Origin of the sequence: Enterococcus sp. DIV2402 (assembly GCF_017426705.2) — a bacterium.
Taxonomy (GTDB): Bacteria; Bacillota; Bacilli; order Lactobacillales; family Enterococcaceae; genus Enterococcus_F; species Enterococcus_F lowellii.
Genome location: NZ_CP147251.1, coordinates 2,648,187 through 2,697,500, shown reverse-complemented (window position 1 = coordinate 2,697,500; position 49,314 = coordinate 2,648,187). Strand labels below are relative to the sequence as shown.

At 33.0% G+C, this 49,314-nt stretch carries 37 protein-coding genes and 1 pseudogene (1 of these 38 cut by a window edge); 26 read left to right on the top strand and 12 right to left on the bottom strand.

The window, feature by feature from the left end:
- The 5 genes from DOK78_RS13085 to DOK78_RS13065 all read right to left on the bottom strand — a co-directional run.
- Positions 1-1,068 carry the 5' portion of a tyrosine-type recombinase/integrase gene (locus DOK78_RS13085; protein WP_207871850.1) on the bottom strand. The gene continues 45 nt to the left of window position 1, outside the view, so 1,068 of the gene's 1,113 nt are visible here — the first part of the coding sequence; the start codon lies at positions 1,066-1,068; the stop codon falls past the left edge of the window.
- Between the two features lies 1 nt (position 1,069).
- Positions 1,070-1,282: a DUF3173 domain-containing protein gene (locus DOK78_RS13080; protein ID WP_207871851.1), complete on the bottom strand. Its 213-nt coding sequence runs from the start codon at positions 1,280-1,282 to the stop codon at positions 1,070-1,072.
- Between the two features lie 351 nt (positions 1,283-1,633).
- Positions 1,634-2,233: a tyrosine-type recombinase/integrase gene (locus DOK78_RS13075; RefSeq protein WP_207871852.1), complete on the bottom strand. Its 600-nt coding sequence runs from the start codon at positions 2,231-2,233 to the stop codon at positions 1,634-1,636.
- A 570-nt stretch (positions 2,234-2,803) separates the two neighbouring features.
- Complete coding sequence (locus DOK78_RS13070; protein ID WP_207871853.1) at positions 2,804-4,696, bottom strand: hypothetical protein; 1,893 nt, start codon at positions 4,694-4,696, stop codon at positions 2,804-2,806.
- Between the two features lie 689 nt (positions 4,697-5,385).
- Positions 5,386-6,273: a replication protein gene (locus DOK78_RS13065; protein ID WP_207871854.1), complete on the bottom strand. Its 888-nt coding sequence runs from the start codon at positions 6,271-6,273 to the stop codon at positions 5,386-5,388.
- 1,876 nt (positions 6,274-8,149) lie between these two features.
- Here DOK78_RS13065 and DOK78_RS13060 point away from each other — a divergent pair.
- Both DOK78_RS13060 and DOK78_RS13055 read left to right on the top strand, forming a co-directional pair.
- Positions 8,150-8,629, top strand: a complete 480-nt coding sequence (locus tag DOK78_RS13060) for a hypothetical protein (RefSeq protein WP_207871855.1) — start codon at positions 8,150-8,152, stop codon at positions 8,627-8,629.
- Between the two features lie 853 nt (positions 8,630-9,482).
- Complete coding sequence (locus DOK78_RS13055) at positions 9,483-9,650, top strand: hypothetical protein (protein WP_207871856.1); 168 nt, start codon at positions 9,483-9,485, stop codon at positions 9,648-9,650.
- A gap of 224 nt (positions 9,651-9,874) precedes the next feature.
- Here the strand turns inward: DOK78_RS13055 and DOK78_RS13050 are convergent, their stop codons facing one another.
- Together DOK78_RS13050 and DOK78_RS13045 are read right to left on the bottom strand one after the other, a co-directional pair.
- On the bottom strand, positions 9,875-9,982 hold the full coding sequence (locus DOK78_RS13050) for a putative holin-like toxin (protein WP_243430387.1): 108 nt from the start codon (positions 9,980-9,982) through the stop codon (positions 9,875-9,877).
- A 1,171-nt stretch (positions 9,983-11,153) separates the two neighbouring features.
- Complete coding sequence (locus tag DOK78_RS13045) at positions 11,154-12,020, bottom strand: LysR family transcriptional regulator (RefSeq protein ID WP_207871857.1); 867 nt, start codon at positions 12,018-12,020, stop codon at positions 11,154-11,156.
- Between the two features lie 133 nt (positions 12,021-12,153).
- Between DOK78_RS13045 and DOK78_RS13040 the strand changes: the two genes are divergently transcribed.
- From DOK78_RS13040 to ilvC, 17 genes and pseudogenes are all read left to right on the top strand, one after another.
- The gene (locus DOK78_RS13040; RefSeq protein ID WP_207871858.1) at positions 12,154-12,693 is read left to right on the top strand and encodes a prolyl-tRNA synthetase associated domain-containing protein; all 540 of its coding nucleotides are present in this window, start codon (positions 12,154-12,156) and stop codon (positions 12,691-12,693) included.
- 2 nt (positions 12,694-12,695) lie between these two features.
- On the top strand, positions 12,696-13,415 hold the full coding sequence (proB, locus tag DOK78_RS13035) for a glutamate 5-kinase (protein ID WP_243430388.1): 720 nt from the start codon (positions 12,696-12,698) through the stop codon (positions 13,413-13,415).
- A 319-nt stretch (positions 13,416-13,734) separates the two neighbouring features.
- Positions 13,735-14,760, top strand: a pseudogene (locus DOK78_RS13030) (excinuclease ABC subunit A); the annotation flags it as partial.
- Complete coding sequence (locus DOK78_RS13025) at positions 14,720-15,226, top strand: hypothetical protein (protein ID WP_207871859.1); 507 nt, start codon at positions 14,720-14,722, stop codon at positions 15,224-15,226. The pseudogene DOK78_RS13030 and the gene DOK78_RS13025, both read left to right, overlap by 41 nt.
- A gap of 87 nt (positions 15,227-15,313) precedes the next feature.
- Positions 15,314-15,517, top strand: coding sequence for a hypothetical protein (locus DOK78_RS13020; RefSeq protein WP_207871860.1), 204 nt, complete (start codon positions 15,314-15,316; stop codon positions 15,515-15,517).
- A gap of 592 nt (positions 15,518-16,109) precedes the next feature.
- Positions 16,110-17,522 carry a PTS mannitol transporter subunit IICB gene (locus DOK78_RS13015; RefSeq protein ID WP_243430389.1) on the top strand — a complete coding sequence of 471 codons (1,413 nt, stop codon included), beginning with the start codon at positions 16,110-16,112 and terminating at the stop codon, positions 17,520-17,522.
- A gap of 14 nt (positions 17,523-17,536) precedes the next feature.
- On the top strand, positions 17,537-17,974 hold the full coding sequence (locus DOK78_RS13010) for a PTS sugar transporter subunit IIA (protein WP_243430390.1): 438 nt from the start codon (positions 17,537-17,539) through the stop codon (positions 17,972-17,974).
- A 13-nt stretch (positions 17,975-17,987) separates the two neighbouring features.
- The gene (locus DOK78_RS13005) at positions 17,988-19,049 is read left to right on the top strand and encodes a zinc-dependent alcohol dehydrogenase (RefSeq protein WP_207871861.1); all 1,062 of its coding nucleotides are present in this window, start codon (positions 17,988-17,990) and stop codon (positions 19,047-19,049) included.
- A 181-nt stretch (positions 19,050-19,230) separates the two neighbouring features.
- Positions 19,231-20,259, top strand: coding sequence for a galactose-1-epimerase (locus DOK78_RS13000; RefSeq protein ID WP_207871862.1), 1,029 nt, complete (start codon positions 19,231-19,233; stop codon positions 20,257-20,259).
- 131 nt (positions 20,260-20,390) lie between these two features.
- Positions 20,391-20,666, top strand: coding sequence for an HTH domain-containing protein (locus tag DOK78_RS12995; protein WP_207871863.1), 276 nt, complete (start codon positions 20,391-20,393; stop codon positions 20,664-20,666).
- 6 nt (positions 20,667-20,672) lie between these two features.
- Positions 20,673-22,247, top strand: a complete 1,575-nt coding sequence (locus DOK78_RS12990) for a BglG family transcription antiterminator (RefSeq protein ID WP_207871864.1) — start codon at positions 20,673-20,675, stop codon at positions 22,245-22,247.
- A 44-nt stretch (positions 22,248-22,291) separates the two neighbouring features.
- Positions 22,292-24,190, top strand: a complete 1,899-nt coding sequence (locus DOK78_RS12985; protein WP_207871865.1) for a PTS fructose transporter subunit IIABC — start codon at positions 22,292-22,294, stop codon at positions 24,188-24,190.
- A gap of 205 nt (positions 24,191-24,395) precedes the next feature.
- Positions 24,396-26,459, top strand: a complete 2,064-nt coding sequence (locus tag DOK78_RS12980; protein WP_207871866.1) for a PRD domain-containing protein — start codon at positions 24,396-24,398, stop codon at positions 26,457-26,459.
- A 322-nt stretch (positions 26,460-26,781) separates the two neighbouring features.
- Positions 26,782-27,645 carry a ketose-bisphosphate aldolase gene (locus DOK78_RS12975; protein ID WP_207871867.1) on the top strand — a complete coding sequence of 288 codons (864 nt, stop codon included), beginning with the start codon at positions 26,782-26,784 and terminating at the stop codon, positions 27,643-27,645.
- A gap of 154 nt (positions 27,646-27,799) precedes the next feature.
- Positions 27,800-28,570: a DeoR/GlpR family DNA-binding transcription regulator gene (locus tag DOK78_RS12970; RefSeq protein WP_207871868.1), complete on the top strand. Its 771-nt coding sequence runs from the start codon at positions 27,800-27,802 to the stop codon at positions 28,568-28,570.
- 642 nt (positions 28,571-29,212) lie between these two features.
- The gene (locus DOK78_RS12965) at positions 29,213-29,614 is read left to right on the top strand and encodes a sigma-70 family RNA polymerase sigma factor (protein ID WP_207871869.1); all 402 of its coding nucleotides are present in this window, start codon (positions 29,213-29,215) and stop codon (positions 29,612-29,614) included.
- A 437-nt stretch (positions 29,615-30,051) separates the two neighbouring features.
- Positions 30,052-31,035, top strand: coding sequence for a ketol-acid reductoisomerase (gene ilvC, locus DOK78_RS12960; protein ID WP_243430391.1), 984 nt, complete (start codon positions 30,052-30,054; stop codon positions 31,033-31,035).
- Positions 31,036-31,117: 82 nt separating this feature from the next.
- Here the strand turns inward: ilvC and DOK78_RS12955 are convergent, their stop codons facing one another.
- The gene (locus DOK78_RS12955; protein WP_207871870.1) at positions 31,118-31,921 is read right to left on the bottom strand and encodes a MurR/RpiR family transcriptional regulator; all 804 of its coding nucleotides are present in this window, start codon (positions 31,919-31,921) and stop codon (positions 31,118-31,120) included.
- Positions 31,922-32,062: 141 nt separating this feature from the next.
- On the opposite strand from DOK78_RS12955, the gene DOK78_RS12950 reads away from it, so the two are divergent.
- The 5 genes from DOK78_RS12950 to DOK78_RS12930 all read left to right on the top strand — a co-directional run bounded on the left by DOK78_RS12950 (position 32,063) and on the right by DOK78_RS12930 (position 40,166).
- Positions 32,063-33,940: a beta-glucoside-specific PTS transporter subunit IIABC gene (locus DOK78_RS12950; protein ID WP_207871871.1), complete on the top strand. Its 1,878-nt coding sequence runs from the start codon at positions 32,063-32,065 to the stop codon at positions 33,938-33,940.
- On the top strand, positions 33,937-35,388 hold the full coding sequence (locus tag DOK78_RS12945; protein WP_207871872.1) for a glycoside hydrolase family 1 protein: 1,452 nt from the start codon (positions 33,937-33,939) through the stop codon (positions 35,386-35,388). Before DOK78_RS12950 ends, DOK78_RS12945 begins: the two co-directional genes overlap by 4 nt.
- Positions 35,381-36,844: a glycoside hydrolase family 1 protein gene (locus DOK78_RS12940; protein ID WP_207871873.1), complete on the top strand. Its 1,464-nt coding sequence runs from the start codon at positions 35,381-35,383 to the stop codon at positions 36,842-36,844. Before DOK78_RS12945 ends, DOK78_RS12940 begins: the two co-directional genes overlap by 8 nt.
- Before the next feature lie 615 nt (positions 36,845-37,459).
- Complete coding sequence (locus DOK78_RS12935) at positions 37,460-40,021, top strand: cation-translocating P-type ATPase (RefSeq protein WP_207871874.1); 2,562 nt, start codon at positions 37,460-37,462, stop codon at positions 40,019-40,021.
- Positions 40,022-40,037: 16 nt separating this feature from the next.
- Positions 40,038-40,166 (top strand): hypothetical protein, encoded by a 129-nt coding sequence (locus DOK78_RS12930; RefSeq protein ID WP_279381630.1) that lies wholly within the window; start codon positions 40,038-40,040, stop codon positions 40,164-40,166.
- 448 nt (positions 40,167-40,614) lie between these two features.
- On the opposite strand, the gene ppdK is transcribed toward DOK78_RS12930, so the two are convergent.
- A complete protein-coding gene (ppdK, locus tag DOK78_RS12925) occupies positions 40,615-43,224 on the bottom strand; it encodes a pyruvate, phosphate dikinase (RefSeq protein WP_207871876.1) in 2,610 nt (869 codons plus the stop codon).
- Positions 43,225-43,403: 179 nt separating this feature from the next.
- Between ppdK and DOK78_RS12920 the strand changes: the two genes are divergently transcribed.
- Both DOK78_RS12920 and DOK78_RS12915 read left to right on the top strand, forming a co-directional pair.
- The gene (locus DOK78_RS12920) at positions 43,404-44,033 is read left to right on the top strand and encodes a helix-turn-helix transcriptional regulator (protein WP_207871877.1); all 630 of its coding nucleotides are present in this window, start codon (positions 43,404-43,406) and stop codon (positions 44,031-44,033) included.
- Between the two features lie 13 nt (positions 44,034-44,046).
- Positions 44,047-44,868 (top strand): pyruvate, water dikinase regulatory protein, encoded by an 822-nt coding sequence (locus tag DOK78_RS12915; RefSeq protein ID WP_207871878.1) that lies wholly within the window; start codon positions 44,047-44,049, stop codon positions 44,866-44,868.
- A gap of 330 nt (positions 44,869-45,198) precedes the next feature.
- On the opposite strand, the gene DOK78_RS12910 is transcribed toward DOK78_RS12915, so the two are convergent.
- The 3 genes from DOK78_RS12910 to DOK78_RS12900 are packed head-to-tail and all read right to left on the bottom strand — an operon-like array spanning position 45,199 to position 49,239.
- The gene (locus DOK78_RS12910; protein ID WP_207871879.1) at positions 45,199-45,960 is read right to left on the bottom strand and encodes a formate/nitrite transporter family protein; all 762 of its coding nucleotides are present in this window, start codon (positions 45,958-45,960) and stop codon (positions 45,199-45,201) included.
- 13 nt (positions 45,961-45,973) lie between these two features.
- The gene (locus DOK78_RS12905; RefSeq protein WP_207871880.1) at positions 45,974-47,392 is read right to left on the bottom strand and encodes a 6-phospho-beta-glucosidase; all 1,419 of its coding nucleotides are present in this window, start codon (positions 47,390-47,392) and stop codon (positions 45,974-45,976) included.
- Positions 47,393-47,415: 23 nt separating this feature from the next.
- A complete protein-coding gene (locus DOK78_RS12900; protein ID WP_207871881.1) occupies positions 47,416-49,239 on the bottom strand; it encodes a beta-glucoside-specific PTS transporter subunit IIABC in 1,824 nt (607 codons plus the stop codon).
- Between the last annotated feature and the right edge of the window lie 75 nt (positions 49,240-49,314).

The window sequence follows — 49,314 nt, the reverse complement described above, 5'->3', positions numbered from 1 at the left end:
ATTTGGGTAGAGGTGTCCGTAAATATCATAGGTCGTATTGATTGAGGCGTGTCCTATGCGTTCTTTAATGATGAATGGATCTTCCTCATTATCAATTAAAAATGCTACGTGGGAATGTCTGAGGTCGTGAATTCGGATTCTTTTGAGAGTAGAACTACGTTCTACTACGTCATCATATTTCTTTGATACTTTGAAACGTGTCATGATTTCGGGGACGAATTGAAAGACTTGGAGTTTCTCTGTTTCTGGTACGAAAGGTGAGAGAAGCTCATGCTGTTTATCTTTCCAATCCCATAATTCATCTGATAAGTTGCTGTGAAGAGCAATTTGACGACTTCCAGCGCTCGTTTTGGGTTCATTGAGGATGTTTTTGCCTGTCAAATGAATCAAAGTTTTATTAACGTCTATAATGTTTCTGCGTAAGTTGATGTCTTCCCACGTCAGTCCTAAAAGTTCTCCCATACGCATACCAGTTGAGAAGGCAACTTTGAAAAAGAGCTTGTATGGATACTCATCAGGTTTAAAAAGTGACATAAAATGATTGAAGTCCTCCGTTGTCCAATAGTCCATCTTTTTCTTTTTGACAGGTAATTTCTTTAATTGTGTGCATGGATTTACTTTTAGAAATCCTTGTTTGACGGCTACATCTAAGAGTTTCTTTAGTTGTATCATGAGTTTATTAACCGTGTTATTGGATAAACCTTTATTCGTGAGTGAAGTACGAAAGACTTCTAGCTCTTTATAAGTTAAAAGCTCAATTTTAGCTTTCTCAAAGTACCCCTTAATATGCCTGTTGTAATTATACTCTTGTGTCTGTAAGTAGCTTTCCTTACGATTACTTCTTTTATCTTCTTCAACAGCAATCTGATACAGCATTTCAATAGTAGCACCTGCAAGAGAGGTATCTCCAAACTTAGTAAATCTAAGTTCCTGTTCTAGTTTAATAGCTTCTTTACGGGTCTTAATTTGACGTTTGATAAATCGGTTACGCTTACCAGTAACAGGGTTAAAACCATCTGAAATATCTACAATCCATGTCCCTGTTGCTTTGTCTTTTCTGATTGTCATTTTAGTCTACCTCCTCAATTGGTTTTACTGCTAACTGAATGCCTAGTATTTCCTCTATGGCTTTAACAGGCACACGTCCAAGTCGTGCATTCTCATAGTAAGAGAATCCTTTGTGTACCATCAAAGCTTTAGCTCTCTTAATTAGGTCTTCTGCCGTACAGTGTCCATAGCCCAATTCGATTAAGTCGTGTTTAGTGATTGTTGGATTTGTCATAGTTTCTTGTCTCCTTTTATTATGTGACTAGATATAATCATCTGAAATAATTATTTTCAGGAAGTAAGAGAATGTAAATCATTTTCCATGGAATTGTTCTTCATTGCTTGTCTCTTTCTTCTATATACTAATTATAAGGGATAAGAAATTCCTTTGAAATCCCTTCAAATAAGGGTTTGTAGCGATTGCAAATGAAGCTGACTTGTGAAGTAGGTAGTTAATATTGATAGTTAGGTACATTAAAAGATGAGCAGTACCCCTAGAAGAAGGGAGTAGGTCGGACAATTTTGACAATAAAAATAAATTGAAATTTAAGCAATTTTTTATTCATTTTGATGGATTTTAAATGATTTAACCGAAGTTAATCGTGTCAAGAAGCTCTTCTTTCTGTACCTCGTCTAGTCCTAAATAACTTAGGGTGGACTTTTGGTCAGAGTGATTCAGTAGTTTCATGACAAAGCCGATATTGTAGTTGGTCTGCTCGTAGACTCTGTACGCACCTGTCTTTCTCATGGTATGAGTCCCCAAGTAATTAATGCCTAAGAGATTGCCAGTCTTCTGCATGATTTTGTAGTATTGCTTTCTAGTGATACATTTGTCTGTATTGGAGAGAGAAGGGAAGAGCCATTGGCTTTGAATCTCACTTTCTTGTAGCCATTCTTGATAAAGAAGGAGTTCTTTTTCTATTGGTTTCAGATAAAGAGAGTTTGGCTTGCCCGTTTTTTGGTCAGTGATGTTGGCACGCTCTTTTAGTACCCCAGTATCTGTGAATACATCTGAATATTCAAGCGCCAATACATCACTGACTCTTAGAAGAGTTGCTTTGCCAAGTTGAAAGATGGTGTAATTTCTGCGTCCAGCTTTGAAACTATCTAAGAGAGTATCCTGTACCTGTTTAAGTACATTTGAATCCTTGATTGGTTGTACGTTGTGCATTTGTCTTTTAGCCATATTGATGACCTCCTGTTATTCGTCTTATTTAGGAAGTGATAAAAAATCGCTCCTACTTTTAGAGAGGAAAGAAGGTAGCCTTAGAAAATCTTACATTCACGAGGTGTCATAATATTAAAAGGACTCCTCTTTACTTTCTTTTCAAGTGATTAACTTGTTATTTGACAGTAGACAGTCCTTTGTCTGAATAAGAAAGTACAAGTAATTAAAAACGGAAATTAATAAGATAAAGGTAAGAACAAGGCAGACTAAAAAACACAAGAGACGTTGATAAACCAACATTTCTAGTGCTATCATTATAGTTATTTGCTCTTTGACTTCTTTGTAATGCGCTGTATATCATTCAAATAAAGGGCAGTACAAAAAGGTCAAAAAATTCGTTTTAAGCGATTTTTCTGTTGTGGGGTATGATAATGCTAGGAGAAGATTTCAAGGTAGCCAAGGGGATTTTTGGGATGTTTTTCGACGTATGGAAAGAGCGTAGTAGGCTTGATATGGCGAATTCTCGCTCACATGGGTCTTTTTAATAAAAGGACTCCTAGTGTGAGGAAAAAGGTATTTAGTTTAGTGTCAATCAAATGGATTAGTTGCATCTTCACCAGTATACCCCTGTAATGATTTTTCACCTTTAGGGTCTGTGTCGTTTTTATTCCCATCTGATTGATTTTGTTGCTTCTCTTCATAAGCTTTATCTGATTGTTTTTGTCGAGTATTTTTATTACTGGTTACAGCGATATAATCGCCAGTTAGATTTCCTACAGGCGTATCTGCTTGTAGTTTATACCCATCCCAATCACTATTTGGCGTTATATTCAGAAGAAACTCTTTACTTGATTCATTATCTTTCATTTTAAACTGTACTGTTCCATCTGCAAAACTGTTAGCAACTCCAAGAAATTCGGCAGTTATTAGTAGTTTGCTACTGTCTTCAAATCTCCAACCTTTAGGAGATTCATTGAAATAACTAGCTGTATGATTATCAAGGTTATTTGTTATAAATTTACCACTGAATAAATGACAATAGCTTTCTATAGTTGCATTATCCATCGTTTCTTTACTGACATTAGCTGATGACAGAACTTCTTCACTTGTCGAATTATCATCTTTCTTGGTACTTTTATTTGATAGTGGTGAATAATCATGATTGATTTCACCTACAGGAGTTTGTCCTGTTACATGATAAGAGCCATCATCATTGTTCTTAATGGTAATATCAAAGGTTTCTTTTGTATTCGTATCAGTTATGGAGTATGTTCCAGAGGCTGTCTCTACATCATTAGCAGTACTTAATTCATTGAATGAAGCTTTTAGTACTATTTTGCCGTTCTTTTGAAGTACCCATAAAGAGGGTGTAATGACACTAGTTGTAGTTTCATCATCATTTTGAGTCGCACGCTCATAGTATCCACTAGAAGCCAATGAATAGATTAAATTTCTGTTTAACTCTTCTTTAGACATATCATTCGGATCTTGCTTTTCCATTTCTTTTTTAGCATATTGACCATCAACAATGTCAGCGGTAAATCCATCTAAGTTTAAATTATCCTTGAGTGCAGAAGCTGCTTCGGGTCTTCCTTCTAAATCAAGATAATATCTGTATAGTGATTCTCCCCATGATAGAATACCATAAGCGCCGTTATCCCAATCAGTTTCTCGAATATCAGATGTAGTATTTTCTTCTGTATCTTCATTTGGATTATAGCCATCATAGCTGTAATCTAATTCGTCAGAGATTTTTTTATAGTATTGTTTTGCGACATCTGTGTTTAGTGGAAATTTATAGGCAGTAGGTATTAGGTCTGATTTTTCAATTGGGATATAGTAGGATTTGTTGTAGTCACTAATTATTTCCAATGATTTTTTAGCCCTATCTAAGCTATCTTTTACAGGCTTAAATTGATTTTTCCCCTCAGTAGTCAGACCATCAAAATAGGCGTACATTTTATCTAACCGCTTCTGTTCATCTTCAATCGAAAATTCTTTGGAAGTATCTGCAATATTACCCGCTTTACTGTATTCATTTCCTAAATCTGATAAGAGTTGTTCATCATGGCTGATTCTCTTAATTTGTTTTTGCTTTTCAAATTGAGAAGGGAGAAAATTTGTTTTATTCTCTTTATCCATCTTCTTACCGGTTGTTAATGAGATATACTTGTTATTTTTAGGATTCAATAAACTCAAATTTAGGTTTTCCTCTGATTCAATTTCTTTCCAGCGTTCATTGAAAGAGTTAAGAGAGCTTTTCACTCTGTTCTGGGAATGAAAACTCATGGCTAGTAAGATTCCTAAGACTGCTAAAGTAGCAATGATAAGCTGAATAGAGCGCTTTTTTGTAAAAGTAAGTTTTTTAATCGTTGTTCTCTCCTTGGTTCCTCCTTTCCTCACAAAAATAATTTTCCCATGGAAGATAGAGAAAAGCAAATGTTTTCTTGCGTAAAAGACTACTACATATTTATTAATCATGATAAGTAGCTAGTAAGTACCCCAAGTATGGCTAATAGCATGATAGAAGGATAGTAGGCAGATACTATGACCCCCAGTAACATATTGATCACTGTTCAGAATAGATGAAAGTCAAGTGTACCAAGGGATTTGGTCTCTTTTAAGGTGGAAAGTCGGTTGTACCAATGGATTGCGGTGGTAGTGATGGTCAGAAGCTGTTTCATTGCTGATACCCGAGATAAGCAACTTGCCTTTGGTCTGATACGATTGCTAGCTGTGATTTATACCTTTCAAATTTGGTAAATCTGTTACGCATGGTAAATTTAATATTCTTATTGATTGACTTACCTTTTTTAGTATCTAACCTTGAGCTATGAAAAAGTACCTTTGGTTTTCTAGTGTTTTGATTTATCTGATTTTATTAGCCATACTTGGAAAGTTTAATAGTCTTATTGATTGAATTCATTCTTTCAATATCTATAAAAATCCCCCACTATCTATGGCATGAAATAGTAGTATAGAAGTAGGACAGCTTATCAAAGTTGATTGAAAGCTAAAAGGAGGAAATACCTATTTTTCATACTAGGTAGATTTCCTCCTTACATTAAATTAGCCATAATCTACTGAAATCACATTTGTCTTACTGTCTGTAGATTTATCAGGAGTTAGATTTCTGATAAAAACTTAAAATGGACAACGTTACTGAAATATTAGAGACAAGACTCTTGATACTCCTTTATTGTTAATGCCCATAGCTCCAAATCAATTCCTTTTGGTACTAAAGGTATGATGTTCGTTTGTTTAGGAGTATCAAGAGAATTTAACTGCACTTTGTGCTTATTTCGGCGTATCGTACTTTCTAGGTAGTTCTTGATTTCAAGATACTTCGTCTCCATTAAGTACCCCCATTGAGGTGCAGTTTCATCTAAAAAGTCATACACGTTAGCTATCTCTGTGATACCATTCTCTTTAATAAAAGTCCGAATCAAGCGTAGCCCTTCGTATTCTTCATTTTGCTGGTGCTTAGAACTATATCTGCTACTGTTGATATAGTCTCTGATACCACAGTGGTATTTATTGATGACGTAGCCCCATTCGGGTTTTTCTTTATCTGCATAGTCCATAAAGTCTTTTAACTCTTTGATATTATTTTCTCTGATGAACGCTCTTGCTTCTCTCATCATGGCAGTTTGTTCTGTCTTACTTGGTCTTAGTATCTCTTTAATATCTAAGCCGTTAAAGGCTTTTATGTCTTCTTGCTCATATTGATACTTTTCAGGGTTATCCAGATGGAGCCAATACCTTACTTTTCCTACAATAGACTCACAAGGTTGCGGATTTGGTGCATGGAGTTTACCAGTTATGCTTAGCATTTGTCTGTGAGACTTTAGGCTATTAAATTTGATAAGGCAATGGTAGTGAGGCTTTTTAGCTCCGCCATATTCATTTTCATCTTTATCGTGCAAAGGGCTATGCCCCCATGATGCACCAATATCTGTTACAATATCTCTCCAATTCTCAGGTGCTGAATCTGGATAGACAATAAATATCCAGTTTCTGTGTCTAGGTGTTGCTTGTTTGCTTGTAGTTTTTGGCATAATATATTCCTCTTTTCTTAGTTTATGTTTCTAGCTTTATGGTACAAGCCAATCTCCATGCCTAAAGAGCCTGAATCCCTTGAGCCACTCGATTTCTTACTTAATAGTTGCCACAATCCTTTGCAGGAGTAAGGGCGACAAGAAAATGTTCAGCGTTCAGCCCAGTACTGGGGTCTTGGTTTTGGGTACTCCACAGGCAAAGCCTGAGACAGCCACCGCCAAAAGGAAAAATGCCTCTTGACGTCTTTAGGACGCTTCTTAGTGTCCACAATAAAGAGCGAATGTCTTTCTCTTTCCTCGGAGGAAAATCTGCCTTGCGCCCTGTTTTGGCTCTACAGTACCCCAGTGAGGGGAGATGTGCTGATGAAATGGCTAAAACGAATCTGCCAAGCCTCGTACTACGACCCCCAGTAAAACATACTGATCATTGTTCAAAATAGCTAGAAGTTAAGAGTATCAAGGGATTTGGTCTTTTAATAGGTGGAAAGTCGGTTGTACCAATGGCTAGAGTTGTTTTTGTTTCTTTTTTTCTCTGTTCTAGTGACTTTTTGCGCCAAAAGTGTGGGACAGTTTGATATTTGTTGAGTAGCTACTACATCTATATTATTGCCTGATAGTTACTCCTAGATAACCCAGTCTATACCACGAATTTGAAAAGTTTTTTGGGGTGAAATCCCTATCTAACTGGTGTTATTTAAGAAGTCATTTACGAGCCATTAAAGTCGCTTGACTCAATTTCATCTAGCTATAGGGATTTTGGGTCTTGCCTTATTTGCCAGTTGGACTCCTTTTGGTGTTCATTTTTTGGTCAACTCCTTTCGTTATACTGGTTAGATACCCTATGTCTCTGCTGTTAAAATCTAGAGATAAAATTTCATGTTGCTTATAGATTTACTGGAGGGTTGGGCTTTAGAGGGATAAAAGTACCAAGTTACTTATCTAATGCTTTTCTTCCTGTGATACTGTTGGCTTTAGTTGGCTAGAATAGTTATCTGTATGCAGGCTTGATAGTCAGATGGATAATAGAAAAGATATCAAGCATTTGAGCAAGAATTGCAGGAAGAGATTCCTCATCTTACTTGAAATCAGCTTGGCTTCGTGCTACTTTCAGCTTATCTTGAGTTAATCAGCTTAGCTGATGGGGAGCAGGCTGAATTTAGGTTACTTAGCTATCAGTGGGTGGAGAAAGGGTATTTACAATAGAAGAAACTTCTCTACATTTGATGGCTGAAAGAAGGGTGAGTTAAGGAAAGAAGAATGCTTGTGCAGAAAAATGGTCATGCCAATCCGTATCTGTAGTAAATGGCAAAATTCATCTTGAGGTTGCCTGATTGCCCTATTGTTGGTGGCTGTGGCAGATGGCACAAATGACCATAGCCACACAATTATTTCTTCCATTGCCTATTAAAGAAGCTGATTTGGAGAAAAAAGTTATGTGGGTGGGGGTGAAAAATCATGTTATTGGAGATGAAAAATGACAGGTGTCAGAAGTAATTTTCATCTTCATCTCAAAGAAGGTGAAAAAATAGGGTGGTGGATATAGAAAGAAAACTAGCTGATTTGGAAAGGAGTCCCTCAAAGAGACGAATGTACCCCAAGTGTGTATCTAAGGGTAAAAATCAGAGTTTCTAGTTTGTAGGACGGAAAGAACAAGGTGAGGTCATTCTCTAATGCAAAAAATAAAATGACTAGGAGAAAAGAAGTGATTCTTCAGGTTACACAATAAAGAATTGGTATCGCATAGATAACTATCAATACAACTATTTCAGAAGTTTTATTGAAAAGAAGAAAAGAATCAAATCAGAACAAATAGATATATTAGAACTATTCAGGTATTATATAAGTATCGAATATTTTTAAGGGGAGCAATATATAGATGTCTGAGAATGAGAAAAAACAAGATTATAGTGGCTATTCATTAGCTTTTGCTTTTATGGCATTAGCAGGTATTATTTATATTTTACCTGATGAATATCTTTTTAGTTGGTCAAGAGGGGTAACTACTGTGATATTAATGATAAGTTCAGTATTTTTCGCGTATTCAGTAGAAGAAATGTTAGGTAACAAAAAAATATTTGATAATTTTGCCGTTGCAATGGCAATTTTTTATATCATTTATGGAATTGTTTTGCTCTTAAAAAATTTTTCTTTACTCAATGAATGGAGCGTGTTAGTTTTATTAATCGTTTCGGTAATTCCTTTGTATGGGATTTTTGTGGGAATATTTAGCTTAGGAAATTTTATAAGAGGAAATATTAAAACAAAGAAAGGGAAAACTTTAGAACTTATTTTAAAGCTTATACCAGTTTTTTTACCAGTTGTAAATTTAATACTTAAGGTTTTAAAAATCATTTGAACAAAAATAGTTTTAAAAAAGTGCGGTTTAATTTGTAGAAAGCAGAAAATTCCAACAATCTAGGGTAGGGGTTCTACACCGATTCAAGCATTAGATATCCTATGATTTTCCAACCATCTATGTATAGTGAAAGTCGGTTTGAGACATTCATCTGTGTTTGAAATGATTCATCTAATCAAACTGAGCAAAGAAGATACGAGAGTGGCAATCATCTAACTTAAATCTAGCTAAAAAATAGTGGACAAGGATAGAAATAGGTGGTATCATTAACTTGTATAAGTGTACGGACAATTAGAGTTTCCAAAAAATATCTTAGATGGCTAACCCATAACTTGTTTAAATCGGTTATAAGTGGGTATAGTCTTATTTATTTTTGTCAGATTGACCTATAGTAATAAGAGCGGTAAAACTCAAAATCCAGTGCCCTCACGGGCGTGCCGGTTCGACCCCGGCCGCCGGTATAACTGATATAGCAACGTTTCTAGACGATTCGTAGCTATATCTTTTTTTGCTTTTTGGGACTATTGTATGTTATTTTAAATTTTTCAAGTTTAGCTAAATTTTCTTAATAAAGAGCATCTAATCGATTCGCTGTATCAATTTGTTTGAATAAAGATGTCCATATAAATCATAAATTGTTTGTATAGACGCATGTCCGAGTTGCTCTTTTATCATATGGTGTAGTGAGAAGGGAATCAACTCCTACCCCAGTCCGTGGGGTCTCAACTATCTCTTTCCGTTCTCTTTAAAAATTGAAAGAGAAAACTCATAACTACCCCTGCGACAACGCCCTTTCACCTAGTCTTGTAGTCAGGGACTGTCGACCGGTAAGAAATTTGAAAGGAGGACATAGATGAATCCATTACTCTATAATTATTTTGTTCTGGCGAATAAATCAAATGATCATCATATCCAAAAATTATTTAAACAAGAAATGATAGATAAATTATATAACGGAAAACAAGTTTGTTATTACTTAACGAAAAAAGGACACAGCGTCAATCTGCCTGTATCGAAGTAGATTATCATAGTGTATTTTGAGAGAGATTTGTAAATTAAAAAAGAGAAGTAGCAACCTAAACAGGCCGATTTTTACTTCTCTAAATTGAAATTTGATCCATTCCATGATATAATTCTTTATGTAAGGAAGAGTTGCGCGAACAACTCTTCCAGCAGCACCGTTTAAGACGGTGACCAGGTTTAATTATTTTATAGAAATAATCGTCGACTGGCTAAAGAGGACGGTTATTTCTTTTTTTTGTCGTCTTTTACTGCGGATAGGATACCAAAGATAATCGTTGCGGTAAAAGAACCGAACGCAATCATTAGCCCTAACGCTTCAGCGACTGACAAAAAGGCGTCTCCTCTCTAAAGATTTTAGCACTCATGTTCATAAGCACCACCACCTTTCGAATAAGATTAGCCACCGTCACAAACTCTACTGCCACTTAAATTATACCATGATTTTAAGAAGAATTCGATGATATATAAGGGTTCTTCTTTTCTTTTGTAGTGACAAAAAATCGATTCAATATTTGGTGACTCTTTTCATCCGCCAGTCACCTTGTCTTAATTTGCTCCCTGTGTCCGCAAAGTCGAACATGGACAGTTTGTCATTTTTGTGGTGAATCACAAAAAAGCAACAGGGATTGAATTTATTTGGCACAGCATAGCTCCGACTGCGCCAAACAAAGTTATATGGATAAATTCATTTCCCTGAATTTTTAATTCTTGTTCAGCCAATTTTTGATTTCGTGTACCATTTTTACCATCTCGAACGATACTAACTGCGAAAGCAAGTCGAAGCTGTTCCCCTTATTTCTCATAAGAATCTTAAAAAATAGCAAGGGCAAGGCAAGTCGCACGCGCCCCTTGCTATTTTTTTGTCGAATGGTAAACGCTTCTGCAACGAAACCCAAAAATTTCAGCCTTTCGACTAGTAGGTGGTGCACACAAAACGTGGCTGGAAAAATATGTTTAAAAAGGAGCGAGAATCATGAATAGATTAAGAGCGAAAATGAAACACGAAACCATTTAACGGATGAAAAATTTGAATATACACGCAGAAACTATCCGATAATTTGAAGAAAAACAATAATATCCAAGTATGAATTACTGGATGACAGAAGAAATGTTAGAAGTGGTACAACGCTTAGAAGAAAAAAGCCATTGTCTGGTGTATTTTGGTATTTTATCAACATTAGTTAATGGGCAAACTCATTTATCTTTGTTTTATGTACGAGAGAATAGGGTTTTATGTTGAAACACTCGGAATTAAGTTTTTCATAGCAATAAAAACACCAATACTCCCAAAATAAATAGGTTACTTTTTATGTTTTTAAGTCAAGTCCATAAAATTTAATCCATCATAGAATACTTTTAAAAGTGTATAGAAAATAGCAAGTTTTTTTGAAATCATTCTTTGTAGCGATTGATAATATGGTAGTTACTTATCATAGCTAAAAAGTGTAGCTTTTTTTTATGATGAAGAGAGCTTAATATTATTTAAAGCGGCATTTGCACTTTACCTATAATCAATAAATTTCAAAAATTCTTTTGTAGCTAAAGATAAGGTTTCTTTATTTCTATAAACCAGACCAATTTTTCGATATTGAGGAATGTCTAATGATTTGGTGACGATGTTATAAGCGATTCGCTTTAATATCAGTTCAGGTAAAATACTGATTCCTAAATTACTTTCGACCATTGACATGACTGCATAATCATCCCACGTACGAAATTGAATAGCAGGTATAAAATTTAATTGTTCAAATAATTCCAAAATATCTGAATTTTTTTCTTTTTCTAGTAAAACAAATGGAAAATGCGAAAGCTCATTTAAAGGTATCTTGTCGTACTTCGTTAAATAATGATTCTCTGGCAGAACAACAAGCAATTCATCTTGTTCTAAAAATTTTGTTTGAAAATGGCTGATGGTCGGTAGTCTAAGAAACCCAAAATCAACTCGTCCCTCATTGATCCACATTTCAATTTCTGTATAGTCCCCTAATAAAAGTTCAAATTCTATATTGGGATAACGCTTTTGAAATTGTTGAATCATTTTAGGAATCCAGTGTGTGGCAACACTGGAAAAAGTGCCAATTCGTATAATTCCTGTGTCTAAGTCTGTTAGTTCATCCATTCTACGTTGCAATAGCAAGTATTCATTGACCATGTTTTGAATAAATGGGAAGATATTCATGCCATCAGAAGTTAAGTTTAAGCCATTTCGATTGCGTTCTAATAAATTGACACCACTTTCTTTTTCCAAGTCATTAATCATACGACTAATTCCCGATTGTGAATAATTCAATGCGTTTGCGGCTTTAGTAAAACTTCCTAGCTCCACCGTTTTTACCAGAGCAAGATATTTTTGAATATTTGTTTCCATTAAATTTCTCCTTTTAGCATTACTATCTGTTTTTGTAATGTTCAGCATGATAAATATTCGTTTTTATCATCATTTGATTTATGATACGATATTTTTGTTTCAAATACAACGAAAATACAAAAGGAGAGTCAGTATGTTTTATGTGAGTGAAGTAATTACAGAAAAACCAAATGAATTTAAAACCAAATTACAAGAAGCAGTTTATAAAAAATTAGAAGAATTAGCAATTGAGCATCAACGTGTGGAGACTGATGAAGCAATTACGATGACTGATTGTATTTTGATTAATGATAAATTAACCATGCAAATGGTTAAGACGTTGTTCTTATGTAATCGTCAAAAAACTACCTTTTATTTGTTTATTACAACAGGTAGTAAAACGTTTAAATCCAAAGATTTTAGCAAAGTTCTTAAAATTTCACGCGTTTCGTTTGCACCTGAAGAGTTATTTGAAGAAATACTACAAACTAAAATTGGTACCGCAACTGTTTATAGTGCATTGATTGATGATAAAAAACAAATTCAAATTGTTATCGACAAAGAGGTGGTGTCAGAAGAATATTACGGGTGTAGTTATGGTACAACAAGCGGTTATATGAAAGTGAAAACAGCGGATATTCTTCAAAAATTTTTGCCAGCTACTAATCATCAACCGATTATTATTGAGGTGTAGATATGAGATTATATCAAAATAGAATCGTAGTCAAAGTAGGAACATCTACTTTGACCAATGATTTAGGACAAAATAATTTAAAAATTTTTGATCGTTTAGCTTATGTACTGTCGGATATTCAAAATTTAGGGTATGAAGTGATCTTAGTATCTTCTGGCGCAATTGCCGTAGGTTGTAATAAATTGAATTTAAAAACCAGACCTACAGAACTAAAGTTCAAACAAGCGGCAGCAGCAGTAGGGCAATGTAGGATTATGTTTTTCTATGATAAATTTTTTGCGGACTACGATAAAACTATCGCACAAATTTTGTTGAATGCAGAAGATATTGAAGTAGAAGAAAAGAAGCAAAATTTAATAAATACATTTGACACATTACTTGAAATGAACATTATTCCTGTAGTCAATGAAAATGATTCTGTAAGTTATACAGAAATTCAATCAGAAGCCCGATTGTTTGGCGATAATGATATGTTATCTGCAGTTGTAGCTACTTTATGTAAAGCAAATAAGTTAGTTATTCTTTCAGATATTGATGGACTTTACGATAAAGACCCTAGAATGGATTCGTCAGCTAACTTAATCAAGCAAGTTGAACAAATTGATGAAAATATCCATTTGTTAGCAGGTGGAGCTGGATCACAAAGGGACAGGGGGCATGATTACAAAATTACAATCAGCAAAATTGGCAACAGAACATGGTATAGAAACCATCATTACTAATGGCAACAATCCGGATTCATTGTATGACATTATTCAAAATAAAGCTGTAGGCACTATTTTTAAATCATGTATATGAAAGAGGAAACGCAAGTGATTAGTAAAATTAAATTTATATGCTCAATGATTGTTTTGGGAACAATTGGCTTAGTTGTTCGGAACAACTCAATGGAACCTAGTGAGATTTCTTTCATTAGTAGTGGTATTGGATTTGTTTTTTACTATTCGTATTTTTTTTAGTGCATAAAGAAAATTTTCTTCCAAAGAAATTTTTCAACAAAATGTCTATTTAGTTGTATGTTCTGCAATTGCTCCACCATGAATAGCATTGTATATACGTAAAAATATGGAGATCAACAATATTTATAAACAATATTCGGATGAGAAAAGCCATCATGTCTATAGTGTGGATGTGACCAATGGATTAAAAATGTATGGTGTCTCTAGTGCGTATGAATTAGCACGGTTGATTCAATTCGATGTTCATAAATAGCTTGGACTTTATACAACGGTTGGGATTGGAGACAACCCGCTGTTGTCCAAATTAGCTTTGGATAACGAAAGTAAGCACAATAAAGACATGAAAGCAGAGTGGCGGTATGCTTCTGTTCCTGACACTGTCTGGAAAATTGCCCCACTAGAAGACATGTGGGGGATTGGTAGACGAACGGCTAAGAAGTTACGAAAAATGGGCATCTTGGGAACCCAGTTGTATGCCCATAGCTGGGGCATTGATCGAAGTTTTTTAGGTCAAACCTACAAACTAAAAAGTAAATCAATTGGAAACGCCCAAGTGTTTCCACGAGACTATACAAATAAGCAACAACTTGAAGTAGTGATTAAAGAAATGGCCGATCAAGTAGGGACTCGGTTACGTCGAGAGGAAGCCAAAGTACAATTGGTGTCTTTAGGGATTGGATTCAGTTTAGGTTACACCGATTGGAGTGGGAAAGGTGGCTTTCATCAACAAGTTCGTATTCCAGCAACCAATGCCACGAAAGATTTAACAAAATGCTTGTTATGTATTTTTGAGAAGTATTATAAACAGCAAGATGTTCATAACATCAGTGTAAATTGTAGTGATTTAATTTATACTTCTTCGCTACAGCTGAATTTATTTGAAGAACCCGAACAGCAAGTGCGACAATTAAAAACCGATTTAGTCCTAGATACGATTCGTAAAAAATTTGGCTTTGGTTCTATTGTCCACGCGCACTCACTATTAGAAGGCGGACGTGCGATCGCTCGATCTAGTCTTGTCGGGGGGGATGCGGGCGGCTTGGCAGGAATTGAAGGAGTGGAGACACATGACAGTCAATCAAAGACGAACGAAAAAGGAATTTCATGAGTATAACGAATACCATGATCGTCCTTTTGGATTGAAATGGGGCACAGCTTTTGCGATGGAGGAATTGGTCACCGGTATTCAAGCCAACGAAGAATGGGCATTAAAAGAAAATCAGCTATTAGAACAACTATTGCGAGAAACCATCGATGTCCGTTTATTTGAGTCGCTTCTCTATTCGAAAGAAGTAGAAATTCAGCTCAATAACAGAGATCCATTTGGTCGTTTAGTCGATAGTGTGTCAGGCTTTTTCTTAGGCGAAGCATATGACGAGTATTTTATCTTAGAAGATCAAAAAATTTTTTGGGAAGACGTTCGGCATATTAAAGTGAAAAACCAAGAGAAATGGTTTACAATTGATCTGTTTGAGAAGGATTCTCTACGAAAAGAAACCAGCTCAGTATCAAATGAAGAGTTAACTTATGTTGTGAATGAAGACTATCAATCTTTTTTCGATGAGATTTATTAACTAGTACGAATACAAGTATCTATTTTACTTGTAATAAATGTTTGAAGAGTGTTAAGTATAAAAAAACGTAGAAAAGAAAGGTTTACTATGGAAAATAAATCTTCTTTTGAGAGTCGCTGGGTGCATGCAACTAGCGAACAACAAGAACGCTATCGGAGCTTAATAAAGAAGTACCAATATATTCAATGGAATGATAAAGAAAAAAGTTACTTACTATGGTTGTGTAATCTGGATATTCACACGTTAGATACTTTAGAGGATGTCTTTGAAAAGCTGGAACAATCAAGTTGACTGAGATATTTTGATTTATGTAGATGAGTATTCCATAATTTAGCATATGGTTTTATAAAATGAGAATAATTCTTAATTTATACGCAAACAGAGAACGAATCCCTGAGAATTCGTTCTCTGTTTTTTATTCATTGAAATATAAAAAAGTAGACAATTGTTTTTAGTAATAATCTATCTAAAAAAGTTAATCAGTTAACTAATAAAGATGCCATCAAACAACACTTTCAAAAAGAAAGTATTACATATTTATTATTGTTTGACTGTATGATATCTTTGTTCTCTTTTGCTTGATATAGGGCAATATCAACATCTCTAATAATATTTTCTGCATACATGCCTCTTGTATATTCAGCAACTCCAATACTTAGTGTCGATGTATTCTATTCTTTTTATGCTGAATATGATTACGCTTTTTTACACAATATTTTAAACTTAATATAAAAATGAGATAGACGAATTATAAGCAAATATTTTTATGATAATTTATCAAACAATTTTGGCAATTTATTTATGACAAACTTAGCTTTTTCAGTCATGGACTAAAGCAGATTCTGCCAATATACTTGTGTTAAAGAAAAGGGGGAGATATGACATGGAAAATGTAAAAGTAAAGATTCAAAGATTTGGTAATACATTAAGTGCTATGGTTATGCCCAATATTGGCGCATTTATTGCTTGGGGGATACTTGCAGCTCTATTTATTCCAGCGGGGTACTTTCCAAATGAAAAACTTAATTCTTTAATTGGGCCAACTCTGACATACGTATTACCAATATTAATTGGTTACACAGCAGGATATAATATCTATGGTAAACGTGGAGGTGTTGCAGGGGTGCTTGCCACAGTTGGTGTGATCGTTGGTTCTGATGTTACCATGCTTATTGGAGGGATGGTAATGGGTCCAATTGGGGCATTAACAATTCGAAAAATTGATAAAATAGCTAAGGGACGTGTGAAATCTGGTCTAGAAATGCTAGTAGATAATTTTACTCTAGGTATTTTAGGAGCCATATTAATGGTTGTTGGATTGAATGCAGTTGCTCCAGTTTATAATGTAATTTCATCATTCTTAATGTCTGCTGTAAACTTTTTAAGTGAAAATAATATTATACAACTTTCACCGGTTGTAGTAGTCCCAGGTCAATTACTATTTCTTAATAATGCAATTAATCATGGAATTTTATCTCCTTTGGGAATTGAACAAGCAGCAGAGTTTGGTAAATCAATTTTATTCTTAGTTGAATCTAATGGCGGTCCATGGACTGGTTTGGCTTTTGCTTTCGCAGTATTTGGTAGAGGTATGGCCAAAAAATCGGCGCCAGGTGCAGCAATTATTCAATTATTTGGTGGTATTGGAGAGGTTGTTTTTCCATACGCATTAACGAAACCGATTACAATGCTAGGACCAATCATTGGACAAGTATTTGCTCTTTATTGGTTCTCAATCTTTGGAGGAGGTACTGTTGCAGCAGTTTCCCCAGGGAGTTTTATAGCACTAATTATGATGTCTCCAAAAGATGGTATTATTGCTAACGTTAGTGGTTACATTGTTTCAGGTTTACTTTCATTTGCAATCGTAGGATTCTTGTTAAAAAGAAGTAAAAATAATGAGGAACTGGTTGAGTATGATTTATCAACTGAGGAAAATTCTAGTGTATCTTCTTCAACAAATAGTGAAGACCAAAGAAACAATAGACTAGCTCCAAGAAATATTCAAAATATCTATTTTGCTTGTGATGCAGGAATGGGTTCAAGTGTCATGGCAGCTTCAATACTAACTACTCAATTGCAAAAAAATGGCGTTTCATTAAAAGTTAATCATGTATCTTTATCTGAAGTTCCCAAAAATGCAGATCTTATAGTCACAAGTGATATTTTGTATGAACGAGCTTTAACTCAAGTAGCTGAAGATGTTCCTATTATTAAAATTCATGACTTAATGTCTAAGAATGAACATTCTGAAATCGCAAAAACAATAAAAGATATGATTGAACAAAATAAATAAAAGGAAGTGAATTTATGAATACAAATATACTAACAAAAGAAAATATTATTTTAAACAGTAACCCAGTAGATAAATGGGAAGCTATTGAAAGTTGTGGAGAAATATTAGTAAAAAATGGTTATGTCACTCCTGAATATATTGACGATATGAAAGAGAGAGAACGTACAGTTTCTGTTTATGTTGGGAATCATGTAGCTATTCCACATGGATTAGTAACATCTGAAGACAAAATTCTTACATCAGGTATTTCATTTGTTCAAGTTCCAGAAGGTGTATCTTTCAATGATGAAAAAGTATATGTATTTATAGGTATTGCTGGAAAAAGAGGTGAACATAATGAAATCTTATCAAAAATTGCATTAGCTTGTTTAGAGCTTGAGAATGTTGAGATTCTTAGAACTACTCAAAATAAAGACAAAATAATTGAAATTTTATTAGGATCAGATAAATAGGAGGGTATTTTAAATGACTGAGATACAGAAACAACGTTTTGGTGTTTTAACGAAGAAAGGCCAAATTGAAGTACATGAACGTCCTTTACCAAAACTAGGAGATTATGACATCTTAATTAAGCATGAAGCATGTAATATTTGCACAACAGATTATACGCAATACCTTGGATTACGTGAGCATCAAGGTTATCCTATGGCAGGAGGTCATGAAGATTCTGGATTTATTGTAGAGGTAGGAGAAAAAGTGAATGGTTTTTCAGTAGGAGATCATGTAGCTTTAGGATGTCCTTCCTGTGGATATTGTGATGAGTGCAAGAAAGGAAGAGAAGGATTCTGTAAATATAATGATATGACTGTTCACACTACAGAAGATGGTTATCATGGAACTTTTGGCTTTTCTGACTACGTAGTGATGCCCGCTAGAAGAGTTGTGAAAATTTCTAAACATTTACCAGCTGGAGAAGGAGGTTTCTTAGAACCACTTGCAACTGTCTCTAAAGGAATTAAGATAATGGATACCAAGCCAGGTGATACGGTAGTGGTTATTGGTGCAGGAACAATGGGAATGCTAAATGCCTTGGCACTAAGAGCAAAAGCTATTCGTGTAATTATTACTGAATTTATGCCAAATAAAATTGAAAATGCTAGAAAAGAAGGTTTAGAAGTTATCGATTGTAATGTTAGCGATCCGGTTGAAGAAGTAAAAAAATTAACTGATGGAGAAGGTGCGGATGCTGTATATGTCTGTGTTGGTAACACAGTTGCAAACAATCAAGCAGTTGAGATGCTAAAAAAATATTATGGTAAAATTTTACTTTTTGCGGCAAGTTATCCAGAACCGAAGTTCGAAATCAGTTCAAATGTTATTCACTATCGTCATATTCAAATTTTTGGAACTACAGGCGCTGATTTAGTAGACTTTATTGATTCTGCTAAGTTATTAAATTCTGGTCAAGTAAAAGTTACAAGTTTACTAGAAAAAAAATATTTTGATCTTGATCATATTAAGGATGCTTTTGAAGAAGCAACTGTTCCAGGAAATTATAGAGTAACTGTTCGTATGAATGATCTGTAAAAGTTTAAGCTAATACTAGCTAAGAAAATATATGAGAGTATTATTGTCTCTACAAATGAGGTCCTTCTGCTTTTCTCAGATAATTTAACTGAGATAGTATCGAGGACCTCTTATTTATAAAGACCAGTAAAAGATATATAGAAATTTTTTTGAAATTATTAATATAAAAAGGAGTTATCTTATGAAAATCAAAGAAAAAGATTTTGGCAATGATTATAAGTTGATTACTATTGAAAATGAGGCTGGAACTAAACTTGACGTTTCAGACTTTGGTGCACGTATTGTTAATTGGAATATACCTATTGGTAACGAAACACGAAATATTGTTTTAGGTTTTGATTCCGCTGTTGAATATTTAGAAAATGATCCTTATATTGGTGCATCTATTGGTAGAATTGCTGGAAGAATTGAAAAGGGAAAGTTTAAAATTGGAAATAAAAACTTTCAAATACCTGTTGATGCTACTAATGGACATTCCTTACATAATAGTCCTAAAGGATTTGAGCTAAAAAAATGGAATTATAAAATTTCGATAGACGATAATGAGGCATCTGTTATATTTTCGTCAACTAGCCCAAATAATGAAAATGGGTTTCCAGGTAATTTAAAAATAGAAGTTGTCTATACTTTAACCGAAGACAATGTTTGGCAGTTAAAAACCACTGGTTCTACGGATCAGGATACTTTATTTAATCCAACAAATCATGTGTATTTCAATTTATCTGGAGACGTGACTCAATCGATTGATGAGCATACTTTTTGGCTTAATAGTAATTACTTTGCTCCAGTTAGAACAGATGTAATTCCGTTAGGAATAAAAAAAGATGTTACAGGAACTCCTTTCGATTTTAGAAGAAGTAAAAAACTATCAGAAGTGTTTAATAGTGATTTTGAACAAAAAAATTTATTTGATGGTATGGATCATCCATTTTTCTTAGATGATACTAAAGCTCCTATAGCGATACTATGTAGTGAAGATGAAAAAATAAGACTCACCATTTCAACAGATGCTTCAAGTGTCGTACTGTACACCGCAAATTTTGGTGAACACGGCCCAAGAATGCATGGAAAAAAATTAGTACATCACGGTGGAATTACATTCGAAACGCAAACTGCACCTGGAGCTGAACAGTTTTCAGAATTTGGATCTATTTTATTACAAAAGAATAAAAGGATAGAAACTATAACTGAATTTCGAATTGATATCTAAATTTGTAGTCGCAGCATTAAAAAAACTGCGACTTTTTAAGATTAAATATTTTTCCTAATGCTAGGAAAAATATTGTGTATAGCGCTTTCAATATATGTGATTTAAGATTTTTACTATAGGAGGAGGTAATAATGAAAAAGCAACATCAAAAATTAATTAATTATTTGAATAGTAAAAACGATGAATATGTATCTTCGACAGTACTCTCAAATATATTAAATGTGACAGATCGAAGTATTCGAAATTATGTAAAAGAAATTAATAGCGTCATTGATACAGATATTGTTATTGTTTCTTCTCCTCAAGGATACAAATTACGTTTTAATATTCGAAGTGAAGAGCACAAAGAGGGGGGTTATTATGTAGGAAATTTAGAAAATGAATTGTTGGAATTCCGAGTTATTTAAATACTAATGAACCAAGAAGAATATATTTCTTATGATGAATTATCGAATACTTTCTTTTATTCATCACAAACTATTCGTGGTAGAGTCCAACGACTTACTTTAAAGATTCATGAACTTGGAATTGGGGTTACTATTGATACCAAAGTTTTTATGGGAATAAAGCTAGTCGGGACGGAAATACAAAAAAGAATATTACTAGAACTATTTTTTACAAATATTCTTATAAAAAAAGAAATTTTTAAAGAGTTGGTAATAAAAGAGTTTAGTAGATGGTTAGAAGTTTCTGTACTTGAAAACATCTTTTATATCATAGATAAAATAAATACTTCAAAAAATCTCAATTTGGATTTTCAGATGTACAAAAAAATTATTACTCAATTAATAATAACAGTACATCAAATAAATTTAGATAAAAAAGTTAATATTGAAAAGGACTTAATAGAGAAAATTAAGGTTTTTAAAGAGTATGAAATAGCTATATTATTGAAAAAAAATCTTGAGAATATCGCTAATGTGAATGATGCTGAATTACTATTTTTAGTAAATTACCTTATTTCACTTCACCTAGACCTAGGAAAAATGACTATTACTAAACAGGATATTTCTATATTAAATAAAATACAACAAATTTTACTAGATACCCAGAAAATGTATAATGTTGAAACCTATTCTAACTTGAGATTTAGAGAAAGCATTAGTGAACATATCTATCGGATTATTCATCCAACGGCAAAGAATATTTTGTTGTATAACCCATATATTAAAGAAGCCAAAACTGAATATTTTTTTTCATTTAGTATAGCTTCTCACATAGCTTTAAAACTAGAAGAAATGTTTAATCTGGAGATTCAAGATAGCGAAATTGCTTATCTTGCATATCATATACAGGTTATTCTTGATACTAAAGCTAAGAAAAAAATTAAAACTGTGATTCTATTTAATCGTAATTTTGAAAGAACGAAGCTACTTGCATCAAAGTTAGTTACTTACTTTGATGAATTAGAAATTGTGGAAATAAAGAAATATAAACAGCCGTTTGAATTTAATAGAAACTATTTGTATATAGGAATTGATTTGATTGATACAGATATAAAATTACAAAATTTTATAAATATCGAGCATAGTTTTCAATTGTCAGAAATAAAAAAAGTTGCTTATTTTTTGGAGTCCCAAAATACTGTTTTAGCAAATGCGAATTTTTATAAGATAAAAGAAACTACATCACAAAAAGCTATTGAACTGTTACTAAGGAAAGATAATCAGTTGCATATGCTAAAAGCAATACTTAAAAGAGAGAAAATGTCTTTTACATCTATTGGAAATTTAGTTGCGATCCCCCATTCTTATCAAGAAAATTTAAAAAATATTGAAAATATCATTATTGGTATATTAGATAGACCAATAACTTGGGGAAATGAAAAAGTTCAATTGATTTTAATCTATATTCCTTCTTCTGACGTTAGGAGAAGTGAATATATTTTTCAAGAATTTTATAAAAAAACTAGAGATCTTGAAGCAGTAAAAAAACTAATTAAAGCAAAAGATAAAGTAGATTTTATTAAAAAATGGAATAAAATTTAGCAAGACTTTAAGTACAAAAATACTTATAAGCAAGGAGTATAAAAATGAAATTAGAAGAATTAATTACAGAAGATAATATTATTTTAGATTTAAAAGGTGGAAATCAAGAAGAAGTTATTGATGAATTAATAGAACGTTTAAGAGAAAACAACTTTATTTCAGATCCACTTATCTTTAAAGAAGCCATTTATAAGAGAGAAAATGAAATCTCTACAGCAATTGGGGACGGGATTGCAATTCCTCATGCTCAAAGTAAAGTAGTAAAAAATCCAACGATTATCATAGGGCGTACACTAGCTGGAATTAATTATGGTGGAGAACATGTAAATTTGATATTTTTGATTGCGGCACCTGAAAATGCAAGCGAAGATCATTTAACATTACTTTCTAAACTATCTATTTTTTTGATTGATGAAAGTTTTCGAGCCAAGTTATTAATTGCTAGAAAGCAAGAAGATATTACTTTTGCCATTAAAAATCAAGAAAAAAAGCAGGAAAATAGTGTACAAGCAAAGTCAGATACTAATAAGTATTTAATAGGCATTACAGGCTGTATGACTGGAATTGCACATACTTATATGGCAGCTGAAGCATTAAAAACTGCTGCAAAAAATAGAGGGATGAGAGCTAAGATACAGACAAATGGTGCAAACAGTCCAGAAAATATTTTGACAGTCGAGGATGTAAATCAAGCAAATGCAATCATTGTTGCACACGATGTTGAAATTGATACTAGCATTTTTAAGAGCAAAAAGTTTGTTGATGTTCCTGTAAAAAAAGCAATAAATGAAGCTGATAAATTGATTGACCTTGCACTATCTTATAAAAATACAAAAGAACAAATATCTAAAAAAGATAATTTCAGCGATAAAGCAAAAAAATCTACTAAGTTCAATTTTTATAAACATATAATGAGTGGTGTTTCTTATATGTTACCTTTCGTAGTTGTAGGTGGTATATTTATTGCCATTTCGTTTATGTTTGGAATCTATGCTTCGGATCCGAATAGCGATCAATATAATATTTTTGCACATTTCTTTAGTCAAGTTGGTGGTGAGGCCGGATTTGCTTTAATGGTGCCTGTATTAGCTGGATATATTGGATATAGTATATCTAGTAAACAAGCCTTAGCTCCTTCAATGATTGGTGGAATGCTTGCGAATATTGGTGGATCAGGTTTTCTAGGCGGAATGATTGCAGGTTTCATTGGAGGTTTTTCTACAAAACTTATTATGAAATCAATGTCTAAAATCCCCAAAAATTTTCAAGGATTAATTTCAGTATTAGTAGTTCCACTTATAAGTACTTTTATTGTAGGAGCATTTATGTTCTTTATTTTAAATACGCCGATGTCTATGTTAAATAATTTTCTAGAAAATTGGTTAAGTGGACTAACTGGAGCAAATGCTGTGTTACTAGGAGCATTATTAGCAGGGATGATGGCTTCAGACATGGGTGGTCCAATAAATAAAACAGGGTCTGCATTTGGATTAGCTATGTTTGCTGCTAATATTTTTGAACCATCAGCAGCTTTGATGGTTGGTGGAATGGTTCCTCCTTTAGGAATTGCATTAGCAACAACATTTTTTAAGAGTAAGTTTACTGAACAGGAGAGAGATGCAGGCAAAGCTTGTTATGTTTTAGGAGCTAGTTTTATTACTGAAGGTGCAATTCCTTTCGCAGCTGCAGATCCAATAAGAATGATTCCTGCTAACATTATCGGAGCCGCAATTGGCGGAGCACTTTCAATGGGGTTAAATATCAGTTTAAGAGCTCCACATGGCGGGATTTTTGTTATTCCAATTGCAGCTAATAAACCTATAATTTACATTGGATGTATTTTGATAGGTTCGATTATAACATGTTTAATTATTGGATTTTTAAAGAAACCACTAACGCTTGAAGAACAAAAAGCGTCATCAGAACAAATAAGCCTTTTTTAAAAAAAGAATTCTATGAAAATAAAAGGAATCTGATTGTTTATCAGATTTCTTTTTAAGTATAAAGAAGATTTTTTTAACGTTATTTTATTGTTATTAAAATAATTAATATATGCAATAATTTAAAAATTCTTTATAATTTTTTAGTATAGTAGTAGAAGGAAAAAAATACATAAATATATATGTTTTTATTTGGAGGAAAAAGATCGTGATTATATCTAATCGAATTAAAGAAATTATTGAAATAATTATAGAAAGTAGAGATTACGTTTCTATAGAAAAAATTTCTATTAAAATGAATATATCTAAAAGAACAATCTATAGAGAGCTATCTGAAATAAAATCTATACTGGCTAAACACGGAATTGAACTTCTTACAGCAAGTAATAAAGGAATAATTGCTGTTGGTCCAAAAGAAAATATTTTTACATTAAAACAATTCTTATATGATCAAAATGAAGTTTTAATTATAGAGTCGAATCAGCGAGCTGATTTTATTCTTTTAGGACTTATACAAGAATCGGATTATGTAAAAACTGAAGCAATAGCAATAGATAATAACTATCCACTATCGACAGTAAGAAATGATTTAAAAAAGATTCAAGAAAAAATTGCTCGATATGAGTTACATATCATTCAACAAAAAAGGCAAGGTATAATTATAAAAGGCTCATTAATAGAAAAAAATCATTTATTAACTGATATCATTTTAGATCGTGTTGAAGAAAATATAATTTATAGATGGTTGAATAAATCTGAAGAAGAGAATAATCCGTTTTTACAACGTCTTGAAGAATTTGGATTTAAAAATATAATTCAACAAACACATGATAGTTTAAGAATTGTTTTATATGAAGAAGATTCCTTAACAAATATAAAAACTAGAGATTACTTGGAAGTAGTATTTTTGCTTGCTTTAATGCTTTACTATCATGGTACAGTAAAAAGATATGCTAAGTATATGGAATCTCAAAAAGAAAATCCTGAAAAAAGAGATCTCGTTAACAAAGTAGTTTCCAAAATCGGTAAAGACTTTTCCATCATTTTAACATCTGAGGAATTAACTTATATCCAATGGGTTTTACAAATAAATATGGTAAAGAACGATAGCCATGTAACCACTATTAGAAATCATACACTAAACGAAGAGATTATGAAATTTATCGAAAGTGTTGAAGAGCGAATGGGAATTAGCCTTTCGAGGGACCAAGAATTGAAAGAAGGATTGTATACACATATGGAGAAAGCCTTAGCTAGAATTCGAAGTAATATGCAAATTACAAATCCGGCTTTAGATGAAATAAGACAAACTTATGGAGAGTTATTTTTTATTATAAAACAAGAAATTAATAAAATATTTTTGAATGATTATTTTCCAGATGACGAAATTGGTTATCTTTTATTATATTTTGCAATTACATTAGATAAATATGCGAAAAAAGCATTTCGTGTTTTAGTTATATGTTCTGGAGGTATGGGTTCTTCTAAAATGTTAGCGAATTCATTAGAAAGAGAAATACCTGAAATCCAAATCGTTAAAACGACTTCTGTAGTTACTTTAGGCAAGGAAACTTTGGGAGAATATGATTTAATTCTTTCAACAATTCCACTATATCTACCGGAAGATTCATATTTGCGTGTTTCTCCAATGTTGCATAAGAACGAAATTTTAAAAATCAAAGAAAAAATAAGACGACATAAACATTCAATGTTAAGAAGAATAGATAATGAAGAAAGAAATGACACCTTATTTCAAGGAGAGTATAGTGAAAATATACTGAATGAAGTAAGTGTTATTAATAAATTAGCTTTAAGTGTAATTTCTAATTTCCATGTTTTTGAATATAATAAAAGTCAAGGACTTAAAAATGATAAAGTAGCTTCTTTATCTGATTATAGATATAAAAAATTGATTAACCATTCACTAGATATTAATGATACTACTGAGTATATTAGTTTTTTAATTCCAACAACTTCTATTGCTTACTATGAAAGAATTTATACAGAGCTGACAAAGCCTCTTATTTTTGTTCATAGATATATACATCCAAATCAACTTAAAAGTAAAAATGATATTTTTTATAATGCGGTATTTGTACTTTATCCTGAAAAAATGCAAGAGACAGAAAGAAAAACTCTAAAATTCATGGTAGAGTTTATTTTGGAAGATGTAGATTTTCTAAAAGGAATCAAGAGTTATGAAGAAAAGTATTTAAAAAATTTATTGTCATATAGAGTTCGCCAATATTTAATCGAAAAACTTAAAGGCTAAATAACTGTGTGTAAAAGAGTTTCTTCCAAAATTCTCTTTTATACATTTTATTTTTATTTAGAGTATGATGAAATGACCTATTTCGTTCATCATAATTACCGAATATACGATACAAACGAATTTTATCAATAATTAGGTCATATCATTGAACGAAACAAATGATTTTGATATATTTAGTTCAACAAAGAGGTGGCGCTTCCTAATTGTTTCCAAATATATTCTTTATTAATATTGTGAATTGATTTAAATTTAATTATTTTCATATTAATGAAACTGCAAAAATAATATAAAATTAAATTTTGAAACTTGAGGTGGAATAGTTATGTTGTATACTATGAAAGATCTATTAAAAATTGCAAAAGAGAATAAATTTGCTGTACCCGCATTTAATATCTATAGTTATGATATGTTGAAAGCGATTATGGAAGAAATGGAAGCACAAAATGCCCCGGTAATATTAGAGATTCATCCTGATGAAATTTCGTATCTTAATGATGAATTTGTTGCATCTGTAAGAGAATATGCAAGAAATAGTAGTATTCCTGTGGTGATTCATTTAGACCATGGTGGAACTTTAAATGATGTAATGCGAGCAATTAGAAACGGTTATACATCAGTAATGATTGATGCTTCATCTGAAACTTATGAAGATAATAAAGCAATTACATCAAAAATCGTAGAAATTGCCCATACTGTGGATGTGTCTGTTGAAGCTGAATTAGGTACGATTGGCAATAATGGTTCTGCTGAAGGTGGAGCAGATACAATTATTTATACAGATCCAGATCAAGCAGTTGAATTTGTTAAAGAGACCGGAATTGATACCTTAGCAGTGGCAATTGGTACTGCACATGGTTTATACCCTAAAAACGTTACACCTAAATTGAATATCGAATTATTAAAAGAGTTAAATGAAAGAATTGATATTCCATTTGTATTACATGGTGGATCAGGAAATCCAGATTCAGAAGTGAGCGAATCAGTTAAATATGGGGTAGCCAAAGTTAATTTAAGTTCAGATCTAAAAAGTGCATTTTTCAAAGAAGTAAAAAATGTTTTAGATAATGACCCATCAATGTACGAACCAGGATTAGTTTATGAATCGCCAAATAATAAAGTAAAAGAAGTCGTAAGACACAAATTAAATGTACTTAATACAGTTGGAAAAGCAAAGTTATATAAATAAATTTTAATCTGGTATGAAAATTAGTTGATTTTAATAAATAAAAGACGTATATCTATTGTGGGAAAGACAGTTATTATGAAGAATCTCTTTCATATCACTATCTTTCTTTTCATTTTAAAGATAAAATGAAAAGAAAGTAATAGGGGAGTAGTCTATGTTAAGTGTAATCGAAGATCGTCGTTTACAAATTGTTAATTATTTAAAAGCTAATCAGTTTGCTAGTGTAAATGATCTAATTGAGGTAGTAAAATACAGTGAAGCAACAGTCAAGAGAGATCTAGTTAAGCTCGAGAAAAATGGCTTAATACGTAGAACACGTGGTGGAGCAATGATTGTTGATAATCAAAAAATTGATATTCCTTATTTATTAAAAGTAACTCAATTAAAAGAAGATAGTGGTAAACAATATATTGCAACTATTGCAGAAAAATTAATAAAAGATGATATGGTTCTTTTTATTGATTCTAGCACTACTTGCTTACACCTTATTAAAAATTTGAGTAAATTTAATGGTCTTAAGATTATCACAAATGGTATTTTAACTGCAGCAATGTTAAGTGAATTTACTTCAGCAAACGTTTCGATATTAGGAGGATCTATAGTTCCAAAAAGAGCTACAATTAATGGCTCAAAAGCTTATAATGATATTCTATCCTATAATGCAGACATAGCTTTTATTGGTTGTAGAGGTTTAGACTTTAAAAATGGTGTGACAGAAGTTCACGAAGGTGAGGCTTTAATGAAGAAAGGTTTCCGCAAACAAGCAAATAAACTTGTTGTATTAGCGACTTCAGATAAAATAGATAATAAATACATGTATCAAGGAATAGCTTGCCATGAGATTGATTATGTTATTACTAATAAATCTCTTTCAATGGATAACTTGAATAGTCTAAAAAAACATCAAATAAAATGTTTAAGCTAACAGAATAGTTAATATTCCAAGAATATGAAATAAATTTTACTAATTGTAGCATTTCCTGATTATTAATTTCTAAAAAGATAGCTAGTCTTAATTGACTAACTATCTTTTTTTTAAACGTGTCTTTTTAAGTCGTGATTTTGTTCGTTATAGTGAAAGGAGAAGTAAGAATAATGGACACTAATAATGAGAAAAAATATATCTATGAACAACTTAAATTAATCATAGAAGAAAGGAAATGACTCAGTGAAATTTATGATGAGTGGAAAAAGAAATTAGATGAATTAAAAGATACTGTAATTTCGAAAAAGAAAATTAAAAAATAGAAAGTGATTATCAAAGATACATGAGCACAACAAAAAAAAATCGATTTTCATCTTATCAAGAAAACAGTATAACGATTGCCTCCATCTTAAAAGAAGCAGGAATTCCATTAAATAATAAAGAGATATTACGAAGACTATAGAAAAGAAAGGACCAATCATCAGTAATCAAAATTTAACCTGCAATATTTTGCCACGTATGAATAAAGACAATAAAATACCCGTTGAACGAGCGTATAGAGGATATTGGCAATATAGACTTCATTAGTGACCCATTCAACTTTTTCTTTCATCTAAAATAAATGAAAGAGAAGTGATTCTAGTGAAGACAAAAGAAGAGCGTTACAATGCACAGTTGACCAGATACTTCGAAAAAGTGATTATAAATCGTGCAAATAATTTTTATGCGAAGAAATTTCGTCAAAATGACTTCGAAAAATTTATAGAAGATTCTACTATTTCTTTTATTGATCCTAAAACTACTAATGGTGAATTTGACATTCCTAATGTGGTGGTTTTCAATGTCAATTTGTATATAGAAAATGAAGTATTAGAAACAGCATTCTCTCAAATGAATGAACGAGAAAAGTTTTTTATCATTAATAAATTTATTTTTGGATTAACGGATCAAGAAATTGGTCAGTTATTAGGAATCAGCCGGCAATCAGTGAATAATTTTAAACAGCGACTTTATAGAAGAATAAAAAACCGAAAAAATTGTTAAATTTCTAATTTTTCATGTGAAATAAAACACATTAGGAGGATGAAATAATGGAAAGCCTGTATCAATTATTTATTGCTGCTAAAGAAGGAGATACTCAAGCTGTTGGAAAAATTGCCAAATGATAATCATCAAGAAAGCTAAGGGATATGAGGTATTTTGACAAGGAATGTGGATATATTAATCGAAGTTTCAAAAAAAGGTTCTTTTTAGAAAACTGTTTTGTTCCTATTAATAAAATTGCCTAATGTTATTATAAAAATAAAACGTCTTCATTTGGCTACGTTACTTTAGCATAATTAAGATTATAAGACAATATAACTATTAATATTATCATTAAAATTGTTTTTAAATGTAAAGTTTTAGAATTGCGAACTTCCAGATTTTTTAGAATTTTCTGTTATATGATATTTCTATCATATAGATGGAGGTTATTAAATATGGTTAAGATGTATTATGAAAATGAAGTAAACAATGCCGTTTTACAAGGTAAGAATATTGCTGTTATTGGATATGGTTCTCAAGGGCATGCACATGCTCAAAATTTACGAGATACAGGTCATCATGTGATTATTGGTGTACGTCCTGGAAAATCTTTTAATAGTGCGCAAGAGGATGGTTTTGAAGTATATTCTGTATCTGAGGCAGTAAAAAATGCAGATATAATTATGATTTTAACGCCAGATGAATTACAACAAGGAATTTATGAAAATGAAATTAAAGATAATCTAAAAGAAGGCAGCGCTTTAGGTTTTGCACACGGGTTTAATATACATTTTAATCATATTGTTCCACCTGAAAATGTGGATGTCTTTATGGTGGCACCGAAAGGACCAGGACATTTAGTTCGTAGAACATTCCAAGATGGCTTTGGTGTTCCTGCTTTATTTGTTCGTCATCAAGACTTTACTGGAAACTGTCGTGATATAGCGATGTCATGGGCAATGGGCGTAGGTTCTGCACGAGCAGGTTTAATTGAAACGACCTTTAAAGAAGAAACAGAAGAAGATTTGTTTGGAGAACAAGCAGTATTATGTGGCGGGTTAACTGCGCTTATTGAAGCAGGTTTTGAAGTGTTAGTCGAAGAAGGATATTCAGCAGAATTAGCTTATTTTGAGGTACTACATGAAATGAAATTAATTGTAGATTTGATTTATGAAGGTGGATTCAAAAAAATGCGTCAATCGTGTTCAAACACAGCAGAATTTGGTGATTATGTATCAGGTCCACGAATTATTACTGAATCGGTAAAAGAAAATATGCGCTTAGTGTTAAAAGATATTCAAACGGGTAAATTTTCAGATGAATTTATTGAAGATTATAAAAATGGGTTCCCTAAATTTAATGAATATAGAAAAAATGCAGCTGACTTACAAATTGAACAAGTTGGTGAAGTTTTGAGAAGCGCAATGTTCAAACAATAATAATAAAATTTATTATCTAAACAAAAAGTTGCTTATCGTCTTTTGATAAGCAACTTTTTATTGTTAATTATAAGATATTAAATCACAGAAGAGAATTAAAGTAACGATACCTTGAAACAATAAGGTCAGTAATAATTTGGTACATAATCGAATGTGTCTGATATTTTGTTTGATGAGGGAAAATGAGTGCTTCATCAACGAATGAGAAATTTTTAACGACAGGGTTAGAGCTGATTACAACTATTTTCGCCTTTGTTTTCGAAAAAATATCTTTTCGTGGCGTTCCCAATTTAATTTGTTGTTTTGTCAAATAGTCTCCGGAATTTGTCAAAATAATTATTAACGTATCTTCTCCAGCATTGCGTAAAAAGTCTTCTTGAATCACATCATCTTGAAAAGTACGTATGAACTTACCGTTGTAAGCTAATTTATATTGCATATCAATTGCTGCTGATTCAGAGAAAACTAAACCAAAGGCTGCCACATTGTCATAGTCATTAATCGCTTTAGCAATATTATCTACTGCATCAAAGTCTAGATTTACTCGTAAAAAATTAATGTCTGTTGTCACGGCATTCAAATAGTTATCAAAGCCATCTGTCTCAATGGAAGTTAAAATATTCGAAAGATAATTCAACGGATTGTTGAATCTATTTTCAATAAAAGCAGCGTTATCCTTTAAGTCTAAATAATCATCAAATCCTAATTGTCGAGCAAATTTCGAAATAGTTGATTTTGATACATTACATAATTTGGCAATCTTTCCAATACTAATCAAGTGAAGATTTGAATAATTTGCTAGCATAGTCATAGCGATATGATAGTTAGTAGTTTCTGGTGCCTGACTATTTAAAAAAGTAATTAATCTAATAATAAGTAATCCCATAATTTTCTTTCCTTTCTTTGTAGTTTCCAAATTTCGAACTTTTAAACCATCTTTAAAAAAGATGATATAGTCAATTTGTAAAGCGCTTTTACAAAAAAACTTACTAATCAACTTACAAAAAATATCAAGGAGAAAATTATTATGGCAAAAGATTACAAAAAACTTACTGATAATATTATAGCATATGTCGGTGGCGAAAAAAATGTTAGTAGTCTATATCATTGCATTACAAGGTTAAGATTTAAATTAAAAGATGTGAATGTTGCCAGAGAAAATAAAGATAAAATACAAAATCTGGACGGGGTTTTGTCTGTTATTGAAGGAAACGGACAATTCCAAGTAGTAATTGGTAATCAAGTTTCTGATGTTTTTCAAACTATTATAGATAATTACGATATAAAAAATGCATTAGAAAATGAGGGAGATGAAGAAGAACAAGAGGAAAAATCAGGAAACATACTGATTCGTTTCTTTAATATCTTGTCATCAATATTCAATCCGATTATTATTGCTTTGGCTGGTGCAGGTATGCTAAAAGCATTGCTTGTTGTATTGACTACCTATAATCTGCTAAGTAGTGAAGGTAGTACGTATAAAATATTATCTGCTGCAGGGAATAGTGTATTTTATTTTTTACCTTTATTTTTAGCAATTAGTGCAGCACGTATTTTCAAAGCAAATATATTTGTTGCATTGGCAATCGTAGCTGCTTTGTTGGAACCTAACTTCACGGGAATGGTTACTGAAAATGGTGTGGTCGTTGATTTTCTTGGGATTCCAGCAGTTTTAATGGGTTATTCTGGAACAGTTATTCCAGCAATTGTCTCTGTTTATATTTATTCTCATTTGGAAAAGTTATTGAAAAAAGTGATACCAAAGAGCATGGAAATTTTTGCTTTGTCCCTAGTTGCGTTATTAATTATGGTACCGCTAACGGTACTAGTCATTGGTCCAATTGGTGTTATGTTGGGGGATGGACTTGGAAATGCAATGAATTTTATTAGTGATAAGAGTGGCTTATTAGCAGGTCTGCTAATTGGCGGTGGCTGGACTTTCTTAGTAATGATGGGAATTCATTGGGGTGTTGTACCAATTATGGTCAATAATTTAGCAACCTATGGTTATGATACGCTACGTCCCATGATTGCGGCTGCAACTTTTGCTAGTACAGGTGTTGCTTTAGGTGTATTTTTACGTTCAAGAAATAAAGATACCAAAGGATTAGCGCTATCCTCTTTGTTACCAGCCTTATTAGGTGGAATTACTGAACCAATTGTGTATGGTTTATCTGTGAAATATAAGAAACCACTTATTGCTCAAACGATTGTGGGTGCAATTACGGGTGCTTTTATGGGAGCTTTACAAATTAAAGCTATTGTCTATGTCTTTCCAGCTTTAACTACTTTGCCAGCTTTCTTTGGTGATACGTTCATCTATTATTTGTTCGGCATTACAGCAGCTTTCTTTGGAAGTGCAGCTTTGACTTATATTTTAGGTTTAGGAGAAGTTGGGAAAAGAGAAGAAACTCAAACAGGAGATTCAAATACGCTCGATGTGGTGGTTCCTGTTGAAGGAGAAGTTATTACATTAGATGACGTAAAAGATGAAGTTTTTTCTTCAAGAGCAATGGGTGATGGTTTAGCAATTTATCCAGAAACAGGGGATTTGTTTGCACCAATCTCTGGAGAAATTGTCACTGTTTTTCCAACAGGGCATGCTTTAGGAATCAAATCAACTACTGGAACGGAAGTGTTAGTCCACATCGGATTAAATACAGTTGATTTGGAAAAAGGCATATTTAATATTTCTGTTAAGCAAGGTGATCAAGTGGCTAATGGTCAGAAAATCGGTTCATTTAATCTTGAAAAAATCAAAGCAAAGGGATATGATCCAACGACAATGTTGATTTTTACAAATGGTATCAAAGAAGAAAAATTAGTTGTTTTAGACAAAGCAATGAATGATGTAACAAAATTTGTCGCACATACAACTTTGGAAGGAGTTATAGAGAATTCATGACAAAATTTCCAGATAATTTCCTATGGGGAGGTGCGATTGCTGCTAACCAAGCTGAGGGGGCTTATTTAGAAAATGGTAAGGGACTAAGTATTGCTGATATCTTGCCAGTTGGCGAAACAAGAATACAAAAAGTTTCTCTTCAAATTAATGAAAATGAGTATTATCCAAATCATACAGCTATTGATTTTTATCATAAATTTGAAGAGGATATTGAGTTATTTGCAGAGTTAGGATTGAAGTGCTTCAGAACTTCGATTGCTTGGTCTAGAATTTTTCCAAATGGGGATGAATTAGAACCCAACGAAGATGGGCTTCAGTTTTACGATCGATTATTTGAGAAACTATTATCTAAAGGAATTGAGCCAATCGTCACTATCTCACATTTCGAAACACCACTTTATCTTGTAACTGAGTACGGTGGATGGCAAAATAGGGCACTAATTGATTTTTTTGATCGATACACAAAGGTTATTTTTGATCGATATAAAAAACAGGTGAAGTATTGGATGACCTTTAATGAAATTAATCATACACATACATTACCGTTGATTGCAGCTGCAGTTGATGTAATGGATACTGCTACAGAGCAAGAAAAATTGACAATTCTTTACCAAGCTAGCCATAACATGTTTGTGGCTAGCGGTAAAGCAGTTCTTAATGGAAAAAAAGCGAATAATGAAAATCAGATTGGTTGTATGCTTTCGTTAAGTCCTATTTATCCTGCTACATGTAATCCCAATGATGTATTTGAATCTTACCAGCTAAGACGCCGCTCTTTGTTTTATAGTGATGTTCAACTAAGAGGAAGATACCCTGCATATTTTCAAAGAATAACAGAGGAAAATAAGCTGATTTTAGATATTCAAAAAGGAGATCTAGATATTATTCGAAAAGGAACCTGTGATTATCTTGGATTTAGTTTCTATAGAAGTTCTTTACACGAATCTGGGATGAAGATTTTAGGCAATACAGGGGGACTCATAGGGAAGAAAAATCCTTATTTAAAAGAGACTGAATGGGGATGGCCGATTGATCCGTTAGCCTTAAGATATGTGTGTAATGAGTTAACTGATCGTTATGAAAAACCACTCTTTATTGTTGAAAATGGAATTGGTTTGAAAGATATATTTGATTCTCAAGGAAATATTATTGATTCAGAGAGAATGTGGTATTTGAAAGAACATGTGGAAGCAATGGGCGAAGCAATCAAAGATGGTTGCACTATTCTAGGTTATACTTGGTGGGGACCAATTGATATCGTCTCTGCAGGAACTGGTGAGATGGAAAAGCGCTATGGCTTTATTCATGTAGATAAGCAAAATGATGGTACAGGCAGTTTAAAACGAACCAAAAAAGCAAGTTTTAATTATTATAAGCAAGTTATTGCATCTAATGGACAATCTTTAAATTACGAAAACTATCTGAATGGAGGAAGGAATTATGACTAATTATTTTCCAGAAAATTTTTTATGGGGTGGCGCCACAGCTGCTAATCAGGTAGAAGGCGGTTGGAATAAAGGAGGAAAAGGACTCTCAGTTTCAGATGTATACACGTTTGACCCGACTTTACCACAAAGAAATTGGACAGATCAATGGCATATGATGACCCATGCTCAAGTAGAAGAAGCTCAAAATACAAATAGTAAAAAATTGTATCCCAAACGATATGGTGTTGATTTTTATCATCGCTACAAAGAGGATATTGCATTATTTGCCGAGATGGGTTTTAAAACTTATCGGATGTCCATTGCATGGACCAGAATCTTTCCAAAAGGAGACGAGCTAGAGCCGAATGAAGAAGGCTTAAATTTCTATGATAGAGTTTTTGACGAATGTCTAAAATATGGAATAGAACCGTTAGTCTCTTTATCCCATTACGAAATGCCGTTGTATCTAGTTACAGAATATGGGGGGTGGGCGAATCGTAAAGTAATTGATTTCTATGTTAATTTTGCAAAAACAGTTTTGGAAAGATATAAAAGTAAGGTGAAATATTGGATTCCTTTTAATGAAATTAACTGTGTGAAACACCATCCTTATGTAAGTGTAGGGATTATTGAAGAAAATCACCCTAATATCGAACAAGCGAAGTATCAAGGTGCACATCATCAATTTGTGGCTAGTGCACTTACTACGAAACTATGTCATGAAATTATTCCCAAGGCAAAAGTAGGGTGTATGATTAGTTACCAATTATTGGTACCTTATAGTTGCAATCCAGATGACGTTCAAAAAACGGTAGAAAACCAACGTACCTCTCTTTTCTTTACAGATGTTTTATCAAGAGGGACATATCCTTTCTATGCGCAGCGGATGTTTGAGGAAAAAGGTGTCCATTTAAAAATAGAAGATGGAGACTTAGAACTAATTCATGAGAATACCGTTGACTTTATTTCCTTTAGTTATTACATGTCTAGTGCAATCAGCGCACATCCTGAAAATCTAGAAGGAGCAGAAGGAAATTTAATTACTGGAGGAATTAAAAACCCATATTTAGAAAGTAGTAAATGGGGCTGGCAAATTGATCCCAAAGGCTTAAGAATTGCTTTGAATCAATTATATGATCGCTATCAAAAACCATTATTTGTAGCAGAAAATGGTTTAGGCGCCGAAGACATTATTGAAGATGGAAAAATTCACGATTCATATCGTATAGAATATTTAGAAAAACATTTGAAACAAATCAACGAAGCATTGCATGACGGTGTAGATGTATTTGGTTATACAGCTTGGGGTTGTATTGATATCATTAGTGCTTCAACAAATCAAATTAGCAAACGGTATGGTTTTATTTATGTCGATGTTGATGATTTGGGAAATGGTACCTATAATCGTGTAAAAAAAGATTCCTTTGAATGGTACCAGCATATAATTAAAACAAATGGAGAAAATTTAACTTCTTAAAATATATCTTTATTTAATGAGAGTATTATTCTACCTTGATATTTAGTTACTTATCATTAGGTAATAAATACACTATTTAAACTCTCTTGAAAATAGAAGGATCTAAAATAATTAGTGTGAACTACACTAATCTTATGAAGAAATGTTTGCTATTTCAAATAGAAATTTTTTCAATTATAGAAAACAGATAGGCTAATGTAGGCTATCTGTTTCTTTTTTATTAAAATCGTGTCTTTTTAATCCGTTATTTTGTTCGTTATAGTTAAAGGAGAAGTAAGAATGATGGACACTAATAATGAGAGAAAATATATCTATGAGCAACTTAAATTAATCATAAATAAGTTTATCTAACTAATACAAAAGAAAACATAATTGATCTAACTAATAAAAGTCTATTGCTGATAGATAAGGATAAGTTTTAATTCCACACTAAAATAAATTTTTATAGGAATTTCTTGACCTCCAAAATCAAATGTGAAATAATGATTGACATAATTAAAAAAACGACTAAAGATTTGTTCGCCGGAACAATCTTGTAGGAGTCAGACAAACTAACCGTAGGCTTTTGTGGTTAGTTTGCCTGGCTCCTTTTTGTTTTAGGAGGGATTTAGGCATATGTTAAAGGAACAAAAACAAAATCAATTCGAAGGTAGAGAACAAGGATTATCCCAATCAGAGGTTAATCAATTATTACAGGAACATGGTCCTAATACTATTGAAAGTCAGTCTGGCAAATCGTTTTTTGTCTATCTTACGGAGGCTCTTAAAGATATAACAATACTCATATTGCTTTTTGCTACTGTTTTATCTAGTTATGTTGCTTTTAAATCACATCCAGATGATTTTACGGAACCTATTGTGATTTTTTCTATTGTTCTTTTAAATATTTACTTGTCTATTCGACAGCAAAAGAACGCAGAAAAATCAATGGATGAATTGAAAAAGATGAGTGTGCCAACAAGTAGAGTGATTCGAGATGGACAATTACAAGAAGTGGAGAGTACAGAAATTGTTCCGGGAGATCTTCTCCAATTAAAGTTAGGAGACCGTGTACCAGCAGATGCAAAAATTTTATCTTGTAGTAATTTTTTTGTGGATGAGTCTTTCCTAACTGGGGAAAGTGAACCAAGTGAAAAAAATGCAGAAGCAAGATCTAATCCAGAAGCTCCGATTGGGGATCGAAAAGATTCTATTTTTTCAGGAGCATTAGTAGTCACAGGAACAGCTCAAGCTGTAGTAGAAAAAACAGGGATGCATACAGAAATTGGGAAAATTTCAAGTTTAATTAATAATGAAGCTGCTAATGTGGCTCCCTTACAGATTAGAATGCAAAAATTAGGGAAAGCTTTAGGAGTTGTCGCAATTACGGCAGGAGTTCTAGCTATCATCATTGGTGTAATAAAAGGGCTGGCATTAGAAACAAGTATTATGACAGCTATTTCAATGGCAGTAGCAGCTATTCCTGAAGTCCTACCAGTCGTTGTAACAATTTCCTTAGCTATCGGTATGAGCAACATGGCATTCAAAAAAACAATTGTACGCACTCCTTCAACTGTTGAAACAGTGGGAAGTGTTTCAGTAATTTGTTCAGATAAAACTGGGACTATTACAGAAAATAAAATGACTGTTAAACGAATTAGTCCATTAGCTAATTTGTCCGAGACGGTTTTTAATGTTACGTATAATGAGAAAAATAATTTACTTTTCTTATTTTATCTAGCAAGTACTATTGATGAAAATTCCACTGCGGGAAGCAACCCAACAGAGTTAGCAATCAAAAAAGCTTTGGATGAAACGTTCTCAAAAGAAGAGCTTCAAAAAATTTCTTCAAACTTTAAACAAATCCGGGAATTGCCTTTTGATTCAAGTAGAAAGCGTATGACGGTCCTGTATGAAATTAATGGACAATATCTTTCAGTTACAAAAGGAGCATTTGACCGCTTAAATTTGAAAGATTCTTCTAATACAGAATCTTACTTAATAGAACACGATTATTTAGCTAATCAGGCTTTTCGAGTATTAGGAGTAGGCTATCAAATCTTTCCTACAAACCCAATTGAATGGACTGATGAAGAATTAGAATCGGATTTAAGTTTTGCTGGTTTTGTTGGAATTATTGATCCAGCAAGAAGAGAAAGTTATCGCGCTGTAAAGATTGCTAGACAAGCAGGTATTCATACAGTCATGATTACAGGAGATCATTTACTAACTGCTACTAAAATTGCGGAAGACGTAGGGATTCTGACTGACGGTCGAAAAGCAATGAGTGGAAGTGAATTAAATCAATATACAGATGAAGAATTAGCATCAATTATTGAAGATTACCGTGTTTTCGCTAGGACTTCTCCGGAAGATAAAATCCGAATTGTTAAAGCTTTTCAAAGCAATGGTGAGGTAGTTGCTATGACAGGAGATGGTGTGAATGATGCGCCAGCTTTAAAAGCAGCGGATGTTGGTATTGCGATGGGCGGTGGAACAGAAGTGGCTAAAGAAGCATCAGATATGGTGTTAGTGGATGATAATTTTGCTACAATTGTCAAAGCTGTAGAGGAAGGGCGAAGAGTATACAGTAATATCAGAAAATCATTGTATGCCATGTTAGGATGTAATATTTCTGCGTTGACAATTGTTCTTATTTCTTTAATCATTGGTTGGGGTTCTCCTGTGGCTGCGGTTCAACTATTGATTATTAAAGTTGTGGCAGATGGAATACCTGGATTCAGTTTGAGTGTAGAACCAACAGAACGAAATATAATGAAAAACAAACCTGTGAATAAAAAAGACAGTATCTTTTCAGATGGGTTATTGGCAAAAATTATTGATATTTCCATTGTATTTACTGTGGTTACTTTATTAGCCATAGGGATTGGACGAATGACTTCTGTAGAAGTATCTAGGACAATGACTTTCCTTGTTTTAGGATGGTCTACCATTGTGCATATGTATAATTGCCGAAGCAAAGAATCTATTTTTAAATTGAGATTTTTAGGTAATCCAGTATTAGTAACCACAACTGTATTAGGGGCAGTTATTCTCTTATTACTAGTTCTAATTCCACAAACTCAGACGATATTAGGTTTTGTGAATATTGGATTTACCAACTGGTTATGGGTACTATTTCTATCTATCTGTCCATTAGTATATATAGAGATAAAAAAAATGCTTCATAAATTTTAATAGGAAGAGAATGAAAATGAAGAAACCAAAAATATTACGAGCAGGAGATACTGTAGCTCTTGTTTCTCTATCAAGCGGAGTTGCTGGAAAAAGCAATATTCAATGGCGAGGAGCTTTTGATAGTAAAATCACTTATTTTATCTAGTTTGCTTAGATCATTTTTTACAAAATCTATAGAAAAAAATCTGTTTAAAAGTCCACCAAATCTGGAAAAAAAGCTAGATTGGTGGATTCTTTAGTAGACCAAAAGAGATTATTTTTAGCTAACTTATTTTAGTATTGATTACTTCTGAAATAAACTTTGTTTCATTGAAATATAAAAGAGAAGAAGATAGCTTTTAGTAAAGAATCAGCTAAAAAATTAACCTGTTAGCTAGAGATGAGATTAATTGGTCAGTTGGAAAATTACTCAACGGTTTGAGCCATTAGTCATCAAGAAAGCTACAGCGAAAGGTTATTTTGACGAGGGTTGGTACCAAGAATGTATGGAAGCATTAATCGTTTCAATCAAAAAATTTGTCCTTTAGGATTAAAAAAACTTATAAAAGAAGGCAAAGTATTTTAAATTGAATACTTTGCCTCATAATTGAATACTATTTACTCAAACTTGCTTGAGCAACGGCTAAACGAGCAGCTGGAATTCGGTAAGGAGAACAAGAAACATAATCAATACCGATTTTCTGGAAGAACGGAATGGAGTGAGGGTCACCACCAACTTCTCCACAAATACCAATCAGCATCTCTTTTTTTGTTTGCCGGGCCTTCGTGACGGCAAGTTTAATTAATTCGCCAACACCTGTTTGATCCAGTGTTTGGAAAGGATCTTGAATCATAATTTCTTTTTCTTTGTAGCTATTAATGAATTTTCCAATGTCATCTCGTGAGAAACCAAAGGTCATTTGAGTTAAATCATTTGTGCCAAAGCTAAAGAAATCTGCATTTTCTGCTAATTGATCAGCGATGATGCACGCACGAGGTAATTCAATCATTGTGCCGATTTCATATGGGAAAGGTTGGACCTGGTTTTCTTTGAATGTTTGGTTAATCGTGTCAATCAGGAAGTTTTTGACAGTATCCAATTCATTTTTCTCTGAGACGAGAGGGACCATGATTTCTGGACAGACAATGATTCCTTCTTTCATTAATCGAATGGCACTATTAAAAATAGCTTTCACTTGCATTTGATAAATGCGAGGCTCGGTAATTCCTAGCCGACACCCACGATGTCCTAACATTGGATTCGTTTCTTGAAGTTTTTCAATTTGTTTACTGACTTCAGATGGGTATCGATTTAACTGTTCTGCTAAAGCTTTTATTTCATTCGTGTCATGTGGAAGAAATTCATGCATGGGTGGATCTAATAATCGGATAACCATAGGTTTATCCTGTACAGCTTTAAACATTTGATAAAAATCTTCTTGTTGGAAGCCTAGTAATTTATTTAAAGCAAAGTCAAATTCCTGTTTATCCTCTGCTAGAATCAATCGTCGCATTTCTAGTACGCGTTCCTCACCAAAGAACATATGCTCTGTACGCGCTAAGCCAATACCAGAGGCACCAAAATCGATTGCTGTTTGTAAATCTGAAACAGTTTCAGCATTTGCACGAACCATTAATTCTGCATGTTCATCCGCCCAAGTGAGCAATTGTTGTAAATTTTGATCGTTTTCAACAACTATAGTTGGAATTTCTCCCAAGTATAAACGACCAGAACTACCATCAACAGAAATTACTTCCCCTTCTACTAATCGTGTATTTCCACAAAGAATTGTTTTTGACTCTTCATGTACATTTAAAGCTTCACATCCAGTGATACAACAAGTCCCCATGCCGCGAGCCACAACAGCAGCATGTGAAGTCATCCCACCTCGGCTAGTTACAATTGCTTCACTAACAATCATCCCTTCAATGTCTTCTGGTGATGTTTCTTGACGAACCAAGACAACTTTTTTTCCGAGGGCATGGTATTCTTTTGCTTTTTCTGCAGTAAAAACAATTTCACCTGTTGCTGCACCTGGGCTTGCGGGAAGTCCTGTAGCTAATAATTTCGCTTGTGTAACTTCCTTCTCATCAAAAATAGGATGAATTAATTGATCAATCGTGTCTGGTGAGATACGTAAGAGGGCTTCTTGTTTGGTCAGGCGATTTTCTGCAACTAAATCTAACGTAATTTTTAAGGCTGCTTTGGCTGTACGTTTGCCATTTCTAGTTTGTAGGATAAATAATTGTCCATTTTCTACTGTAAATTCAATATCTTGCATGTCTTTGTAATGTTGTTCAAGAATTTCAGCATAGGTAACAAAATCGTTATACGTATCAGGAAGAATGGTTTGCAAAGAATCAATTGGTTCAGGTGTTCGAATCCCCGCAACCACATCTTCACCTTGAGCATTCATTAAGAATTCTCCGAAAAGCTTATTTTCACCAGTCGCAGGATTTCTGGTAAACACGACACCGGTCCCACTGTGGTTGCCACTATTGCCAAAAACCATTGACTGAATGTTCACTGCCGTTCCCAAGTGATGTGGGATCTGATGTAATTCACGATAGACTTTAGCTCGTTGATTATTCCAAGATTTAAAGACTGCTTTGATTGCTTCAAATAATTGATCCAATGGATTTTGTGGGAAGGTCACATTGTTTTCAATAAACAGCTGTTTATAGGAATCAATGAGTTGCTGTTGTTCATTCTTATCAAATTCTTGTTTCGTTTTATTTAATCTCTTTTCTAAATTACGTAGTAAATGAGTAAATTTATCTTTGTTGACCCCGTAGACAACGTCGCCAAACATTTGTAAGAGACGGCTGTAACAATCATAAGCAAAAGAAATGTTCGTCAACTCTGCAAAAGTCTGTACTCTTTGATCATTTAACCCTAAATTCAAAATAGTGTCCATCATTCCAGGCATAGAAGAAGCAGCACCACTTCGAACTGAAACCAGCAGCAAATTCGTTTCTTCTGTAAAAGACTTTTGAGTTATTTGTTCCAATTTTTTAATCGCTTTCAAAATATCTTGTTTTAACTCTGTATCAAAAAAAGTTTCTTTCTCTAAAAAATTCATACAACTTTTCGTTGTAATGGTAAACCCTGGAGGAACAGGTAAGCCAAGATTGGTCATTTCAGCTAAGTTTGCTCCTTTTCCACCTAATAATTCTTTCTCTTTACTACTACCTTCTTCAAAAAAGGAAATCCATTTACTCATAATATACCTCCTAAATTATATATGTGTCACATATAGTTCTTAATCATCTTAATATGACTCATATATAATTGTCAATAGTTAAAATAAAAACATAAATAGGTTGAATAAAAGAAAATATTGTGTATAATAATACGCATAAAGTTTATATATGCATATTATAAAAAAAGTAGGAGAAGAAAATGAAGCTAAGTGATAGACAAAAGAAAATTATAGAAATAGTAAAAGAATATCAACCTGTAAGTGGAGAAAAAATTTCTGAGTTATTGGATGTATCCAGAGCAACCTTGCGTTCAGATCTATCTTTTTTGACAATGGCAGAAATTTTACAGGCTACCCCTAAAGTAGGCTATACGTATTCGGGAGCTAGTTTAGAATCCTTATTTTTTTATCGAACTTTTCGTACAAAAGTCGAAGAAATTATGATGCCACCCGTCATGATTAAGGCGGAAACGTCCATTCGAGAAGCAATCACAAGTTTGTTTATGTATGATGTAGGTTCATTATATGTGGTGGATGAAGAACAAGTTTTGGTAGGAACCTTATCTCGAAAAGACTTATTGCGAGCTTCGCTTAATTCAGATATTGATGGAACACCTGTTGCAGTGTGCATGACACGTGTTCCACATATCAAAACTTGTACAAAAGAAATGAGTATTTTAGAGGCTGCATCTATTTTACAAGACTTTGAAGTGGATTCACTTCCTGTAGTCGAAGAAGCAAATGAGAAATGTGTCGTAGGAAAAATTACAAAAACAAGAATATTGAATTTTATAACAAAACATGCAAGAGATGCAGAATTAAACAAATAGAGGAGATTGAAAAATGAAAAATGAAATCGTTGTCTACACCGTGTCTGATTCATTAGGGGAAACATCACAAAAGCTATTATCAGCTGTTAGTGTGCAATATCCGGATTTGATTTTTAACAATAGCTACAAATTTCCATTTGTGAATAGAGAAGAAGAGCTGTTGGAAATTTTACAAGATGCATTAAAGGACAAAGCAATTGTCATGAGTACGTTAGTAAATAGTGGCTTAGCACAAGTTGCTCAAAAATTTAGCCGTCGAACAGGTCTCCAATACCTTGATCTATTAAATCCATTTTTTGAACTCATTCAAGCAAGAACAGGTAAAAGACCGATTGAAGAACCAGGCATTGTCCATAAGTTAGATAAGGAATATTTCAATAAAATTGCGGCTATTGAATTTGCAGTAAAATATGACGATGGAAAGAATCCACATGGTTTTCTAGAATCAGATATTGTTTTGCTTGGGGTTTCTCGGACATCAAAGACACCTTTGAGTATGTATTTGGCGAATAAGGGCTATAAAGTATCTAATTTACCTCTTATTCCAGAAGTTCCGTTACCTCAATTGTTAAGCAAAGTAGAGAAAAAGAAAGTGATTGGCTTAACTTGTCATCCCGATAATCTTTCGAGAATTAGAACCAATCGTCTCGATTCATTAGGGTTGAATCATACCTCAAAATATACAGATTTAGAAAAGATTTATGAGGAATTAGAATACTCCAAGCAAGTGTTTGAAAAATATGGCGCCTATGTGATCGACGTGACGGATAAATCCATCGAAGAAACAGCCTATGTGGTGGAAGATTATTTAAAAAATTCAAATAGTTTACGTTAAAAAATTTGCTGTGAATAAATCTGTTCCGTATTATTTTTGTATAGAAAAGAACCAAAAGTCATCTGTTTTCAATATGACTTTTGGTTCTTTTATGCTTATTAGGAAAGGTTAAAAAATTAATATATAACTTCGACTTTATTTTTTTCAGCAGATGTTAAGAACTGATTTTCAGGTTTTGCATCAGTGACTATAAAATCAATAGAGCTCAGAGGCAAAGTTTCATAAAAATAGCTATTGTTAAATTTAGTGCTATCCACAAGAAGCACCGTAAGATCGGAATATTGATTATAATATTTTTTTATCATTTTAGTACTCTTCTTTAAATTTAAACTAATCTTTGGAAGTGAAAAGAATCCAATATATAGGCAACCCCAACATAAGCGAACCACCAATAATATTACCCAGAATTGAAATTAGAATATTATTGACTAATGAAAATGAACTGTCTACTAAATTTAAAGTGATTCCCATAGTATATAAACCAATATTTGCAATGCAATGATCAAATCCAGTAATAACGAAAGTAGAGATAACCAGTAACATAATCGTAGTTTTAGCCATTTCATCTTTTATTTTAATGCTTATATATGTCGCGATACATACAATAAAATTACAAAGTATCGAACGGATTAGAAGGGTATCAAAATTATAATCTAATTTTGTTTCTACTAATAATGCTATATAAGGTGTAACAAGATTAACTAGTGACTCACTTTTAACAAACAAATAAGCAATCCACATTACTCCTAGAAAATTCCCTATTAAACAGACCAGCCACATCTTGCTCATTATAAAAATAGAACGTTCTTTATGCAAAACTGGAAATAGGGTTGTTAAACAATTTCCTGTGAAAAGCTCACCATTTAAAAAGACAATCAAAACAAATGTGAGGCCAAAGAAGAGAGAATAACCTATTTTAGCGAGATTAGTATCAAAAGTGTTTAATATACTACCTAGAGAGAGCGATAGAATCATTGCAATCCCCAAGTAACAACCCGCCATGACTGATTTTAAAAAGAACTTAAAAAAACTTTGTAGAAAAAAATCGAATTTCTTATTTCCAGAATCAATAATTAAATTAAAATCTTGCAAAATAATACTCCCTTTATCTTATAGATTCTCCATTCGTTTCAATGACATGTTTGTACCAATCAAATGATTTTTTCTTAGAACGATTTAAAGTACCTCGTCCTAAATCATCTTTATCAACATAAATGAAACCATAACGTTTGCGCATTTCTCCAGTGCCTGCTGAAACAATATCAATTGGTCCCCACACTTGATAACCGAGTAAATCTACCTGATCTTTCTCGACTGCATCAATCATTGCAGAGATATGCTTTTCTAAATAATCAATTCGATAATTATCTTCAATTGTCCCATCCTCAGTTAACTCATCAATTGCTCCGATTCCATTTTCTACAATAAATAGTGGGATTTGATAGCGATCATATAAGCTATTTAATGAATTTCTTAAACCAATCGGATCAATTTGCCATCCCCATTCAGTCATATCTAAATACGGATTTTTTCCACCACTAGATAAGTTTCCTTCTGCCACCTCAATGTTTTCACCAACTCCTTCAATGCCAGAAAAATAATAACTAAATGCAACATAATCAACTACGCCCTCGGCTAAAATTGCATCATCGCCTAATTCAAATTCAATCTTGCCACCTAATGATTCAATGTAGGATAAACATGTATTAGTATATTTTCCTTTAACATGCACATCACCGAAATAATAAGTGGGTAATAATTTATTACGTGCTGCAATTTGATCTTCCGGTTTACAAGTCGCTGCATACGTACACGGATATAACAGCATACACCCAAATTGAAAATCAGGATTAATCTTTTTCCCTTCAATTATTGTTAGGGCACTAGCAACCAATTGATGATGTGCTGCTTGTAACATAGTGTTTACTTTATCCTCATTTTCCTGATATAAAATTCCAGCCATATGCCAAGGAGCAGAGGAAATAAATAAAGCGTTGATTTCATTAAAAGTCATCCAGTATTTCACTTTATTTTTATAGCGGTCCATTATCGTTTGTGCATAGCGAACAGATAATTCAACTAATTTTCGGTTTCTCCATGCGCCATATTTTTTTACAAGATTTAATGGTAATTCAAAATGATGTAATGTAACGACTGGTTCAATACCGTATTTCAAGCACTCATCAAAAACATGATCATAAAATTGTAAGCCTGCTTCATTGGGTGTTACATCATCTCCGTTAGGAAAAATTCGTGCCCAAGAAATAGATAATCGAAAACTTTTAAATCCCATCTCAGCAAACAACGCAATGTCTTCTTTATATCTGTGATAAAAATCAGTTCCCTCATGACTAGGATAATAACTATCCGCTTGAATAAAATCGTGTATTTCACGTTTTTTACCATGTTCAGCACCCATTTCGACATCATTAATCGTTAGACCTTTACCGTCTTCTAAATAGCCTCCTTCATATTGATTTGCGGCTGTTGCACCACCCCATAGAAAATTGTTTCTTAATTTCATTACGATATCTCCTTTACTTTAAGTTAAAAAGTTACTAGTTTTTCGTCTTCAAAATTTATTGATAAATTGGGAAAATCCGTACTATTTGTAATAACCATCATCACTGTCGGATCATAGCCCGCTTCTTTAATTTTAGTAAAATCACATTGCACTAGTTCTTGACCTAAAGCAACTTGCTCGCCTTCTTTAACTAGTACGTCAAAATATTGCCCTTTTAAATTGACAGTATCTATTCCAATATGAATCAATACCTCGACACCCTTTTTATTGGTTAAGCCAATTGCATGTTTGGTTTCAAAAATAGTTGTTATTGTACCCTGGATAGGTGAACGAACAATATTCTCTTCTGGTATGATAGCTAAGCCTTTACCCATAACACCCGATGCGAATACTTCATCATTTACTTCTGATAAGTGAATCGTTTTTCCTTTAATAGGTAGTACTTTAAAATCATCTCTATTAGTCTCATCGTCTTTCGCTTTTAAATCATCTGCATTTTCAGGAGTATTATTTACGCCGCCAAAAAAATAAGTTAATCCTGCTGCTAGACAAATCGCAGTCAATAAACCAACAATTTCAAAGATAAATCCTTCACCTAAATATGTTGGAATAGCTAAAATTCCTGGGAAAGTAAATGTGGAAGCTTTTACTTCGCCAAAACCAGCAATTGCGCCACCAATAGCACTGGAAGCTAGAGCAAAATACATTGGTTTTTTTAGCTTCAAGTTAACCCCATAAATAGCTGGTTCAGTAATACTGAAAATGGCAGTCACAAAGGCAGAACCTGAAAGGGACTTCATTTTTTTATTTTTTGTCTTTAAGAAAACACCTAGTGCAGAACCAGCTTGTGCGAATACAGCAATACAAACAATTGGTAGCCAAGGATCCTGTCCATATTCTGAAATATTATTAATCATTAAAGTGATTAGCGCCCAATGCACACCAAAAATAACAATGACTTGATGGATACCACCAAGAATAAAGCCAGCAATTGTAGGAGAAAAATTGTATAATGAAGCTAAAATAGATGCTAAAATCGTACTAACGATATTTCCAATAGGACCAACAACCAATAGGGTCAAAGGAACCATAATCATAATAGATAGTAGCGGTGTAAAAATATTTCTAACTGATTCTGGAAATATTTTGTCAAATACTGGTTCAATATAAGAGAGTAACCAAATAGCTAATAAAATCGGGATTACTGAGTCCGAATAGGTGGCTGCTTGAATCGGTAATCCAAAAAAGTCAATTCCGCCAGTTTCAGCTAAAAGTGAAACTAGGTTCGGATAAACCAACGCACCTGCAATGGTGACAGCAACAAATTGATTCACTTTTAATTGCTTCGCTGCGGTAAAGCCAATAAACAAAGGTAAGAAATAAAAAATAGCATCTGATGCTGCACTCCAAACCTGATAGGCGCCGTCACTTTCAGAAAAAATATTTAAGGTGGTTGTTAAAACCAATAGACCTTTTAAAATACCAGATGCAGCTAACGCGCCTAAAAAAGGAGTAAAAACACTCGAAACAAAAGCAAGTAGGCGATTAATCAGGGATTGTTTTTCGTCTGCCTGAGTTTTCTTACTGTCAGATTCACCTAATTCTGAATGAAGCGAAGTAATCGCATCATAGACTTTTGAAACAGAATTTCCAATGACTACTTGATCCTGTCCAGCACTTTGTACAACAGTGACAACACCTTCTAGATTTTCAATTGTTTTAGTATCCGCTTGTGTTTCGTCTTTTAATTTAAAACGTAATCTTGTTGCACAATGCCAAACATTTAGAATGTTTTGACTTCCTCCAACATTAGCTAATATTTCCGTTGCTAATTTTTCATAATTCATTTTGTAAACTCCTTTCTAGATTGTTTTGTTTACAAAGTGAAGTATACTTTCTTTAATAGCCAATTAGAATCCTCT

Excerpts from the sequence above, each read along its gene's own strand:
- DOK78_RS13080 (WP_207871851.1), bottom strand. The coding sequence starts at position 1,282 with ATGACAAATCCAACAATCACTAAACACGACTTAATCGAATTGGGCTAT.
- DOK78_RS13075 (WP_207871852.1), bottom strand. The coding sequence starts at position 2,233 with ATGGCTAAAAGACAAATGCACAACGTACAACCAATCAAGGATTCAAAT.
- DOK78_RS13070 (WP_207871853.1), bottom strand. The coding sequence starts at position 4,696 with ATGATTAATAAATATGTAGTAGTCTTTTACGCAAGAAAACATTTGCTT.
- DOK78_RS13065 (WP_207871854.1), bottom strand. The coding sequence starts at position 6,273 with ATGCCAAAAACTACAAGCAAACAAGCAACACCTAGACACAGAAACTGG.
- DOK78_RS13060 (WP_207871855.1), top strand. The coding sequence starts at position 8,150 with ATGTCTGAGAATGAGAAAAAACAAGATTATAGTGGCTATTCATTAGCT.
- DOK78_RS13055 (WP_207871856.1), top strand. The coding sequence starts at position 9,483 with ATGAATCCATTACTCTATAATTATTTTGTTCTGGCGAATAAATCAAAT.
- DOK78_RS13045 (WP_207871857.1), bottom strand. The coding sequence starts at position 12,020 with ATGGAAACAAATATTCAAAAATATCTTGCTCTGGTAAAAACGGTGGAG.
- DOK78_RS13040 (WP_207871858.1), top strand. The coding sequence starts at position 12,154 with ATGTTTTATGTGAGTGAAGTAATTACAGAAAAACCAAATGAATTTAAA.
- proB (WP_243430388.1), top strand. The coding sequence starts at position 12,696 with ATGAGATTATATCAAAATAGAATCGTAGTCAAAGTAGGAACATCTACT.
- DOK78_RS13025 (WP_207871859.1), top strand. The coding sequence starts at position 14,720 with ATGACAGTCAATCAAAGACGAACGAAAAAGGAATTTCATGAGTATAAC.
- DOK78_RS13020 (WP_207871860.1), top strand. The coding sequence starts at position 15,314 with ATGGAAAATAAATCTTCTTTTGAGAGTCGCTGGGTGCATGCAACTAGC.
- DOK78_RS13015 (WP_243430389.1), top strand. The coding sequence starts at position 16,110 with ATGGAAAATGTAAAAGTAAAGATTCAAAGATTTGGTAATACATTAAGT.
- DOK78_RS13010 (WP_243430390.1), top strand. The coding sequence starts at position 17,537 with ATGAATACAAATATACTAACAAAAGAAAATATTATTTTAAACAGTAAC.
- DOK78_RS13005 (WP_207871861.1), top strand. The coding sequence starts at position 17,988 with ATGACTGAGATACAGAAACAACGTTTTGGTGTTTTAACGAAGAAAGGC.
- DOK78_RS13000 (WP_207871862.1), top strand. The coding sequence starts at position 19,231 with ATGAAAATCAAAGAAAAAGATTTTGGCAATGATTATAAGTTGATTACT.
- DOK78_RS12995 (WP_207871863.1), top strand. The coding sequence starts at position 20,391 with ATGAAAAAGCAACATCAAAAATTAATTAATTATTTGAATAGTAAAAAC.
- DOK78_RS12990 (WP_207871864.1), top strand. The coding sequence starts at position 20,673 with ATGAACCAAGAAGAATATATTTCTTATGATGAATTATCGAATACTTTC.
- DOK78_RS12985 (WP_207871865.1), top strand. The coding sequence starts at position 22,292 with ATGAAATTAGAAGAATTAATTACAGAAGATAATATTATTTTAGATTTA.
- DOK78_RS12975 (WP_207871867.1), top strand. The coding sequence starts at position 26,782 with ATGTTGTATACTATGAAAGATCTATTAAAAATTGCAAAAGAGAATAAA.
- DOK78_RS12970 (WP_207871868.1), top strand. The coding sequence starts at position 27,800 with ATGTTAAGTGTAATCGAAGATCGTCGTTTACAAATTGTTAATTATTTA.
- ilvC (WP_243430391.1), top strand. The coding sequence starts at position 30,052 with ATGGTTAAGATGTATTATGAAAATGAAGTAAACAATGCCGTTTTACAA.
- DOK78_RS12955 (WP_207871870.1), bottom strand. The coding sequence starts at position 31,921 with ATGGGATTACTTATTATTAGATTAATTACTTTTTTAAATAGTCAGGCA.
- DOK78_RS12950 (WP_207871871.1), top strand. The coding sequence starts at position 32,063 with ATGGCAAAAGATTACAAAAAACTTACTGATAATATTATAGCATATGTC.
- DOK78_RS12945 (WP_207871872.1), top strand. The coding sequence starts at position 33,937 with ATGACAAAATTTCCAGATAATTTCCTATGGGGAGGTGCGATTGCTGCT.
- DOK78_RS12940 (WP_207871873.1), top strand. The coding sequence starts at position 35,381 with ATGACTAATTATTTTCCAGAAAATTTTTTATGGGGTGGCGCCACAGCT.
- DOK78_RS12935 (WP_207871874.1), top strand. The coding sequence starts at position 37,460 with ATGTTAAAGGAACAAAAACAAAATCAATTCGAAGGTAGAGAACAAGGA.
- DOK78_RS12930 (WP_279381630.1), top strand. The coding sequence starts at position 40,038 with ATGAAGAAACCAAAAATATTACGAGCAGGAGATACTGTAGCTCTTGTT.
- ppdK (WP_207871876.1), bottom strand. The coding sequence starts at position 43,224 with ATGAGTAAATGGATTTCCTTTTTTGAAGAAGGTAGTAGTAAAGAGAAA.
- DOK78_RS12920 (WP_207871877.1), top strand. The coding sequence starts at position 43,404 with ATGAAGCTAAGTGATAGACAAAAGAAAATTATAGAAATAGTAAAAGAA.
- DOK78_RS12915 (WP_207871878.1), top strand. The coding sequence starts at position 44,047 with ATGAAAAATGAAATCGTTGTCTACACCGTGTCTGATTCATTAGGGGAA.
- DOK78_RS12905 (WP_207871880.1), bottom strand. The coding sequence starts at position 47,392 with ATGAAATTAAGAAACAATTTTCTATGGGGTGGTGCAACAGCCGCAAAT.
- DOK78_RS12900 (WP_207871881.1), bottom strand. The coding sequence starts at position 49,239 with ATGAATTATGAAAAATTAGCAACGGAAATATTAGCTAATGTTGGAGGA.